The organism is Rhodococcus marinonascens NBRC 14363, assembly GCF_001894885.1.
Classification (GTDB): domain Bacteria; phylum Actinomycetota; class Actinomycetes; order Mycobacteriales; family Mycobacteriaceae; genus Rhodococcus_F; species Rhodococcus_F marinonascens.
In genome coordinates this window covers 56,978-114,648 of sequence record NZ_BCXB01000014.1, presented here as the reverse complement: position 1 = coordinate 114,648, position 57,671 = coordinate 56,978, and the positions used below count along the sequence as shown (strand labels likewise).

Sequence of the window (57,671 nt, the reverse complement as noted above, 5' to 3'; positions counted from 1 at the left end):
CCACCCAGTCCCAGAATCCGAACATGTTGACCGTGTCGATGCCGAACTCTGCCACCCTGTGTGCATCTGTGGAGACGGCGACGAAATGCTTTGCAACGGCTTCGCTTCCGAGGCCGAGTCCTTCGAGGAGCCACCGGCGTGCGGCGGTCGCGTTGGTGAGCGTCTCGAGGGTCGAGAACGTCTTGGACGCTACGATGAACAGCGTGGTGGCCGGGTCGAGGCCGTGCAGGCTGCACACCAGGTCGGAGGGGTCGATGTTGGAGATGAACCGGACACTGATGCCGGCGTCGGCGTAGTGACGCAGAGCTCGATAGACCATTGCCGGGCCCAGGTCGGAGCCGCCGATGCCGATGTTGACGACGGTCGTGATCTTTTCTCCTGTGGAACCGCGCCATTCCCCGGACCGCAAGCGGTCAGTGAAGTCGCCCATGCGATTGAGCACGTCGTGGACGTCGGCCACAACGTCCTGCCCGTCGACGGTGAGAGTCGCGTCAGCAGGCAGCCTCAACGCAGTGTGCAGGACCGCACGGTTCTCCGAAGTGTTGATGTGTCCGCCTGAGAACATCGCGTCACGTCGCTCCTCCACCCCGGCGGTGCGAGCGAGTTCGAGGAGTAGCCCGAGAGTCTCGCGGTCGACACGGTGCTTGCTGTAGTCGATATACAGGTCGCCGATGGAGACGTTGAGTTCGTTACCGCGCGCCGGGTCCCTGGCGAAAAGCTCTCGAAGATGAACGGACTGGATTCGAGCGTGGTGATCACGCAATTCCTGCCAGGCAGCGGTTTCGGTGATGTCTGGGCTCACAAGAGTTGAGCTTAGTGCCAGCGCGTCGAAACTTCCGTGCTCTCTTCAATGCGGCGCATTATGGAAACTATGGATGTTGCCGAACTCTTGCGAACCGTGCCCACGACACTCTTCCTAGGCGGCGAGCGATGCGACGCCGAGAGTGGCGCCACCTTCACCGTATTCGATCCGTCGACGGGTGACGCCCTGGCCGAGGTGGCGGATGCCAGTCCCGGCGACGCGATGAAAGCACTCGACGCCGCGGTCGCGGTGCAGCGGGAGTGGGCGGCGACACCGGCGCGCGAGCGCGGGGAACTGTTGCGAGCGGTGTTCGAGAAGATCACCGAGCGTGCCGACGACTTCGCGCTGCTGATGACCCTGGAGATGGGCAAGGCCCTGCAGGAGAGCAGGGCAGAGGTGAAGTACGGGGCAGAGTTCTTTCGTTGGTTCAGCGAGGAGGCGGTCCGTATCGCGGGCCGCTACACCCCGGCACCCGCAGGCAACGGACGCATCTTGGTGAGCAAGCAGCCTGTCGGGCCGTGTTTGGCGATCACTCCGTGGAACTTTCCCCTCGCGATGGGCACCCGCAAGATTGGACCGGCGCTGGCGGCCGGATGCACGATGATCGTGAAACCCGCCTCCGAGACACCGTTGACCATGCTGCTGCTCGCCGACGTGATGGCCGCCGCGGGATTGCCCAAGGGTGTCCTGTCCGTGTTGCCGACCTCGAAATCCGGCGAGGTCACGAGCCCGCTGCTCGAGGACCCGCGGTTGAGGAAGCTCAGTTTCACCGGTTCGACCGGCGTGGGACGGATGCTGGTCGAGAAGTCGGCGAAGGGTCTGCTCCGTACGTCAATGGAACTGGGCGGCAACGCACCCTTCGTCGTCTTCGACGACGCAGACGTCGACAAGGCGGTCGCGGGCGCGGTAATGGCCAAGATGCGCAACGGCGGCGAGGCCTGCACCGCGGCCAACCGTTTCCACGTAGCGAACGGAGTGCGCGAGGAGTTCACCGCGAAGTTGGTGGACAAGCTTTCGTCGTACACGCTCGGGGCAGGTAAGGAGGCCGACACGACGCTTGGTCCGCTGATCAATGCGAATCAACTCGAGACGGTCGGCGAACTCGTGCAGGACGCAGTCGGGGCGGGCGCCAGGGTGCGTCTGGGAGGCGTCGCACCGGAGGGCAGCGGCTATTTCTACCCTGCGACCGTGCTGGACGAGGTGCCCGCGAAGGCGCGGATTCTGAAGGAGGAGGTTTTCGGTCCGGTGGCCGCGATCACGGGATTCGACACCGAGGAAGAGGGGATCGCTGCGGCCAACGACACGGAGTTCGGACTGGCCGCTTACATCTTCACCCGAGACCTCGACCGCGCACTGCGCGTGGCTGACGCCATTGAATCGGGCATGGTGGGCGTTAACCGCGGAGTCATCTCGGACACGGCAGCGCCCTTCGGCGGCGTGAAAGCGTCCGGCTTTGGGCGCGAAGGAGGCAGTGAAGGTATCGAGGAGTACTTGGCAACCAAGTATGTGGCACTGGAGATGTAGCGGCTGCAGGTGGGACGAGCGCCGACCGTCTTTCGGGATTCAGAGCTACCCGAACTCAGTGACCGAGACGACCTCGCCCGAGGCGCAGCAACAACATGGCAAGCGTGTGGCCTTCCTGGCCGAGTTCGTTGAACCGCTCGAGCACCTTCATCTCACGGCTGTGAACGAGGCGAGGACCGCCGGACGCCATCCGGGTGCGACCGATAAGCTGCGAGACCTCGGCGCGGCGCTTGATCGCGGCGAGTATTTCGGCGTCGAGCTTGTCGATCTCTTCGCGAAGAACCTCGATTTCCGCTTCGTTGATGGGAACAGTGGGTTCGTTGTCGGCTGATGTCACGGTCTGAGTGCTCATTGGTTCGTCTCCTCTTGTCAAAACTTGGATCGGTGGTTCGGGTCGAGTCGTTACCGATCCAGGCGCACTTTGACGAAAAAGCCCCGGATCCGGTACGGAGTTCGGGGCCCCTGAGCTGTTCAGTTGTCAAGCACCGGAAGCCGGTGCCTGACAAAAAATCGCCACAGCGGGCGCGACGACGGACTGAACATATGTACCAGTTTGACATGACGATACCGCGCGCGCCAAGCGGCTGTGGCCCTGTCGGTACACGCCGGTAGGTTGGACAGACGATGAACACTATCTCCGGCACTGCTTCTTCCACGAGCGCGGCATCGGCCCCGCGTGGCGCTTCACCTCGACGCGGGGGATCGGACGCGCTACTTCAGGGCCTCAATCCACCGCAGCGGGAAGCGGTCGTGCATGCAGGATCGCCACTGTTGATCGTCGCGGGTGCAGGCTCGGGCAAGACGGCTGTGCTCACCCGGCGCATCGCATATTTGCTGGCAGAGAGGGGCGTGATGCCCGGTCAGATCCTGGCCATCACCTTCACCAACAAGGCGGCCGCGGAGATGCGGGAGCGCGTCGCCCACCTCGTCGGCCCCCGGGGCAACAGCATGTGGGTGTCCACCTTCCATTCAAGCTGCGTGCGCATCCTGCGGGCGCAGGCGACACTGGTGCCCGGCCTCAATTCGAATTTCTCGATCTACGACGCGGATGATTCGCGACGGCTGCTGACGATGATCGCCAAGGATCTGAACATCGATACCAAGCGGTATTCGGCGCGGCTACTCGCAACCCACATCTCGAATCTCAAGAATGAACTCGTCGCACCCGAGCAAGCGGCGGCCGACGCGGACAAGGATCCGGCGGAGCTGCCGCGGCTGATCGCCAAGGTGTACGGCCACTATCAGCAGCGGTTGCGTTCGGCGAACGCGCTTGACTTCGACGACCTGATCGGCGAGACGGTCGCGATGCTGCATGCATTCCCGCAGGTGGCCGAATACTACCGACGCCGGTTCCGCCACGTACTGGTCGATGAGTACCAGGACACGAACCACGCCCAATACATGCTCGTGCGCGAACTGGTCGGCGGGAGCGGGGGCGGCGAAGACGCAGAACACGGGGTTGCGCCCGCTGAATTATGTGTGGTGGGTGACGCGGACCAGTCGATCTACGCGTTCCGCGGCGCCACGATCCGCAACATCGAGGAGTTCGAGCGCGACTACCCGGATGCGCGCACCATTCTGCTGGAGCAGAACTACCGCTCGAGTCAGAACATCCTGTCGGCGGCAAACTCCGTGATCTCGAAGAACGCCGGCCGCCGAGAGAAGCGGCTGTGGACCGATTCGGGCGAGGGTGAGCTCATCACGGGCTACGTGGCCGACAACGAGCACGACGAGGCGTCGTTCGTGGCCTCGGAGATCGACAAGTTGGTCGATTCGGGTGCCGCCAAGTTCGGCGACGTCGCAGTGTTCTACCGCACCAACAACTCCTCCCGCGCCCTGGAGGAGATCTTCATCCGGCTTGGCGTTCCGTACAAGGTCGTCGGCGGGGTGCGTTTCTACGAGCGCAAAGAGGTGCGTGACATAGTCGCGTATCTCCGCGTCCTCGCGAACGAGGACGATACGGTCAGTCTGCGCCGCATCCTGAACACGCCGCGTCGCGGCATCGGCGATCGCGCCGAGGCCTGTGTAGCCGTCCACGCCGAGCAACGGGGCATCAGCTTCGCCGAGGCATTGCGGGACGGTGGGGAAGGTCGGGTGTCGTTGCTGAATTCGCGTTCTCAGAAGGCCGTCGCGTCCTTCCTCGAACTCATGGACGGACTGCGGATTCTTCTCCCACCAGAGACCGCCGCAGACCACATTGTTCCCGATCAACTTGGCGATATCGGTGACGTTGTCGAGGCTGTCCTCGAACGGACGGGCTACCATGCCGAACTCGCGGCGAGTAGCGATCCCCAGGACGGGGCCCGGCTAGACAACCTCAACGAACTCGCCAGTGTGGCCCGCGAGTTCAGCTCCGACGCCAGGAATGCGCTCGGACTCGTCGAACCGCCGGAGGACGGCGACGTCGAAGCGCGGGACGGCGAACCCGACCCGGGTTCACTCGCCGCCTTCCTGGAAAGGGTCTCACTGGTCGCGGATTCCGATCAGCTACCGGACAGCGACGAAGGTGTCGTCACGCTGATGACGCTGCACACCGCGAAGGGCCTCGAGTTCCCGGTCGTCTTCGTCACCGGATGGGAGGACGGTCAGTTCCCGCACATGCGGGCACTCGGCGACCCCACTGAGTTGTCCGAGGAGCGCAGGCTCGCGTACGTGGGCATCACTCGTGCCCGACACCGGTTGTACCTGACCCGGGCCGTCATGCGCTCGGCGTGGGGTCAGCCCATCCAGAACCCCGAGTCGCGGTTTCTGCAGGAGATCCCCTCGGACCTGGTGCACTGGCGCCGTGAGGACCCGGGCACCGGCATCGGTTCGGGTGGCGCGATCGGCGGTGGCCGCGCGCGCGGATCGGGTTACGGCGGTCAGGGCTTGGGTGGCGGTTCGGCCTCGAGTCCGAGTTTTGGTGCCGCCCGGTCCCGCAACAACACCCTGATACTCGCGGTCGGCGACCGCGTCAGTCACGACAAGTACGGTCTGGGTACAGTTCTCGAGACCAAAGGCGCCGGGCCGACTGCAACAGTCACCGTCGATTTCGGCAGCGCGGGTAAGGTGCGGTTGATGCTGATCGGCGGCGTGCCGATGATAAAGCTGTAGGTAGACGAAAACGACGGCGCATGCAGGAAATGCATGCGCCGTCGTCGTCGTCGGTTCGGGGTGCGCCTGGGCGCGGTCAGTCCCTCTCGAAGCCGAGGCTGATGCCACGGGTGGCCAACCAGGGCTGAGGATCGATTTTGTTGTCACCCGGGAGGTGAACCTCGAAGTGCAGGTGGGGGCCGGTGGAGAAGCCGCGGTTCCCCATGGTGGCGATCTGGTCGCCTGCCATAACCGTCTGGCCGACCGAGACGGTCGCGGTGTTGATGTGTCCGTACACGGTGACGGTTCCGTCTGCGTGCAACAGTCGGACCCACATGCCGAAACCTGAAGCTGGACCCGCGTCGATGACCTCACCGTCGGCAACCGCCAGGATGGGTGTGCCGATCGCGTTCGCGATGTCGATGCCTGCGTGCATGTCACCCCAGCGGCCGCCGAAGTGGGAGGTATACGTTCCCGCGGCGGGGAGGACAAAGAGTGGCCGGCGCGCGGCAGCTTCGCGTGCTGCTCGCTGTTCGCTGAAGCGCTGCCCCTTGGCGAGGAGGTTGCTGAACTGCGACAGGTCGGTGGCGTTCGCGACGTTGAGGACCTGCGGCGCGTTCGATGTAGACGTGGCGATGCCGGTATCTGTGGAGAACTGAGCTGCCTGCGGTTCGGCCGTCGCCCCGATGGCGCTCGACTGGTCACTGGCGAGGGCAACCTCGGAGTAATCGGAGGAGCTGGATGGTGCACTGCTGACTGCCGCCTGGCCCCCGGCGACTACGGCGCCCGCAGCGACAGCAAGCACGGCAGCTCGGCCCTTGAGGGCTGAGGGGGGAGCTGGGACTCGGTGTGCGCCGCGACGGAAGTGGGAGGGTGCGCCCTCGACCGAGTGGGCGGACACGGATTCGGAATCGTTGCGGGGAGTAAACCCGGGGATATCGAACTCGTTGTAACGCTCGACCGAACTCGGGAGATACTCGATCGAATCGGAAAAATGCTCGATCGAATCGGAAAGAAACGGGGGAGTGGCGTCGTCCTTGTGATCCAGCAATTCGTCATCGTGGTTACTCGCGAAACGGCTGGCCGTGAACTGACTGCGGTGGTGCATAGTGCCGTCCGTCCTCCTGATCGTGACCTGCCTGTGACTTATTCCCGGGGCGACGGTAACGAAACGGTTGCGATGCGCGCAACCTATAGCCCATGGAGAGGGCTACATGTGACACGCATCACAGGCTGAACTGGGAAAACTGTCGGCTCCGCATGTGATCGATTGAATCTCGTACCCGGACGCGCGCGTCGTAATCCTGGGCGGGCCGTATGGAAGCGATAACGTCGGAAATGTGTCGTCATCAACTCGATCTCGAGGTGGGCGCAGGGCCGTACCCGAACGTGTTGGTTCGTCCGGCGGTGCCGGTCAGACGGGCGTCGAGGAGCCTGATCCCGTCCGTGCCCGCATGGGGTGTGCGGTCGCAGTCGTCCTGGGACTTGTCGGCGGTCTGGGAGTGGCGTCGGCGCCATTCCTCCATGCCGTTCGATCGGCAGGTGGGGTCGAGTCGCTGTCCGGTGTCGGTTCGGCCGTAGCGTGGGCCGCCGTGTCCGCAGTCGCGGCGCCGGTACTGGCCGTACTGGCCGTGCTGGCCCGCCGCACCGCCGTGGCAGGGGCAGTATTGGTAGGTGCCGGCGCGGTGTCCGTCGGTGCGGTCGTGTTGGACACGCAATTATGGACCGACGCGATCGACGCCAACCGCTTCGAACTCTTCAGACCCGAGACCGCAGCCGAACTCGCTGCCGGAACCGGCGCGTATGCGGTTCTCGTCGGCCATGCGCTGATCGCCATCGCCGGAGTGTTCGGCATGGTCGCGATTCACCAGGCGTCACTCGCAGACGGTTACGGCGGCGCCCGCAGTGCCGAGCAGGTCGGGCGTGCCACGGGTGCGCGTGTGGGCTTTCTGCCGTCTGCGGTGGCGGTGGTGGCCGCCGTTCTACTCATGGGAGCCCTGTTCGCTCCGTCGTTCGTCTCCCAGGATCCTGTGATCCTCGTGCCGCCCGTAGTTGAGTCATACCTCGCCTCGTCTGCCGGTGCAGGCCTCGTAGCGGTAGCCGTCCTGATCGTGGTGGCCTCGGCGTTGGCGTCCCTCTCGCCGACCGTCGCGTCCGGTGCGCTCGTCGGAGCAGGCCTGGCCGCACTGGGAGTGGTCGGGACGCGTCTGGTGGCCGGACTCACCGCAGGCGACCGTATCGCCCCCGGCCCGGGGGCGGTATGGGGAACCGTCGGTGCGGGCCTCCTTGTGCTCGTCGGAATCTGCCTCCCGATGATCGATCGCAAGCGCGACGAAAGGATCGCGAGAACCCTCGAGGCTCCGACCCAGGTCTCTTCCCGAAAGCAGGGTGCCGTGATGCCGTCTGCGAAGGGCGTCGCCAAGGCGGCACTGCGGGCTGAGGCCACTGCGGCGCGTGCTCGCATAGCGCGGTGGCACATCGCCGCGGGCATTGCCGGAATCTCCACCGCGGTGCTTGCTGGTGTCGGTGCTCTGCTCCCGGTTCTCGAGTTCCCTGCAGGCACTGTCCGCCCGGACTTCTTAGCGACCCGAGTGGTACTCGTCGCCTCGGTCGTCCTCGCTGTCGGATGCGTCTGGCTGCTGCTGTCGGAATTTGCGTCCGCGGTCCGGCCCGCTGTCGGGGTGCTGTGGGTGACGATCCCGTTCTCGGTGACCGGCGTATCGCAGTCTGTAGTCCTCGCCACCGACGTGCCGGGAGTGGGGGCGGGCATCGGCGCGGTCCTGCTTTGGTGCGCCGCCCTTATGGCTAGCGTAACGGGCGCGCTGACATGGTCCGCCGGTTCCGCGGAACGCGATGAAATCGACATGTCCGAGGACCCGTCCACCGCCGTTTCGGTGCTGGTGGTCGGCGGTCTCGGTGCGGTGGCCGCGCTCGTCGGCCTGGGGTTGCCTCTGTTCCATGGGACCGACGCACGTGGCGACGAATACGCCGCCACGTCGTTCGCGGAAGTTCCGTGGGGTCTCGACGTCTGGGGGCGCGTTCTGCTCGGTGCCGCGGTCGTAGTGGCAGTCGTCGTCGCTTCACGCGCCCGGTCCCCCCGGGCGGTTGCACTCCTCCTCGGCTCGGCCGTTGCGATGGGGATATACCTCTTGTCGTGGCCGCTTACACAGGCGCGGGTGGACGACCCCGAAATGGGGGTCGGTGTCATCCCCACAACGGTGGGCATAGTGTTGATCGCGGCTGCCGCGGTCCTCCCGAATCACAACCGAAGTCGGTGAGGCTCGCCTCCGTGATCCCAGCGAGGCTCGCCTCGGTGATCCCAGCGAGGCTCGCCTCGGTACGCCCCAGCGAGGCTCGCCTCGGTACCCGGCATCGGGTGATGTGGCCCACATGGCATACCTGTGGGCGCGGATGGGGCCCGGCAACTGGTTAAAGTCCAAAACAGACCCGCTCCTACCCCTCGAGCGGGTGTCAACGCAGACGAGACGGTGAGCAGATGGATCTCTTCGAATATCAGGCGAAGGAACTCTTCGCCAAGCATGAGGTGCCGACTTCGGCTGGACGTGTTACCGACACGGTTGCGGGCGCGCGCGAGATTGCCGAAGAAATTGGCAAGCCCGTGATGGTCAAGGCGCAGGTCAAGGTCGGCGGCCGGGGTAAGGCGGGTGGCGTCAAGTACTCCACCGACGTCGATGCCGCGCAGGCAAACGCCGAGGCGATCCTGGGTCTCGACATCAAGGGGCATGTCGTCAAGAAGTTGCTGGTAGCAGAGGCGAGCGACATTGCCGAGGAGTACTACATCTCCTTCCTGCTCGACCGGACCAACCGCACCTACCTGGCCATGTGCTCGGTGGAGGGTGGCGTCGAGATCGAGGTCACCGCAGAGGAGAACCCCGACGCTCTCGCCAAGATCCCCGTCGACGCCGTCAAGGGTGTCGACCTCGCGTTCGCGCGCAGCATCGCCGAAGCAGGAAAGCTGCCCGCCGAGGTGCTAGACGCCGCGGCCGTGACCATTCAGAAACTGTGGGAGGTCTTCATCAACGAAGACGCTCTCCTCGTCGAAGTCAACCCCCTCGTCCGCACCCCGGACGATCGGATCCTCGCTCTCGACGGCAAGGTCACGCTGGACGAGAACGCTGCCTTCCGTCAGCCTGGACACGAGGCGTTCGAGGACAAGGACGCCACGGACCCGCTCGAATTGAAGGCCAAGGAGAACGACCTCAACTACGTCAAGCTGGACGGCCAAGTCGGCATCATCGGCAACGGCGCCGGACTGGTCATGTCAACACTGGACGTCGTCGCCTACGCAGGTGAAAAGCACGGCGGAGTGAAGCCCGCCAACTTCCTCGACATCGGAGGCGGTGCTTCCGCAGAGGTCATGGCCAACGGCCTCGACGTCATTCTGAACGACGTTCAGGTCAAGAGTGTGTTCGTGAACGTTTTCGGCGGCATCACCGCGTGCGACGCTGTCGCCAACGGCATCGTCGGCGCCTTGAAGACGCTCGGCGACGAAGCCAACAAGCCGCTGGTCGTCCGCTTGGACGGCAACAATGTCGAAGAGGGTCGTCGCATCCTCGCCGAGGCCGCCCACCCGCTGGTCACCGTCGTCGGAACCATGGACGAGGCTGCCGACAAGGCTGCCGAGTTGGCCTTCGCCGCAAAGTAAAGGGACTTCAATAACATGGCTATCTTCCTGACCAAGGACTCCAAGGTCATCGTCCAAGGCATCACCGGCGGCGAGGGCACCAAGCACACCGCACTGATGCTCAAGGCCGGCACCCAGGTCGTCGGGGGTGTCAACGCCCGCAAGGCCGGCACCACCGTCACCCACGACGGCGGCGTCGAACTGCCGGTCTTCGGCACCGTCGTCGAGGCCATCGAGAAGACCGGCGCGGACGTCTCTATAGCGTTCGTTCCCCCGGCCTTCGCCAAAGACGCCATCGTCGAGGCCATCGACGCGGAGATTCCGCTGCTCGTGGTCATCACCGAGGGCATTCCCGTGCAGGACTCCGCGTACGCCTGGGCGTACAACGTGTCGAAGGGCAACAAGACGCGCATCATCGGACCCAACTGTCCCGGCATCATCACGCCCGGCGAGTCGCTGGTCGGTATCACCCCGGCCAACATCGCCGGCACCGGCCCGATCGGCCTGGTCTCCAAGTCGGGCACGCTCACCTACCAGATGATGTTCGAATTGCGTGAATTCGGCTTCTCGACCGCCATCGGCATCGGCGGTGACCCGGTGATCGGAACCACCCACATCGACGCCATCGAGGCGTTCGAGAAGGATCCCGAGACCAAGGTCATCGTGATGATCGGTGAAATTGGTGGCGACGCCGAGGAGCGCGCCGCCGACTACATCAGGGAAAACGTGACCAAGCCGGTCGTCGGCTACGTCGCGGGGTTCACTGCTCCCGAGGGCAAGACTATGGGCCACGCAGGCGCCATCGTCTCCGGTTCTTCGGGAACCGCACAGGCCAAGAAGGACGCTCTCGAGGCGGCCGGCGTCAGGGTTGGCAAGACGCCGTCCGAGACTGCCGAGCTCGCTCGCGAGATTCTGAAGAACCTCTGATCGAAGTCAAATCACTCGAACGGCGCTCGTAGCCAGGGTGTCTCGCCCGGATTTGGGCGTCGCTCGCGAGATTCTGAAAAGCGTCTGATCGAAGTCAGATCACTCGAACGGCGCTCGTAGCCAGGGTGTTTCGCCCGATTTCGGGCGCCGTTTCGTATATGCTGACCGAGGCGCCGACCGCGCTCGCGGCGGTGCCGGGAACGAACCCCGGGAAGTCGTCGCGAATTCATCTGGAAGAGAGACGGGCACGATGACCAACACGACCGAACCGGGGAGCTACGGTGTGTCGCAGCAGTTCCCGGCGCAATCGACTCAGCCCCACCCGCAACAGAGTTCGCAGGGGTTGTGGCAGCAGGGTTTTCCGCAGCCCACGTACGCCGCACGGATTGCTGGAGTCGGTGGCGGACTTCCCTTTTTCCTTGCCCTCTGCGTGGCGGGTCTGGGTGTCGTCAACTTCTTGCTCGGCTTCGCTCCGTTCGCGAAGGCGGACTTGGATGCCGCCACCGATGGCATCTTCGGTGGCGACAGTATGGCGTTCTTCGATAATGCGGCGCTCGGTGCGGGCATCGCGGGCATCGCATTCCTTCTCCTGGCCGGGATGATCACCGCCGTCGGTCTGCTCCCGCGCCAGAGAAGCAATGCAGGTTTGGCCGCGGCCACCGCGGTCACCGGATTCGTAACCGTGCTGTTCACGCTGATCGGGCTCACGCCGGGACTTGAAGCCGGAGTCGGGCTGATCCTGGTTCTCGTCTTCGGATTCCTCCAGGCGGCGGCTGCAGTGGCGGTCGTCCTGCTCGGTACGGCGGACTTCACGCAGTCGGCGCTGGCCGGCGTGTATCCCGTGCCGGGGCATGCCCCGGGCCAGTCGGCTGCTCCCGGCATGTCGGCGCAATCGCAAGTGTCTGCTACCACTCCGCAGCCCGGGGAGCGCCACGACGAGAACCCAGGTCACGTTCCCACTCACTGAATGCCAGCCGACGCGAGTTCGCTGGTACCGGTGATGCTTTCGGCTATGAGGGCGACTAGGTGCCAGGGATCTCGTGTCGGGAGGGGGCGCCACAGCGTCGTACGCGGCGTTGTGGTCGGTGACTTCCCGGCCGCGGAGGTCGGCCTCTACCCGGTCCGGGGTGTCACATTCGGCTTCGGGGCAGTTCAAGTGTTCTCGACTCAGCGACTTCGGCACCTCGGCGCTGACCCAATGGGTCTCCATAGCACCCAGCATCGGTACACCGGCGGTGTCGCCTGGTTCGCCGTCGTCATTTGCCCGCTCGACCCGGTCGCTGGGCCCGTCGATGATGTGTGCGGAACAAGATGCGATGCATCTGAATAGGCGCGTCGCTGTTCTTGTACGAACGACTGTGCCGACTCGGCGTCCTGTACGCGCCGTACGCCCGCGATGAAGCCCGAATGTTTCACCTCGGTCTTGACGGAGAGAGTTGTGGCGCGGGGGGCGAGGGTGTACGGCACGGGGCCATTATCTCCTGCGCTGTTCCCTCAACCGAGGCCGATGACCGACGGGCTATCCGTAGGCTAACGTCGGAAGAGCGCACGCAGACGACCGCCTGTCGACTAGGAGAAGCCATGACGTTTACGCCCGGAGGAACGAGTTACGGTCCGCCCGCGAAACCGGCATCAGGGGACGAATCGAAAGGTCTGAGCTTCTTCCTTCTGGTCGGTGTCGCGGGTCTCGGCGTTCTGAACTTGCTACTCGGATTCGCGCCCTACGCCACGTTCAGTGACACGCTCGGGGGCGGGTCCGTGAACTCGTTCGACACCATCAGCACGACCGGAGTCGGACTCCTGTTTCTCGGCGGACTGCTCGCGGCGACCTCCCTCCTCCCGAAGCAGTCGTATGTCGGCGCGGCAGCCGCGGCGTCGATAGCGGGTTGGGTTCTCGCGTTGTTGATTTTCCTCTTCGTGGACGCCAATGCGGGTTGGGGTGCGATCCTGATCCTCGTCGTCGGATTCGTCCAGTCCGCCGTAGCCGTCGCGGCGGTGCTGTTCGAGATGGGGATCCTCGAGCAGTCCGCACCCCCGGCTTCTCCCGCGGCCTTGAGTCAGCCAGGTCAGCTCGGCCAGGCGTCGAAGGTTCACGGCCAGGCGCCTCAGCAGTCGTACGGTCAGCAACCGCAGGGCTACGGCCAGGCACCTCAGCAGTCGTACGGTCAGCAACCGCAGGGCTACGGCCAGGCACCTCAGCAGTCGTACGGTCAGCAACCGCAGGGCTACGGCCAGGCACCTCAGCAGCCGTACGGTCAGCAACCGCAGGGTTACGGCGCCCCGCAGGGCTACGGCGCCCCGCAGGGCTACGGCGCCCCGCAGGGCTACGGTCAACAGAATCAGCCCGGTTACGGCCAATCGGGTTATGAACAGTCAGCCTACGGACATTCGGGTTACAGCCAGTCTGGTTACGACCCGCAGGGTCAGCCATCGCAGAAACAGACCGGCGGATACGGCCAAAACTATGGGCAACCGTCGCAATCGCAACAGGGTTACGGACCCGGTGCCGGGGGGCCGGCACCCACGTCGTACGACCCCCCGACGGCCGCGTACCAGCAACCGCAGTACCCAGGCACCGCCGAGTCCTCGGGTCCGTCGCAGCCCCACGGAACTTCCGGCTCGCCATACCCGACCGAACCGGCCGGTTACGGTTCGGCTCAGCAAGAGCCGACGGCGGACGGCTCGGAGACCGAGTTCTCCCCGGTGGAGCGCACATTGGAATACGGCGAGCAGTCGGCGACCGAGCCCCAACAGCCGGAATCGGAGGAGAAGCCCGAACCGGAGGGTGGCGCGCCGACCCAGGCGTTCGACTCTGGTGCCGACAGGGACGACAGGGACGACAGGGACGACAAGTAGGATCCTGCCTGGCAAGTGGCCTCCGACCGAGTGTGGTCGGGGGCCACTTCCGTCGGCGCGCCTGACTGCCACCGTATCGTCGGAGTGCCACTCTCGAGGGGATGAGTTCTTTGATTGATCGTGCGCAGCGCACCGCTCGAGGTGCCGGACGGCGAAAAGTCGGTGAGGCCGAGAGACGAGGCCGGCGGCAGCGTCCGGTTCCAGACTCCGATGCCGACGAGACGGGGATGCTGCTGACTATTGCGTTCCGGCCGGCGGGCGTCACCGTCGTACTGCTGTCGACATTGATCGTGGTGACGTTGGTGGTGGCGAACAGCGATCTGACGGGGACGTTCGGTGCCATCGCTGCGGCGTGGCTGGCGATCCATCAGGTGCCGTTGACGATCGACGACACCACGCTTGGTGTTCTCCCGATCTTGCCGACAGTGGGCATTGTGTGGGCCGTCGCCCGGGGTTGCGCGGCGGTGACGGCTCCCGCATCCTCACCGAGGCAGGCATTCCGGGTGATCGGCGCGGCCGTCGCCGGACCGCTTGTCGTGACGGCCATCGGGCTCGCGGTGATCGCGGACGCGTCCGCCGTGATTCCGCTGTCCTCGCCGAATGCGCTCTTCGCGTTCGGATGGGTGTTCTTCGTGCATCTGCTCGCGGCGTCGACAGGAGTTGCTGCCGCGACATGGCCGACGCTCGGTGCCCACGTCCCGTCGTGGGTCCGGGATGCGGTGCGACCGGGACTGTGCGCGATGATGGCGATTCTCGGTGCCGGTGCGGTCATGGTCACGATTTCGTTGCTGATGGAGTGGTCTACGGTCGGCTCACTCCTCGAACGCGGCGACGGAGTTGGCGGGATGCTCGGGCTGACGATCCTGTCGGTGCTCTACCTGCCGAACGTCATGGTCGGTGCCGCCGCTGCTCTCACCGGTGGGGTTGCGCAGATCGGCGATGTCTCGGTCAGCGTTTTCGGGAACGTCGGCGGTTCGCTTCCCCCATTGCCGCTGCTCGGCACCGTTCCCGACGGAGTCGCCGGTGGTGCCTGGCCGACCCTGCTGATAATTCCCTTGCTGATCGGAGTCATGCTCGGACGGGACTGCGGGCGCCGAGTCGCCGGGCAGGACGCCCTGTTCACCGTGCTGACTGCTTCCGCCGGCGTGGGCATCGCCATGTCCGTGCTGGGACTTCTGTCGGGTGGCAGGCTCGGGGCGCTCGGGACGGTCCAGTTCAGTTGGTGGGTCTTCGGGTTGCTGACGTTCGCGTGGCTCGGATTGGCGGGGGCAGTGACCGCGGTGATCGTGGCGTGGCACCGCAGTCGTGGTGCCACGGAGGAAGTCGAGACCGGAGTAGACGCGGAGGACGAGGAGTCGAACCTACCTGGCGCGCAAGAGGTGCTTGCTATCGCCGCTCCTGTCGGGGAAGAGACGCCGATCCCCCCGGGTGCCGCGCCCGCCGGTGCCATAGAAGCCGAACTGGTCGACGAGACCGACGCGCCCACCGCTCCCGAATCGCAGACCGAGGTCGGGGGCGAGGTCTTGGATGCGGAGATCGAGGTAGACGACGCGGAGATCGAGGTAGGCGAGGTGACGAAGCCGGAAGTGGACCTGCCACGAGAGTCCGCATCCCCCAGCGACTAGGCTCTTGGGCGGTCGACGTTTCGACCGCCATCTCGTCACTCGTCCTTCCATTCACCCGGCATTTCGATTGTTCAGGAGTAGAGCGCTGACTTCCTCGTGTGACCACCCGAGGCCTACGGCGGAGGCTTCGAACTCGTCGGTGGCGCTGACGCCGGTGCGGGTCGTTGTACTTGCATCCGGTGCAGGAACCCTGTTGAGGTCGCTGATCGAGGTATCCCGGGCCGACGGGTACCCGGCGGAGATCGTCGCCGTCGGCGTCGACCGCGACTGCGACGCCATCCGACACGCCGGGGCCGCGGCGATCGAGCACTTCCGGGTCAGTCTCCGCGAGTATGCCGATCGCGATGCCTGGGACGTCGCACTTACCGAGGCCGCCGCGGCGCACCAGCCTTCGCTGGTCGTGTCGGCTGGATTCATGAAGATCCTCGGTCCCGTCTTCTTGGCCCGTTTCGGCGGACGAATCATCAATACGCATCCCGCGTTGCTGCCCGCATTCCCTGGCGCGCACGCGGTTCGTGATGCGCTGGCGTACGGAGTCAAGGTGTCGGGATCGACCGTTCACTTAGTGGATGCGGGCGTGGACACGGGCCCGATCCTGGCACAGGAAGCTGTGCTGGTGCTTGATGGCGACGACGAATCGACGCTGCACGAGCGAATCAAGACTGTGGAGCGACGGATGCTGGCGGACGTCATCGCCGCTGTCGCGACCCGTGGAGTTGTATCCGATGGACGAAAGGCCGTGATCCCCAGTGAGTGAACGCAAGGCGGTACGCCGAGCGCTGGTCAGCGTTTACGACAAGACCGGTCTGGTCGAACTGGCCACGGGCCTGCACAAGGCAGGAATCGAACTGGTTTCGACGGGGTCGACTGCAGCAAAGATCGCCGACGCCGGCATCCCCGTCACCCCCGTGGAGTCGCTGACTGGGTTCCCCGAGTGCCTCGAGGGCAGGGTCAAGACCCTGCATCCTCGGGTCCACGCCGGCGTCCTCGCCGACACCCGTAAACCCGATCATCTCGCGCAACTCGAGGAACTCGGCATCGAGGCGTTCCAACTGGTGGTCGTGAACCTTTACCCGTTCACGCAGACGGTCGCGTCGGGTGCGACACCCGACGAGTGCGTCGAGCAGATCGATATCGGCGGTCCGTCCATGGTCCGCGCTGCCGCGAAGAACCACCCGTCGGTGGCAGTCGTGGTCGATCCCGATCGATACGAGGACGCGCTCACTGCTGTCGCAAATGGCGGCTTCACCCTGGCTGAGCGCACCGCCCTCGCCGCTCAGGCGTTTCAGCACACCGCGTCCTACGATGTCGCGGTCGCGAGTTGGATGACGTCCAAGTTGGGCGGGGCGAGCGAAGCGACGGGGGATTTGGGCGGGGCGAGCGAAGCGACGTTCCCCGTGTGGGCCGGCGCCACCTGGGATCGTTCGGCGGTGCTGCGCTACGGCGAGAATCCGCACCAGGCTGCCGCTCTGTATGTTGACCCGGCGGCCCCGGCAGGCCTCGCGCAGGCGAAGCAGTTACACGGCAAGGAAATGTCGTACAACAACTACACAGATGGTGACGCGGCCTGGCGTGCGGCGTTCGACTTCAGTGAACCGGCCGTGGCGATCATCAAACACGCCAACCCGTGTGGTATCGCGCTCGCCGCCGATATCGCCGAAGCGCATCGCAAAGCGCACGCGTGCGACCCGGTCAGTGCATACGGCGGAGTGATTGCCGCGAACCGCGAGGTTACCGTCGAGATGGCGGAGCAGGTCGCCGATGTCTTCACCGAGGTGATCATCGCGCCGTCCTATGCGGACGGCGCCCTCGGTGTGCTGCAGCGCAAGAAGAGCATCCGCGTACTCCTCGCTGAGGCACCCACGCGGTCGGGAATCGAACTACGTCCTGTGTCCGGTGGGGTGCTGCTCCAAGAGCGCGACGTCCTCGACGCCGACGGCGACGACCCGGCCAACTGGACCCTGGCCGTCGGTGACATCGCCGACGAGCAGACTCTGAAGGATCTCGAGTTCGCGTGGCGAGCGTGCCGCGCAGTGAAGTCCAACGCGATCCTTCTCGCGAACGGTGGCGCCTCGGTGGGCATCGGAATGGGTCAGGTCAACCGAGTCGACTCCGCTCACCTCGCGGTGCAACGTGCGGGCGACCGAGTGGTCGGGTCGGTGGGCGCTTCGGACGCGTTCTTCCCGTTCCCCGACGGACTGCAGGTACTCGCGAACGCGGGTGTCAGGGCCGTCGTGCAACCGGGCGGTTCCGTTCGTGACAACGAGGTGATCCATGCAGCCAAGGAAGCCGGGATCACCATGTACCTGACGGGCGCGCGACACTTCGCCCACTAGAAAGGCCAGCTGGAAAGTTTGGCGCGGCGAACGGTCCCGGCAACTTCCGGGGCTCGTTCTGCGCCGTCAGGCTGCCGCTGCCCTGCGCCCCGACCGGCCCTCTGGCTCGCGCGGCGAGTCGGCAATCACGATCCGGGCGGCACCGCGACCGCGTATCTCGTTGATCAGTTCGCCGAGCGCAGCCTTGTGGTCGTCGTCGCAGTGCGAGAGGTCGAGTGTCACGGCGTGACCGGTGAGATCGTTGGGCAAGTCGATATACGGGGGTGCGGTGGATAGCTGGTTGATTCGAAGTTTCATGTGGTGCTCCTGAAGTGGACTAGGTAAAAGAAAGGCACCCGAGGGGTTTGCCCTGGGTGCCCGAGAACGATTTGGTAGAAGTCTCAACATTCTCGGGGTGCGCCAGGCTCGGTGATGTGCGTGTCAGCGGAGCAGCGACGCCATGCGGGTACGAACCGGAAGCGCGCGTGAAGCTGCGTCATGGCCGTACCTTTCGGGTGTCGTTGCTGGTTTGGTAGATGACCGTACCCCACCGGTTGAAGGTTCGCATCCCTATTGTCCTCCGAATGCGCAGAAATGCAGGATTATGCTCGGCATTTGTGTGCAGATGTGCGCAGTCGTGATGCTGTGGACGACGGGTCGGACTATCCACAGGCCCCGAATTCTTGGTTGCGGTCTGGCTCCTGACTGTCAGGGTTCGAGGATGGGGAATTCGAACAGCCCTTCGGTGGATCGGAAGCGCTGCGAGACGGGCGGCTCACGCGTCACGGGCTGAGTACTTTCCGGCGCCTGCGTCGAGACGTATACGTGCATCGGAGCCTCGAGGTCACAGCGCTCTCGCGCGCACGCGCCACGTGGTCGTAGGCGGGTGGTGGTGCTGTGCTTGCGGGGTACTCGGCGGCCGCCGTGCACGGAACCCGCTGGATCGGCAGGGGAGAGGGGGCCACGCTGATCCGAAAAGGTAGTAGGCGATCCGTCGACGGCATCGTGGTGCGCGCGGACACACTGTTGCCGGAGGAGGTGTGCCGGGTGGACGGGATGCTCGTCACGACTCCGGCCCGTACCGGGTTCGACCTCGGCCGATGGCTGGCCGGCGACCGCGCCGTCGAGGTGCTCGACGCTCTCTGTCACGACGGCGGACCGAGTCCTGCAGATATATCGGCGGTGGCCGGCCGGAACGCGGGCGAACGCGGACTCGTTCGAGTACGCAAGGTCACCGGCCTCGTCGATCCAGGCTCCGAGTCGCCTCCCGAGACGCGGACTCGGCTCCTGTTGATCCGCGCAGGTCTACCGACACCGACCACCCAGAACCCGATTGCCGACGGGTCGGGCCGGGTCTTCGCCCGCGCGCGGACATGGGTTGGGAGAGGTGGAAGGTGCTCGTCGAATACGACGGTCGACAGCACTGGTCGGACGAACGTCAGCGCACCTGGGATATCGAGCGACTGGAACGGCTCGCCGACCTCGGATGGGTGGTGGTGCGGGTCAATGCGGAGCAGTTGCGCATGAGGCCTCACATCGTCGTCGCGCGAGCTCGCGAGCGGCTACGGCAGGCCGGAGCGCCCGTCTGAATCCGCAGAAGTGCGGATGTCCACTCGACGTTTGGCTGCAGAACTGCGCACTCGTTCCGTCTCTCTACCGGCGGAGCAGGCCGCGTTGACCGCTACAGCGCGGCGATCCACCTGCTGAACGGCTCGGTGAACTCTGCCGAATAGGGTAGGGGTTCAACGTAGTCCGGTCCTGTGGACAGCCGGTCTCCCACGTCCTTGAGGACGTGATTGGCGTTCGTCATCAGTACGGGTGTCAATGCGGTGTGCGTGAGCGCGTCGTTCAGGCGGGCGACATCCGCGAGTTGCACCTGGATGTCCTTGGCGGAGCAACTCGTGAGGACGGGGAAGCCCGCCGGAAGCCGATCGGCCAGAGCGCGCGGATCGAGCGCGTCCTCCTCAGCGAGGGCCTTCGCGTTCGCGTGGACCAGGCCGGCGTTCTGCAGGGGTTCCGGCAAGTCGTCCGGAATTGTCCCGGACGTGCGGAGCGATTCGACTGTGTCCGCGAGTGCGAGTCGGAGTTCGTCGGCCAATTCCACCGGCAACTGCCCCGTGCCGACGACGGTGTCGAGTTGGCCGTGGATCTGGGTAGTGAGCAGGTCGAGAAGTCGGACGCTCAGTGGTTCGAGGAGTCCCACGGCATGCACGCGTGACGACTGGTCGGCGGTGGCAAGGGCGAGCGCGACGAGGGCGCCGTCGCTGTGACCGATCACGACGAGTTTGGACGGGTCGACGCCGGGTTGGGCGGCCAGGAAGTCCAAGCCCGCGGATGCGGCGTCCACGAACGTGGTGAAGCCGAGGCCGCCGACCTCCTCGACCTCGTACGGGCCCAGGGCGGTCTCGCCGCTGCCGATCTTGTCGTAGCGCAGGCTCGGGATGCCGTGCTGTTCGAGCACGTCGGCGAGGAACCGGAGGGTTCCGATGTCACCGGGGAGCAGCGCGCTGTCGCCGTTGCGATCGGTGGGTCCGCTGCCTGCAAGCAGCAGTGCTGCGGGGGCCGATGTGTTGGCGTGATCGGGTGTGCGCAGGCTGCCGTAGTAGGTGACGGCGCCGCTGTCGAAGGTGATCTCGATATCGGGCATGGGGCCTGTCTACCAGTTCACGAAATCCATTGAGAATGGGATCTCAGAGAAGCATCACAGAACTCACAAATCCGGAGATTAGCGTCTACATCATCGGTTGTCCCAACTGATTACATCCAGGACGAGCCTCGACTCCAGGAAGGTGCCGCACCATGAACGTCATACAACTGACCTTCGGTGACTTCGCCGCCGCCATGTTCTCCCCCGACTTCATCGACGGCGGATGTGAGCGCGAAGCCGTCGAGCGGATTCATCGCGGAGCGCACGACGAGTGGGTGACAGTACTTTCCGGTTCGGGAATGCTGTCCAACCGCGTGGTTGCGGACATGGTGTGCTCATGGCGGGCGAATCCGCGACTGCTGCTGGATTCCCTTCTGGTGGAGTCTGATCAGGCTACGCGGCAGTATTGCGACGCCGTGTGGTGCGAGTTGGATGGATCATCGTCGCAAGATGTGTCCGCCGCCTGAGCGACCGTATGGTCCGTGAACTATTCCCTCTCCGCCGTGAGGACCGACTCGGGCGGTCGACACTGAACAGCTGCGCTCCTTTCGCTCGCACCCCCGGTAGCTTGGTGTGGTGACGTCATCGGAATCCAGGCCCTCCACTATCGGTGAACTCCGCGAGTCTGGCCACGTTCAACGCACAGTCAAGGAAGAGATCTGTGCGAACCTGCTCGCGGCCCTGCGTGACGGCCGTGATCCGTGGCCCGGCATCGTCGGTTTCGAAGAGACAGTGTCGCCACAGCTGGAGCGGGCTCTCATCGCCGGTCATGACGTGGTACTTCTCGGTGAACGGGGTCAGGGCAAGACCCGACTTCTCCGCACTCTCACTCAGCTCCTCGACGAGTGGACCCCGGTGATCGCCGGTTCCGAACTCGGGGAGCATCCCTATGAGCCGATCACCCCGGCCTCGATCCGCCGGGCGCAGGAACTGGGCGCCGACCTGCCCGTCGCGTGGCGGCACCGCAGTGAACGGTACTCGGAGAAACTCGCCACACCCGATACATCGGTAGCGGACCTCGTCGGTGACGTCGATCCGGTGAAGGTCGCGGAGGGTCGGAGCCTTGGCGATCCCGAGACCATCCACTTCGGTCTCGTTCCCCGCGCCCACCGGGGAATCGTCGCAATCAACGAACTGCCCGACCTCGCCGAACGCATCCAGGTGTCGCTGCTCAACGTGATGGAGGAACGCGACATCCAGGTGCGCGGGTACAGCCTCCGGCTCCCGCTGGACGTATTGATGGTGGCCAGTGCGAACCCCGAGGACTACACGAACCGTGGTCGCATCATCACTCCGCTCAAAGACCGTTTCGGTGCCGAGATCCGCACCCACTACCCGACTCGCCTCGAGGACGAGGTCGCGGTGATAATCCAGGAAGCGCACCTCACCGCCGAGGTGCCCGAGTACCTCCTTGAGATCCTGGCCCGGTTCACCCGACTGCTCCGTGAGTCGACGTCGGTCGATCAGCGGTCGGGGGTGTCCGCCCGATTCGCGGTGGCCGGCGCCGAAACCGTCAGTGCCGCGGCAGTGCACCGGGGCGCGGTGCTCGGTGAGGTCGATCCGGTGGCACGTCCGGTGGATCTCGAGACCATTGTCGACGTGTTGCGGGGCAAGGTCGAGTTCGAGTCGGGCGAGGAGGGGCGCGAGATCGAGGTTCTCGAGCATCTGCTGCGCCGGGCCACCGCCGACACCGTTCGGACCCGACTCGGCGGCATCGATTTGGCCGAGCTCGTGGCCGCCGTCGAACAGGGTGACCCCGTGGTGACCGGTGAGCGGATCACGGCGAAGGCCCTGTTGAACGAACTTCCCGAACTCGACGTCCTCGACGAACTGGCCGAGCGGTTGGGTGCCGAATCCGATGGGGAGAAGGCTGCGGCCGCGGAATTCGCGCTCGAGGGTCTGTACCTGGCGCGGCGGATCTCGAAGAATCCGGACAATAACGGGCAGACGGTCTATTCGTAATGCCCCACAACACGCAGTACGGACCGTACGAGGGCGGTGACCCGCTGGCGCCGCCGGTGGATCTGCGTGAAGCACTGGCCGCGATCGGCGACGACGTGTTGGCGGGCAGTTCACCACAGCGAGCGCTGCGGGAGATGCTCCGGCGCGGCAACCGGGAGCTACGGGGACTGGACGAACTTGCGGCCGAGGCCAATCGGCGTCGACGCCAACTACTCAAGCGTAACAACCTGAACGGTACGTTCGAAGAGGTCCGCGAACTGCTCGATCGCGCAGTCCTCGAAGAACGCAAGACGTTGGCCCGCGCGCTCGACGACGATGCCCGCTTCTCGGAGATGCGCCTCGAGGAACTATCGCCGTCCACCGCGCAGGCCGTGCAGGAACTCGCGGACTACGACTGGCGCAGTTCCGATGCCCGCGAAGACTACGAGAAGATCCGGGACCTGCTGGGGCGGGAACTACTGGATCAGCGGTTCGCCGGCATGAAACAGGCGCTCGAGGGCGCGACCGAGGAAGACCGCGAGAAAATCCGCGAGATGCTCGCTGACCTCAACGACCTGCTGGACAAGCATTCTCGGGGCGAGGACACGCAGGAACAATTCGACGAGTTCATGAACAAGCACGGGGAGTACTTCCCCGAGAATCCACGCAGCGTCGAGGAGTTGCTCGATTCGCTGGCCCAGCGGGCGGCGGCGGCTCAGCGCCTGCGGAACTCGCTTTCGCCGGAGCAACGCGACGAACTGGACGCGCTGGCGCAGCAGGCCTTCGGTGATCCTTCGCTCATCGGTCAGTTGGACCGTCTCGACCAGCATCTGCAGGCGGCCAGGCCCGGCGAGGACTGGCAGGGGTCGAAACGATTCCGGGGCGAGCGCGGAATGGGCCTGGGAGAGGGTGTCGGGGCGTTGCAGGAAATCGCGGAACTCGAGTCACTCGCTCACCAGTTGTCGCAGCAGTACGCCGGTGCCCAACTCGACGACATCGACGCGGAGGCGCTGGCGAGGCAGTTGGGCGACGAGGCAGCGGCGGATGCGCGAACGCTCGCCGACCTCGAGAGGGCGTTGCGAGATCAGGGGTTCTTCGACCGCGGAGCGGACGGCCAGTGGAGGCTCTCGCCCAAGGCGATGCGCCAACTCGGCCAGACGGCGCTGCGCGACGTGGCCAATCAGTTGTCTTCGCGTGGTGGGCAACGCGAGACGCGCCGGGCCGGGTCGATGGGAGAGCCGACGGGTGCGTCCCGCGAATGGGCTTTCGGTGACACAGAACCCTGGGACGTCACGCGCACGATCACCAACGCCGTGCTGCGTGCGGCGTCCGGTACGAGCGGACGAGGAACCGTTCCGGTCAGGTTGTCCGTCTCGGACGTGGAGGTGATGGAGACCGAGCAGCGGTCGCAGGCCGTGGTCGCGCTGCTCGTCGACACCTCGTTTTCAATGGTGATGGAGGGCCGGTGGGTGCCGATGAAGCGCACCGCCCTGGCGCTGAACCATCTGGTGAGCACCCGTTTTCGCAGCGACGAACTGCAACTCATCTCGTTCGGCCGGCACGCGCAGGTACTGAACCCGTCGGAACTGGCCGGATTGGACCACGGCCGGGAGCAGGGCACCAACCTGCACCACGCGTTGTTACTGGCGGCTAGGCACCTGCGCCGTCACCCCAACGCGCAGCCCGTCGTCCTGATCGTCACGGATGGTGAGCCGACAGCACACCTGGAGTCGGACGGGTTCGCCTACTTCGACTACCCGCCGAGCGCGCGGACACTCGCGTTGACGGTTCGTGGGCTCGACACGCTCTCACGACTCGGCGCCCACGTCACGTTCTTTCGGCTCGGTGACGACCCCGGCCTCGCGCGGGTAATGGACCGGATGGCCGAGCGAGTGGCCGGCCGCGTGGTGGCGCCGGAACTGGGCGGTCTCGGCGCCGCCGTCGTCAGCGACTACATGCGCCGTCGTCGATGACGGCGGTCGATCCGTCTCGGGTCGAAATTATGCGAGGTCGGAATTACTCGAAGGCGACGTACTTGGTCTCAAGGTATTCCTCGATCCCTTCGCTGCCGCCCTCACTGCCGAGTCCGGACTGCTTGACTCCTCCGAACGGCGCAGCGACATCGGAGACCACACCGCGGTTGACTCCTACCATGCCGCTTTCGAGTTTGTCGGCGACGCGAAATGCGCGATCGATGTTCTGCGTGTAGATGTACGCGGCGAGACCATATTCGGTGTCGTTTGCGGCGGCAATGCCCTCCGCCTCGGTGTCGAACCCGGTGATCGCGGCGACGGGTCCGAAGATCTCCTCGCGGACTATCCGCGAACTCACAGGTACCTCGTCGAGGACGGTGGGCTCGAAGAAGTAGCCGGGACCGTCGACGGACTTGCCGCCGGTGCGGACCCGCGCACCCGCGGAGACAGCGTCGTCGACGAGTGCGGCGACGTTGCGGCGTTGCTTCTCGTTCACGAGGGGACCGACGTCGGTGCCGTCCTCGGAACCCGGTCCGACGGTGAGCGCGGCGATCCGGTCCGTGAGTTTGACGGTGAACTCCGCGCGCACCGAGTTGGCGACGATGATTCGGTTGGCAGCGGTGCAGGCCTCGCCACCGTTGCGCATCTTGGCGGCCATCGCACCCTCGATCGCGGCGTCGATGTCGGCGTCGTCGAAGACCACGAACGGGGCGTTGCCGCCGAGTTCCATCGACGTGCGCAGAACTTGCTGCGCGGATTGTTCGATAAGGATCTTGCCGACCCGCGTCGACCCGGTGAACGTCACTTTTCGCAGTCGGGGGTCCGCGAGGAGGGGTTCGGTGACGGCGGGTGCGTTCGATGCGGGCAGCACCGACAGCACACCGGCGGGCAGGCCGGCCTCGGCGAAGATCTCGGCGAGCAGCAGCATGGTGAGCGGGGTGTCTTCGGCGGGCTTGACGATGATCGTGCACCCGGCAGCAAGGGCGGGACCGATCTTGCGGGTGCCCATTGCGAGGGGAAAGTTCCAGGGGGTGACGGCCAGGACGGGTCCGACGGGCACCTTGGTGACCAGGATTCGTCCACTACCCGACGGGGACGTGGTGTAGCGGCCCTGAATTCGGACAGCTTCCTCGCTGAACCAGCGGAGAAACTCGGCTCCATAGTTCACTTCGCCCCTACTCTCGCGCTGGGCCTTTCCCATTTCCATCGTCATCAGCAGTGCGAGGTCCTCAGTGCGCTCGACGACCTTCTCCCACGCGGAGCGCAGAATGATCGAGCGCTGCCGCGGCGCGGTCGCCGCCCACTCCTCCCCGGCCGCGGCGGCCGAGTCCAGTGCGCGAATTGCGTCCTTGCCGCCGGCGTCGGCGACGTCAGCGATGAGTGTTCCAGTCGCCGGGTCGTGGACGGCGAAAGTGCCGCCGTCGATCGGGTCGGTCTGGGCGCCGTCGATCCACAGACCGGTGGGCAGGGTTTCACGGAGTCGTTCGAAATCAGTCATGGGAGTCCTTGTCGGGAGACTGGTGGTCAGGCGAGAGAGCGGACGATCTTCTCGATGACGGTCAGCGCGTCATTGAGCAGGTCGTCGCCGATCACCAACGGAGGAAGTAGCCGGATTACATTGCCGTAGGTTCCGCAGGTCAGTAGGACGACACCTTGTTCGAGGGCGCGTGCGGCGATGGTCTTCGTCAGTTCCGCATCCGGTTCGTCCGTGCCGGGTTTGACGAACTCCATTGCGAGCATCGCACCGCGACCGCGGACGTCGCCGATAATTCCGACGTCGGCGGCCAGGGCATCGAGACGGGGCAGAGCGATCTCGCCGATGTGCCTTGCACGTCCGGGGAGATCGAAGGTGCGCATGCTGTCGATCGCGGCGAGAGCGGCGGCGCAGGCAACGGGGTTGCCGCCGTAGGTGCCACCGAGTCCACCGGGGTGCACCTTATCGAGAAGTTCGGCGCGGCCGGTGATCGCGGAGAGTGGCATGCCGCCGGCCATACCCTTGGCCATGGTGATGATGTCCGGGACGACGCCCTCGTGTTCACAGGCGAACCAGGCGCCGGTGCGGGAGAAGCCCGTCTGCACTTCGTCTGCGATGAATACGACACCGTTGGCGCGAGCCCAGGCCACCAACGTGGGGAGGAACCCCTCGGCGGGGACGATGAATCCGCCCTCGCCTTGGATCGGCTCGATGATGATCGCCGCGAGGGAATCCGCCCCGATCTGCTTCTCCATCTGGTTGACGGCGCGCTCGGCGGCCTGCACTCCGGTCAGTCCGTCCTGGTCGCGGTACGGGTACGACATCGGGAGCCGGTAGACCTCGGGCGCGAACGGTCCGAAGTGAGCCTTGTAGGGCATCGACTTGGCCGTCAGGGCCATCGTCAGGCTGGTGCGACCGTGGTAAGCGTGGTCGAACGCGACGACGGCCTCCCTGCCGGTGGCGAGGCGGGCAACCTTGATCGCGTTCTCGACCGCCTCCGCGCCCGAGTTGAACAGGACGGTGCGCTTCTCGTGGTCGCCCGGAGTGAGGGCGGCGAGTTCCTCGGCGACCCGAACGTAGCTCTCGTAGGGGGTGACCATGAAACAGGTGTGGGTGAAGTGCCCGACCTGCTCCCGAACGGCCTCGGCGACAGCCGGATCGGAGGCGCCGACGCTGGTGACCGCGATCCCCGAGCCGAGGTCGATCAGGGAGTTGCCGTCGACGTCGACGACCACCCCGCCGTCGGCATCCGCCGCGTACACGGGGACGACGGAGCCGACGCCCGCGGCCACGGTCGCCTTCCGGCGAGCGGTCAGCGCCACCGACTTCGGTCCGGGGAGGTTGGTGAGCAGGGCGCGCTTCTGTGGCAACCGGTAGTGGATGGCGTTCATCGTGGTGCGGTCCTCCGGGTCGTGGCGGGGTGAGATCGGGTGGGACGACGTCGGTCGTCAGCGCCGATGACGTGCGTGATGCCGATGAGTGTGCGCTGCTTCCGGAGGCGGGGATAGCTGCCAAAATGGCCAAAAACTTCCGCATTGCCACACCGAATTGTCCAGCCTGATCGTGGAAAGTGCCCCTCAACGTACGTGTCGATAGCTGTTGACGGCTCACCTGCCAGTGGCGGCAAGGGCTTACGCGGGCCGGGTCATGCGGGCCGCAAAAGTGTGCGACGGTGGCGTTGCCAGTATGGAAGTCCTGAGCGGCTTCGTGGTCGTAGTATTCGGTATTCGGTATTCGCAGGCCGCAGCCTGGGAGTCGGATCGGTGGATGGCGGTTTCGCGATGGCATCTTCGATAGCCGAAGCGGCTTCGGCGATCCGGGGGTCGGATCTGAAGTCGTCCAACGCGTTTCGAGTGCTGGAGAGAGCTTGCTCTCGGCTGGCGCGGATCAGTCCGTTGAGGGCCGCTGCCAGTTCCCGATCGTGGCCGGAGGCGAGTTGGTCGTCGATGTGCGCGATCTCGATGGTCCCATTTCCGCTGGTCTCGACGACGAGGCTGCCGGTCGCACTTTCTGCGCTGCCGCGTGCGGTCGTGAGCACCTGATTGAGCCGATCCAGTGCGCCGGTCAACGGATCGATACCCGATGGTGCGGGCGGCGATGGATGCGACACTCGTTCCCCTTGCTGTAGACGTACGGACATCGGTAAGTGGACGGACGGCAATGTAGGTTCGTCTTGGTAGGGTACCGGCGGAAACGGACGGTTCGCCGGTGGAGGGGTTGTGAAGGTGTTTGGGCTCGAGGGGGGCGGCGAGTTGTATGTGGAGCCGGGTCGCGGCGGGGGGTGACGCGTTGTCCGAAGTCGAGTGCGGTGACGCTGTCGAGGGTGTGACGACGGGGTTGACCGGTTCCTAGTTCGCTGCAGCCTGCGGCGACGGCGCGCGTGCTGCTACGGCGGCAACGCGGGCGGTGGCAGAAAGCTGCGGCAGGTGTCCGAGTCCGCTGTAGCGAACGCCGCAGAATACGAGCTTTCCGATCAGGGCACGGCGGATGGCTTGTCGAGAGTTGGGGAGCGGTTCTGATGGCGTCGGCGACCAAGACGCAGGCGCGGCGGTGGAGCCCGGAGCCACTGCGCGTGCAGGCCGCCGAGTGGGAGACGGCGGGCGTCGGCATCGACGAGCAGATGGGTGCGGTGGACCACCGAGCCTGCGGCGGACGGATCCACACCGGAGTCCCCGCGGTGGTTGTTCGTCTCGAGCCGGCCCAGTCCGGCGATCACCGAGGAGAAGCGCGCCGACGCCGAGGCGGTGTGCGGTCCGTTCACGCCGGATCCGTTCATCCAGCAGATGCCGGATCCGATCCCTTCGGGGCGTCGGTGAGGGGCCTGCCCTTTTCGAGGTGGTGCGAGGCTGAAACCTGACCAGCGCCATCTATTCGGGAGTGACGTCTGACATGATGGAGTAGTCGTCGGGGTCCAGCTAGACAACTTGTCCTGCGTTGTCCCTACCGCGACCGATCCCCGTGAAACGACTTCCGACGGTAGCTGCGCAGGAGTCGATCGCGCAGGAGCTGACATGACCGTTCCCGTTCGCTGGATTCTGGCGCAGCAGGACTTGGCTCTCGAGTTGAAGGGTGGCGCTGCGGGTCTCGGCAACGAGATCACATTCGCCCACACCACCGAACTGGTCGACCCCGCCCGGTGGCTTTCGGGTGGGGAGCTGCTGCTCACGACCGGAATCCGGCTTCCGTCGACGGCCGCCGACCGCGCGCACTATATGCGAGGGCTGAGTGAGGCCGGCGTGGCTGCCCTGGGGTTTGGCACCGGTCTCTCGCACCCTGAGCTTCCTGACGACCTTGTGGTCGTCGCCGACGAGATCGGGTTGCCCCTGCTCGAAGTGCCACTGCCGACACCGTTCGCGGCCGTGGTGAAACGGGTGATGAACCGACTCGCGGAACAAGAGTACGAGTCGGTCCTGCGGGCGTCGCGGGCGCAACCGCGGATGACGCGCGCCGTCATCCAGGGCGGGACCGCAGCCACGGTGCGCGAGCTGGCTCTCGCGACGTCGGCAACCGTGCTGCTCCTCGACCTCTCCGGCCAGGTACTCGAGTCTCACCCGACGCAACTGGAAGACGACGTGCTCGGAGAGCTGAAGAAGGTGATGAGGGGCGGCACTGGCGGGGCGTCGAGCCGGGTCGCGCTGGCACGCTCGGGGGCTTCCATCACGGTTCAGCAGATCGGCGTCGGGGCAACACCCCGCGGCTACCTAGCCGTAATCGGCCAAGGGGCGCTCAGTCACGTCGACCAGATCTTGCTCGGCCACGCGAGTTCGTTGCTCGCGTTGGATTTCGAGAAACCGGAGCGGCTCAGGACGGCACAGAATCGGCTCAACTCGCACGCGCTCGGGCTGCTGCTCACCGAGGACCGCGACCTCGCGCCGGCATGGGCGCAGATTCGGCACGCGGCTGATGCTGACGGGATGGTACGTGGTCTCACGGTAGTCGCCGAGACCGCGGCGCTCGCGGAGCGGGTGGAGTCGGCCGTCTCAGCCTCGATGAACACGGCTGGGCGGCAACTCTTCTCGTGCAGGCAGGGCATCCGGCTCACCATTGTGCTGCGGGGGACCGATGACATCAATTTTGCGCGGGAGATGCTGCGCACGTTGCTGAGGCCCGAACGGAAGGCGGTTCGCGTCGGATTGAGCGGAAGGCGCGAGGTGGCCGGTCTAGTGGCCGCCATCGAACAGTCGCGACTCGCGGCGTCGGCCACCGAGTTGGGGGTGGAACCGTTGGAGTTCTCGGCACTCACAGGCAGTGCACTGCTGGCGTTCAGTGCCACTCGAGAGGTTCTGGATTCTTTGGCGGACACGATGATTGCGCCGATCGCTGATTACGACCGCGTCAACGGAACCGAATTGCTGCGGTCGCTGCGGGCGTTTCTCGAGGCCAACGGGCACTGGGAGTCGGCGGCGGCGGCGATGAGTGTGCACCGGCACACACTGCGTAGTCGGATGGCGAGGATCGAATCGTTGATCGACTGCAGGCTCGAGGTGGCGCGGGTGCGGGCGGAGTTGCTGCTCGCGATCATCGCTTGGCAATCATGACGATGTCCAGTCATCCGTCGATCACCTGCCGATTGCCGAGGGGTGTCTGCAACTCGATTTCCATGGTGGCGAAGACCGCGACGAGGATGCACATCTTGTCGGCCGACTCCGGGAGAGCGCCAGTGCGCAGTGAGATTGTGACGCTGGTGTCGGTCTCGGTTGCGGTCGCATAGGCGCCGTAGCACTCCGGGGTTCCGGTAACGAAGTGGATCGCAATGTTATCGCTGTCCGTGCGTGACCACGACTCGAACGGTGTCGGATTCGCTCGCACGATGTCGGGACGCGGCGCAAACACGGTGCCGAACTCCTGGCCCGGCACCTCTGAGGGGCGGGGCATCCTCGATCGCGGAATGCTCTCGCTCGGATCGACGGCGGACGTGACCTCCGGGGGCGTCGTCGGTTCGTCAGTGTTCGAACCGGACCCGCACCCGGCGATGGCGAGGCAGGCCAGCACCACCAGGACAATTGCGCGCATAAGCCACGGTAGCGCCGTCCTGTGATGAAGTTTGGGGACACGCGCAATTCTCGGACACGACGGATCGGCACGACAAAGGCCGCGTGATCCGAGGATTACGCGGCCTTTTCGGTGCCTACGGGAGTTACCGGCTCGTGAAAGGCAGCAGAGCCATCTCCCGAGCGTTCTTGACCGCGACTGCGACCTGACGCTGCTGCTGCGGGGTCAGACCCGTCACGCGGCGGCTGCGGATCTTGCCGCGATCCGAGATGAACGTGCGGAGGAGGTTGATGTCCTTGTAATCGACGTGCTCGATCTTGGCCGCGAACAACGGGTTCTTCTTAGGCTTGCGGCCTTCTACAGGACGCGGCTTCTTCGACGGTGCTCTCTTGACTGCCATCTTCTTCCTTTACAAGCTCGACTTGTGGACGCCTGGCAGCTCCCCGTGGTGCGCAATCTCGCGAACACACACGCAAGAGAGCCCGAAGTTCCTCCGGTGGCCACGCGGACGTCCATCCGCAGCGTCTTGATTGCGCAATCGTACCGGACTCGAGTGGCGGGGCAGACGCTGCGGGGCAGCCCGCGGGCCGACCCCCTCGCCGCGCCAGAATCCACCCTTCTTAGACATATCTCAGTCGATCAGGCCAAACTATCGAGTATGCGCATACTGGTGGTCGACGACGATCGCGCTGTGAGGGAGTCTTTGCGGCGGTCACTCAGCTTCAACGGATACTCCGTGGAGTTGGCCGTCGACGGCATCGATGCTCTGGAGAAATTGGCCGCCACGCGTCCCGACGCGCTGGTGCTCGACGTGATGATGCCGCGACTGGACGGTCTCGAGGTCTGCCGGCGTCTGCGGAGCATCGGCGACGATCTGCCGATTCTCGTCCTCACGGCACGCGACTCCGTGTCGGAGCGGGTGTCGGGCCTGGACGCCGGAGCCGACGACTATCTTCCGAAGCCGTTCGCCCTGGAGGAGTTGCTCGCCCGACTTCGCGCATTGTTGCGTCGAGCCATACCCGAGCCGGGTATCGGCACGGAGAAGATGACGTTCGAGGACCTCGCCCTCGATCCGGTCACTCGCGAGGTGACGCGCGGTGACCGGTCGATCAGTCTCACCCGCACCGAGTTCTCGCTACTCGAGATGCTGATGGCTAACCCGCGCCGGGTGCTTACCCGCGGCCGCATCCTCGAAGAGGTGTGGGGTTACGACTTCCCGACGTCCGGCAACGCGCTGGAGGTCTACATCGGATACCTCCGTCGCAAGACTGAGGCAGATGGCGAGTTACGCCTGTTGCACACCGTTCGAGGAGTGGGCTATGTGCTGCGGGAGACTCCTCCGTGATGGAGGTTCCATTCCATCGGACCGTCGACAAGTCGAGGTCGGAGAAGCCCGACTCGCATCAACCGTCCCGCCACGCCACGGGGCCGATTCCACTGACACCGGAGACGCGACCGCCGATGCCGCTGACGCGGTCGGTGTCGTTGCGGTGGCGGGTCACGCTTCTCGCCGCGTCCGTGGTGGCTATCGCGGTGGCCGTGATGGCGATTGCCGCGTACGCCATGGTCTCGCGGGCGTTGTACGCCGATGTCGACAACCAACTCCGTACCCGCGCGGCGGCGCTGATCGACAGCAACCTCGTGACATTCGATCCCCGCTACATTGCCGGCGCGACGCTCTACACGACCGACATCAGTGTGGCGCTGATCTTCCCGGACCTCGACACATACACTCCGCCGGGGACCAGTGTCCCGATCGGCGAAGCCGAACTGACGGTGGCTCGCGGCGAGCAGCATATGTCGATGCGGACGGTCAAAAAGCAACGAGTACTGGCCGAGCGCACCCTGGACGGCAGCACCCTTGTCATTGCGCAGCGATTGGCACCCACAGATGCTGTGCTCGAGCAGTTGGCCTGGGTGCTGTTGGTCGTCGGCGGGTGCGGCGTCGTCCTTGCGGCTGTCGCTGGAACGACCGTGGGCCGCACCGGCCTGCGTCCGGTCGGCTGGCTCACAGCCGCCACGGAACGAGTGGCCCGAACCGACGACCTGACACCTATACCGGTGACGGGCAACGACGAACTCGCGCGGCTCACCGAGAGTTTCAACACCATGCTGCGAGCGTTGGCGGAATCGCGGGAACGGCAGAGCAGGCTGGTCGCCGACGCGGGTCATGAACTGCGGACACCGCTCACGTCGCTGCGTACCAACATGGAGTTGCTGATTGCGTCGAGTCGTCCTGGGGCGCGCCATATTCCAGACGAAGACATGGCGGAACTGCATACTGACGTGATAGCCCAGATCGAGGAACTCTCCCAGTTGGTAGGCAACCTTGTGGATCTTGCTCGAGACGAAGCACCGGAAACGGTGTTCGAGAGAGTCGATCTCAGCGAGGTCGTGGACCGGTGCCTCGAGCGGGCGCGCCGCCGGCGCAACGAGATCGACTTCACCGCCGTCACCGTTCCCTGGTTCGTCTATGGCGACCATGCAGGGTTGTCGCGAGCGGTGCTCAACGTGTTCGACAACGCAGCGAAATGGAGCCCCGCCGGTTCGGAGGTGTGGGTGACGATGAAACCGGTAGGCGAAGGACTTCTGGCGTTGACGGTCGACGACGCTGGTCCGGGCATTCCAGAGGAGGACCGGGAGTTGATTTTCGACCGCTTCTACCGTTCCACCGCTTCGCGCTCGATGCCCGGTTCGGGTCTGGGACTGGCGATCGTCCGGCAGGTCGTGATCAAGCACGGCGGCACGATCACCGTGGACGTCTCCGAGCGGGGTGGTGCTCTGATCAGTATCGTACTTCCGGGTGAATGCGATGTGGAATAGCCTGAGTAAGAAGCTCGGAACAGGGGACAGGGGTTCTAGAGCCTCTGATTTCGGGGTCTGGGCAAACGAATAGGCCCGTCTCAGGTGGCTCTCAGTCCCATCGTGCATCCTCATATGCAGAGACGGTGCGACTGCCCCCGGGGGGCCAGTCGCAAGCAAATGGAGGTGAATGCGATGACCGACGATCGGCACAGTCACGACAGTGGCAATCAGAACCACGACAGTGGCAATCAGAACAGTGGCAGTCACAACAGCACCGGTGGCGGGCATGACGCACGCTCTGGCCAACCGGTCCACCCTCAGCACGTTCCGGGTCACCAGCCGACCGAACAGTTCCCGGCCGCTCCGCACAACCCGACGGGCCTCCCGACCGGTCAGCCGGTCCACGGATCTCCCGGTTACCTTCAGGGCAACCCGTACGGCGGGCCGCAACAGCCCACAGAGCAGTTCGCAAACGCCCAGCCCGGCAGTCCGCAGGACTTCCGGCCTCAGCATGCGCAGCCACGGCAGGAGGCTATTCAGGGCCCGTACGCCGGCTACCCCGGCTATCAGGAATCTGGCTATCAGGAACCTGGGCAACCTGCTGTTGGATCGACCGCGACCAAGCGGCCCGTCCGCATCGCCATCATGTTGGGCGCTCTGGCGCTCGCTCTGGTGGGCGGCGGCGTCGGCGGCGTCGTGGGCTCCATCGCCACCGACAGGGCAGGCAACGGTGCCTCGGTGATCAACTCTCTCGACGCCCCCAGGGACAACAGTGCGACTCCCGCCGCGAACGCTCCGGCAGGCTCGGTGCAGGCAGTGGCGAACAAAGTGGTTCCGAGTGTCGTCCAGATCGAGGTGGCGACAGCAGGCGGATCCGGTGGTGAAGGTTCCGGCATCGTGCTGTCCTCGGATGGCCTCATCCTCACCAACAACCACGTCGCGGGTGCAGCAACTCAGGGCGGCGACCTGACGGTCGCGTTCCCGGACGGCAGCACCTCCGGCGCCAAACTGGTCGGCGCCGACCCGGTCTCAGATCTCGCGGTCATCAAGGTCGACGGGAAGACCGATCTCACTCCGATCGAGTTGGGAACGTCCGCAAACATCCAGGTGGGGCAGCAGGTCGTCGCCGTCGGTTCCCCCCTCGGCCTGGCGGGAACCGTCACGCAGGGCATCATCTCGGCAATCGACCGCCCGGTGTCCACCAACGGTGAGTCCGGAAACCAGAACACCGTGATCGATGCCGTTCAGACGGATGCCGCGATCAACCCCGGCAACTCCGGCGGCCCCCTCGTCAATATGGACGGTCAACTGATCGGCGTCAACACGGCCATCGCAACCATCGGTGGTGCCGTTGATGAGCAGAGCGGGTCCATCGGACTCGGGTTCGCCATCCCTGTCGATCAGGCGCGGCGCATCGCGGACGAGCTGGTCAAGACCGGCACGGCAACCCAGGCTGTCATAGGGATTCAGGTCCCGTCGCGGGACGCCGCCAACGGCGCCACCGTCGTCGATGTCACGTCGGGCGGTCCGGCGGAGGGAGCGGGAATCCCGGTGGGCTCGATCATTACCAAGGTCGACGACCGAATCATCAACAGTGGTGACGCCCTCATCGCGGCCATTCGTTCACATTCACCGGGAGACAACGTGTCCATCACCTACACCGACGGGGACGGATCCAACTCTCAAACCGTTGACGTCACACTTGGTACCGCCGAGCAGGGAGGAAACTGATGAACGCCGGGATTCTCGGGCAGGTCGAATTGGTTCTGGGTGGGGCTACTACGGTAGGCACCATGGACATCGAAGCCTCGCTGGCCGGCCACGCGCTGGTCGTAATCGTCGACGACCGCACCGCTCACGGTGACGGTAAGGACTCCATCGGTCCGCTGGTCACAGAGTTGCTGGGCGTAGCAGGGTTCATCGTCGATGCCATCGTCGCGGTGGCCGCCGACGAGGTGGAGATCCGCAATGCGCTCAACACTGCGGTCATCGGCGGTGTCGACCTCGTCGTGTCAGTGGGCGGGACCGGCGTGTCGCCGCGTGACGTCACCCCCGATGTCACCGCAGAGGTTCTCGATCGCGAGATTCCGGGCATCTCGGAGTCGCTTCGGACCTCCGGTCTCGCCGCCGGTTCGCTGGACGCGGGACTCTCGAGGGGTCTGGCCGGCGTATCGGGCAGCACACTGGTGGTCAACCTGGCATCTTCCCGCTCAGCGGTGCGGGATGGCATGGCCACTCTGACTCCGTTCGCGTCACATGTGATTTCCGAATTGTCCGGTATGGAAGGCTGAGACGATTACTCGGTCCGACGAGGCGGAACCGCACGACGAGCCGAACAAGCAAGAAGCACCGAGCCGGGCCCCGATCGACAGGGCCCGGCTCGAGCGCATCTTCGGGGAAGTCTTTCCTGATACCACCGCGGATGAACGCGAACCCGGGGAAGGGTCGAACACCGACGAGGAGTGGCTGCGCCGTCAGCGCCCCCCACATCACGGATAGTTACCGTCGCGGACTCGACCTTCAGTGAATCGTGATCTTTCATTCGGCCTCTGCGTCAGAGTGACGTCGTGTGTCGGAGATCACGCAAGGGTGCTCGTCGCTGCGCTGCCGACTTCACGAACGCCTAGGGCGTCAGGGTCGGAAGGAACGGGGAGGTTTCGTGAAATCAGGAAAGTTTCGAGCCGGTGAACCGCATGTAACGGTTACTGGACATAACGTGAACACCGCGCAAACCCACTGCTCAGTGGTATGGGGACCGGTCCAAATCTTCGAAAAACCACCACAAGTCGAACCTGATCGTAGGTGTGTCGTACATCACTATTGCATTTCCGGCGGAATTAATTGCCTAGGCAACCATCGGCCGGTTACTGTCCTCGGCGAGTCAGTACTACGGATGGAGGGCGGGGACGATATGCCGTTGCCCAGTCGGATCCCCGAAAATTCATCGGTGATTCCGTCTTCAGTTCGGTAATCAAGTTGTTATGATACGGAGATCATTTCGTGATCGTAGGGACTCCGGATATCGCGCTGGCCCGACACGGACCACTCCTCAGTCTCGAAGGCCGTGACTGGGAACCAGCAAGAATTTTGTGAGGGGAACGAATGAGCCAGAACCGAAAGACCGGACCGCGTCGCGCGGCCCGCATTGCCGGCCTGGGTGCCGCCGCAGCCGTTGCACTGGGTCTGATGTCCACCGGAGCTGCGAATGCCGACACTTTCGTCCCGCTTTCCGGTGGTGAGAAGGTTGTCGACGCCGGAGGCGTCAATGTGAAGATTGCCCGCAACGCCGAGAGCGCGCTGCTGTCTCCCTCGCTGGCCGCCAACGGTGCCAGCCGCGTTGCCTGGCTGTCCGGCGATGTGTTCGCCGATCTCGGTGGCAATGTGCCGGCGGAAGGCGCAGAGTTGATCACCGGCTACCTCGTGGGCTGCCAGATCGACATCACCGGTCTGTCGGCGGGAATCGCCGGAGGCGTCTCGCTGACCGGTCCGAGTTTGGGCGCTGCAATGACGTTGCCGATCGCTCCCGGTGAGGTCAAGTTCGTGGAACTGGGTTCGAAGTCGGATCTGAAGCCGGGTGTGTCGGCGGTTCAGTACCGCGACCAGCAGCTCGAAGTTCAGGGTTGCGGCGGTCACGCGGAGGCTCGTGCGGTTTCGACCGTCACGGTGCCGGGCAACCACTTCGTCAAGAGCACCCTCTACGGGCAGCCGTTCAGCCTGGGCTGATTGCTCGTCAGCAGATCCAGCGTCACTTCTTTTCGCGCCAAGCTACATTCACCCTAGAGGGGAACAATGAACAGCAAAACCCTGCGCCACGGCGCAAAGGCTGCCAGCGTGGTCGCGGCGGCCACCATTGCGATCGGCCTCTTCTCCAACGGTGCGGCCAATGCCGACACCTTCATCCCGCTGCAGGACGGCGAGATCACCCAGACACTGATCGACGGCACGGTGGTGACCGTGCGTCAGACCGGCAACAGCGCAACCATCAGCCCGTCGATGGGTGCGACTATGCTGCACCGCAACGTATGGGCGTCGGGCACCGTCGACGTGTCACTCGAGGGTGACAACGCCCAGGGCGGCTCCATCGACACCGGCTACGTCGTGGGCTGCCAGATCAACTTCGGTGGCAACGCCGGCGGTGGCGCCAACGCTGGCGCTACCTGGGATGACATGGGTGACGGCGGCGGGATCGCCCCCCCGTTAGATGGGGGCACCGACGTGTTTGGTGGCGGAATGTCCATCGCTCCCGGCCAGGCCACCAAGGTGTCGATTCTCGACATCGAGTACGCGAACAGCTACGACGAGGAGACGCACAAGAGCGACTTCGACTTCGAAGGTAACAGCGGCGGCTTCACCTACTCTGATGAGACCTTCGGTGTTTCCGGGTGTGCCGGAATGGCGCAGGCTCGTTCCTACACCACCGTCGAGGTCTCGACCGATCGGGTCGACAGCACCGTGACGCTCTGGGGACAGCCGTTCAGCATGGGCTGATATTCCCTTCCAGATTTGACTCCGGGTCCGCACACGTAGTTGGTGTGCGGACCCGGAGTCGTCGGTGGCCGTGTGTGTCCGTTCGAGGTCGGCCGTCTCGTCTGTGACAGCGCGTTCGGGGTCACCGTTCGACGCAAGCGTTCGGCGTCAATGAAAGGTCACGGTGATCGCGTTGGTTAGGGAGGCCGCGGCGACAATGGTGGCCTCGGGTGCGGGCAGAGCCAACATCACGACGCGTTCTCGCTGGTCACGTCCGTTCTCCGATGGCGTCACGAGCACGACGACGGCGCGCGAGGCCAACACGGTGGCGTCGGGCTGACGATCCGGATTCGCCGGTGTGTGCGGATCGACGGTGAGTACATCGACGCGGTCGCCCTCACGGAGGAGTTCGGTGACAGCGGGATCAGCCAACCGGAGCGGCACGATGCGGGCATCCTCGATCCCTGCGGCAACGGCGGCCAGGCGCGGTCCCAGCACTCGCACGTCGGTGAGCGCCTCTCCGGCGCGGGCCGGCCCGGCAAGCGTGCGACCAGCGACATCCGCGACGGCGGTAACGGCGCCATCGGGCAGGCTGCCCGCTTCCCACTCCGCCAACTCGACGTCCGCGTCTGTGAGGGCGCGTCCGGGTTCGAGGTTGCGTGCGGCCACCACGACTGAGGATCGGTCGGAGTCCGGATTTCCTCGCACGAGCAGCGCGATAGCAAGGCACACCAGTGTTCCGGCCAGCACCCGTCTGGCGACCACAGTGCGGGCCCAGCCGGGATGAGTGAACTCCGACAGGCGGTCGGCCCAGGACGGGCTCAGGCTTCTGTGCGTGAAATTAGGCCTGCGGGGCCCTGGAGGGGTGGGCTCGTACGTCATGCCCCGACGCTAGAAGACTACGAGGCCCTCGAGGACGCTCGACGACGCCGCGTGTGGACGGACAAGAGGTTGTGGATAGCCGTGCGATGAGCGAGAACTAGCTGGCAGCGGCCTTGGCTGGAGCGGCCGCCGAAGTGCCCGACGAACTGGACGAGGCTGTCGACGAGCCTTCTGCCTTCGCAGCGGGGGCGGACTCGCCCTTGGACGACTCGCCCTTGGACGACTCGCCCTTGGACGACTCGGCCTTGGCAGGCTCGCTCGCGGCACCCGAGGAGTTCCGACTGTCGGTGCGGTAGAAGCCGCTGCCCTTGAACACGATGCCGACCGAGTTGAACAGCTTACGGAGCTTGCCCGAGCACGCGGGGCAGACGGTCAGGGAATCATCACTGAACGACTGAGCGATGTCGAAACGGTTCTCGCATTCCGAACACGCATACGAGTAAGTGGGCACCGGGGTTCCTCCGCACTGTGTAGTCAAACCTCAGGTTTTTAGCACTCTACAGTCGACAGTGCCAACATTGCTAATTAAAGTTCTATTCCGGGTCTCGTTTCGGCCCGCGCGCATCCTCGATCGGCGGAACAATACCCAGTCGGACCAGTCCGGAACCCGGGGTGAGCGCCCATCCCATCCGGACGTCATGAGGGTCCTCGGGCAGTTCGGAAACCAGTTCTTCGTCGCGGACCACGGCGATCAGGCGGGCGTCCGGGTCGGCGAGGCCGAGGGTTCGGTCGTAGAAGCCGGCTCCGCGACCGAGTCGGACACCCCTCCGGTCGACTGCCAGGGCGGGAACGAAAACTGTCCGGGCCTCCCGGATCTCTTCGGGTTCGAACACCGGCCCTGTCGGCTCGCGCAGGCCGAAGTTGGCGTCCGCAAGGCGGTCGGCCCCTCGGTACTCGGACCAGTAGAGGGGGCCGGGGTCGCGGGTGACGGGGACGAGCACTCGCCCAGCGACGCGGCGAAGGGCGTCGACCAAGTCGAGGCTGCCCGGTTCGAGTGCGGTGGGTATGTAGGTGCAGACCGTTGATCCGGGAGTGAGGCCGATTGTGGCAAGTTCGACAATCGACCGATTCTCGGATGAGCGGAACTCGCGGGACAGTGCGCGTCTGCTTGAAAGCACCAGTTGTCGCCACTCGGTCTTGGTCCGTGCTCGCATGTCGCAACCCTAGAGTCGGTCGGAGTGCGTTCGCCGAAAGGTTCCCGAAAGTAGTTGAAAGGATCTTGGTGACTGACGAGTAGATTCCACGGTTATTGTGTGGGCATGACAGACGCCTCCCCGCACACCGCTGGCACCTTTCGCACGGCTGTGGTGCCGGCAGCGGGAATGGGTACGCGATTCCTCCCCGCGACCAAGACCGTGCCGAAAGAGTTGCTCCCGGTTGTGGATACCCCGGGCATCGAGCTTGTTGCCGGAGAGGCCGCGGATTCGGGAGCCAACCGGCTCATCATCGTGACGTCACCAGGTAAGGACGGGGTGGTCGCCCACTTCGTCGAGGATCTCGTTCTAGAGAGCAAGCTCGAGGCGAGCGGCAAGCATCACCTGCTCGAGAAGGTGCGCAAGGCGCCTGGACTGCTCGAGGTGGAGTCTGTGGTGCAGGACCAGCCGCTCGGGCTGGGACACGCCGTCGGTTGTGTCGAGTCGGCCCTCGACGACGATGAGGACGTAATCGCGGTGCTGCTTCCGGATGATCTGGTGTTGCCGCGCGGAGTCCTCGAGACGATGTCCCGGGTCCGGGCCAAGCGTGGCGGCACTGTGCTGTGTGCCATCGACGTTCCCAAGGACCAGGTGAGCGCCTACGGCGTCTTCGAGGTCGAGACGGTGCCCGACGCAGTCAACCCAGACGTTCTCAAGGTCACCGGCATGGTCGAGAAGCCTGCAATCGAGGACGCTCCGTCGACCTTCGCGGCCGCCGGGCGCTACCTCCTCGACCGCGCGATTTTCGATGCGCTGCGACGGATCGAACCCGGCGCCGGCGGCGAACTCCAACTCACCGACGCCATCGCCCTCCTTATCAAGGAAGGCCATCCTGTTCACGTCGTCGTGCACCGCGGCACGAGACACGATCTCGGAAATCCCGGCGGCTACCTCCGTGCTGCGGTTGACTTTGCCTTGGACAGCGACGAGTTCGGCCCGTCGTTGCGTGAATGGCTGGCCGACCGATTGAAGCGGACGGATTCCTAGAGGTTCGGGAGGCAAGAATTTGCGGTCGGTCGAGGAGCAACAGACGATTGTGACCGCCGCGGCGGTGGCACCGCGGCCGGTCCGGGTGGCGATCTCCGAGGCCCAGGGGCTGCTTTGCGCCGAGGAGGTGGTTACCGAACGGCCGCTTCCCGGCTTCGATCAAGCCGCTATCGACGGATACGCTGTTCGCAGCGTCGACGTCCAGTCCGCAGGTTCCGACTTCCGTGACGAGGACGGCGCGCCCACGGAGTTGTCACTTCCAGTGGTAGGCGAGGTTACGGCCGGCTCGCGACAGCCGATCCGACTCCAACCCCGTCAGGCCGTCAAGGTCGACACGGGCGCTCCACTGCCGACTCTTGCCGACGCCGTGCTTCCGCTCGAAAGTACGGACGGCGGACGGGCTCGGGTCGAGATCTACAAACTCGTTCGCTCAGGCGACTACGTGCGCCGGGTCGGCGACGACGTGCAACCGGGAGATGTCGCGGTCAGGGCCGGCACGATCATCGGTGCCGCGCAGGTCGGATTGCTAGCGGCCGTCGGTCGCGACAAGGTACTCGTGCACCCCCGACCACGCCTGTCCGTCATCTCGGTCGGCGGTGAACTCGTTGACGTCGACCGGAGTCCCGGACCCGGTCAGGTGTACGACGTCAATTCCTATGCGCTCGCCGCCGCGGCGCGAGACGCAGGCGCCGACGTCAACCGCGTCGGCATGGCCAATACCGATGCCGGCCGTCTGCGCGACGTCGTGGAGGGGCAATTGATCCGCTCCGAGATCGTCGTGATCGCCGGTGCGGTCGGCGGCGGAGCCTCCGAGGACGTCCACGACGCACTCGCGGATCTCGGCAACCTCGAGATCGACCGGGTCGCCATGCACCCCGGATCGGTGCAGGGGTTCGGGCAACTTGGACGGGACGAGGTCCCGACGTTCCTGCTTCCGTCGAATCCGGTGAGTGCCCTGGTGGTGTTCGAAGTGATGGTGCGCCCGCTGATCCGCATCGCGCTGGGGCGACGTCAGCCGATGCGGCGCATCGTTTCGGCACGCACCGTCTCACCCATCACGTCCATCGAGGACCGCAAGGGATTCCTCCGCGGTCAATTAATGCGCGACGAGGCCACGGGGGAGTACCTGGTTCAGGCCCTCGGTGGGGCGCCGGGCGCTTCCTCGCACCTACTTGCGACCCTCGCCGAAGCCAACTGCCTGGTGTTGATCGATCCTGAGGTCACCGAGGTCCGCACGGGTGACCAGGTGGATGTGGCCTTCCTGGCGCAGCGGAGCTGATGGCGCGGCGGAGCTGATGCCCCGGTGCGAGACAGGATGACCATGCGACAGTGTGAGGCGACGACGACGTGACGACGCATCCGGGTTGGCCGCCGCACCTCGGGCCCCTGCGGGTGAAGGGCGGCGTCGTCACTGTGCGTGCCATCAGGTTGCGGGACGCCGCGGCCTGGAGTCGCCTGCGCACTCGCGACCAGGCGCACCTCGAGCCCTGGGAACCGACCGGGGAGGCGCCCTGGGAAGCGCGACACCATATCACCGGCTGGCCGGGGCTGTGTAGCAGTCTGCGCTCGGAGGCCCGGAAGGGGCGCATGTTGCCGATGGCTATCGAACTCGACGGCAACTACTGCGGTCAGATCACGATCGGCAACGTGGTGCGTGGTGCGCTGAGGTCCGCCTGGATCGGCTACTGGGTGTCCAGCGAGGTCAACGGGTTGGGGGTGGCCACGGGCGCCCTCGCGCTGGGATTGGATCACGCTTTCGGCCCTGTGGGATTGCACCGCGTCGAGGCCACCGTCCGTCCGGAGAACCGGGCGAGCCGTGCGGTCCTGCACAAAGTCGGCTTTCGCGAGGAGGGCTTGCTCGCGCGCTACCTCGACGTCGACGGTGGGTGGCGCGATCACGTCCTGGTCGCAATGACAATCGAGGACGTACCTGGTTCGGTTTCCGATTCATTGGTGCGAAACGGCAAGGCTCAGTGGGGGTGACCGACCCGAACAAGCATGGACGATCGTCCAGCTAGTGGCACTCGTCTGGCATTATTCAAGATCCCCGGCTGGGGGACTCTACTTTCGGCGTCCTGTTTGCCGAATCGTCTCCTCCGACTCTCGGCGTAGTTGAGCGCGACGGTTTTGTGTTACGCATGTGACATATGGGTATGGTGAGATCGGCGAGTCTGCGAAGATGTGTGGGTTCACGCGGTTAGCCTGAGTGGGTCAACAGCGGTATCCATGCTGGTAGGCGAATGGGAGGAGGTGGCCGTATGCCGAACTCGTTTCTCTGGATCGGGCTCGTCGTCGTATGGCTCTTCGTTCTGGTCCCTATGCTGGTGAACAATCGCCCGCGAATTTGGCAAACGAGCGATGCGGCACTTGCCACCCGCGTGCTGTACCGCGGTGATCAGCGCCCCGTGCGGCGCGGGCCCGCGGCAGGCCACCGCAGCGATCCGTACTGGCAAGAAGAACCGGACCACTTCGGCTACGACGCGGAGGACCTTGTGGACACTCACGCAGAGGAAGACGATTTTGACGGTGAGCAGGACCCGGTCGACGAGTACGTGCCGGCGCGCCGGGGTCGGGGCGGGTTCGATCCAGAGGCCGACGCGATCGCGCGTGAGGCCAAGTACGCGTTCCGTCAGCGATTGGTTCTCGGCTTGGTGCTCGCGACGATCGCGACCGCGGCACTCGGCCTGATCATCTCCCCCTTGATGTGGTGGGCTTTCGTCGCTTGCCTGGTCGGGCTAGTGGGATACATGGCCTATCTCCGTCAGCAGGTGCAGATCGAGCGGGAGGTCCGGCGTCGCAGGACAGCGCGTCTAGGCCGTTCGCGTTTGGGGGTCGAGTCCCGCAGCGACGAGGAACTACGCATGATCCCCGCCCGATTGCGTCGACCGGGGGTCGTGGTCCTCGAGGTGGACGACGGGGATCCGGAATTTGATCACCTCGAGCACTTCGATGAAGAGCCGATGTATCAGACCACGTTGCGCCGCGCTGCCGGCGAGTAGTCGGCTTTCGCGTTCGAAAGCCTCTTCGGTGCAGGTGATTAGGCCCGTCTGCGGATGGCCTGCTAGAGTTTGCCGAGCGGATCGCAGGATTCGCTCGAGGGGCTGTGGCGCAGTTGGTAGCGCGCTTCGTTCGCATCGAAGAGGTCAGGGGTTCGATTCCCCTCAGCTCCACCAGACGCTCGGCGGAGGCTCCCTCTTCATCTGGAGAGGGAGCCTCCGCCGCGTTTCCGAGACACCGCGTTTCCGAGACACCGGCGGGCGTGTTGCGGGGGTCCGCATCTGGCCGCGCGCAGGCGAACCTGCCGAGGGATGCGGCCACGGCCCGCCCGACCGAGTTGGAACGTGACGAGCCGGTGTCTTGATCGGCCTCATTTCACCGGTTCCGGCTGGGGCTCGATGTTCTGGTTCACGTGGAAGAGATTGTCGGGATCGTAGCGACGTTTCACCTGTGCGAGGCGGTCATAGTTGCCGAGATAGGACGACCGAACCCGATCCTGTCCCTCCGACATCAGGAAGTTGATGTACGCACCACCCTCGGTGGTGGAATGCAGTGCCTCCCAGTATCGCTTGGCCCAGTTCGTGATCAGATCGGCGTTTTGCGGGATCCGGGTCGACGCCCACGATGACTCCGGCCCAGCCGCCCTCACGGTAGGCGAAGGCAGTGTCGTCCTCGCTCGCGCGCGCAGCTGCGCCGTCGATTGGGTACATGTGCATCGTCGAGTGGCCAGTCGGCAGTTGCCGGCCGAATTCCAGGTGGACGTCGATCGCCGCGTCGGAGATGTCCCGCATGAAGTCGGCGCGCCAGTACCACTGCAGCCCCGCAGGATAGAGGCCATCGAAGGCTGCCTGCAGGTCGGTGAATGGCATCGCGCGCAGTCCGTCGAGCAGTGGTGTTCCGAATTCGCGGACCGGGGCCAGGACCGCATCGGCCTTGTTGTGCGCGCCGATATAGCACCAGACGATGCCGCAGGCCTTGCGTCCCCATAGCGACTGCGGGAACGGCGGGGCCGGGGGAATGGTCAGCAAGCTGATCCAGCCGTTGAGTTCTTCCGGAAGAGTGGGTAGGAGTTCGCGATACCACCGCATCACTTCGGCGAGGTCGTAGAGAATAGGGCCGCCGACGATGGAGCCGTGCTCGCCGATGTCGTGGCACGCGAAGGTGAAGGACGTGACCACCCCGAAGTTTCCGCCTCCGCCGCGTAGTGCCCAGAAGAGGTCCTCGTGGGACCGTGCGTCCGCGGTCACCAGGGTGCCGTCGGCCCGGACAGTCTTGGTCGATGGCGACACCGTCGTGCTCCGCATTCCGGAGAGGTCGATCACCAGTGCGTCGTCCCACACACCCAGTCCGCCGGCGTTGTGGCCGCCTCCGCGCACGGCCAGTTCGACACCGCGATCGCGGGCGAATCGCACACAACTGACGATGTCGGCCGCGTTCGCGCACCGCGCGATCGCGGCGGGATGTCGGTCGATCATGGCGTTGTACACGGCTCGGGCCCCGTCGTAGTCGGGGTCGGACGGCTCGATCAGCGCTCCCCGCAGTACCCCGGCGAGATCGCCGAAGGGCGGCCGGGTGCCGGTCACAGTGCTCGTGGTGCTCATCGTGTGTTCCTCCAATCTGTTCGGCTGTGTCACGAAGGCCGAAGGCCGATCGGTTCGGCTGTGTCACGAAGGCCGAAGGCCGATCGGTTCGGCTGTGTCACGAAGGCCGAAGGCCGATCGGTTCGGCTGTGTCACGAAGGCTAGGACTCTGGCGTTCGCGAACCGTTCGCGTTGTCGCCTGCCCGGCCAACGCCGTGGTCGAGGGTTGTCCGCAGCGCGACCACCTGCGGTAGCCACCACCGGTCATCGTGCTGTTCGGCGGTGATCAGGGCTGAGTCGAGAGCGGCGCACGCAGGTTCGACCTGCCCGGTGTCCCGGAGGACGTCCGCGAGCAGGTACAGCCAGTACGGCATGCGGGCGAGGGCCTGCTGCGCGCGCAGCGTCGCCAGCGCCGACCGGATCTGGGCGATCCCCGTCTCGCCGCCAGTGAGCCACCCGCCGAGAATCGCCGACCACTCGGCGTAGTACGCGAAGCGATACTGGTCGCAAAGGTCACGTAGTTCGCCGACCGCCGCCGCGACGGCGCCTCGGTCGCCGCGGAACTGATGGAGCATGGCCGCGTATCCGAGCGCTACCGCGAGACTGTACGGATGCCCGTTCGCACGCCCCAGGCCGAGGGCGTCCGCGCAAGAGGTGAGGGCGCGGTCTTCGTCCCCGATCAGCCAGTGTGCGTGGGATGCCCACGCACCGGAGTGCACTTCGAGTCGGGTGCCGAGGATGAAGGAGAACTCGTCCTTGAACAGGCCGCCGGCCAGATCGAAGTGCTTGATCGCGGCCTGTGGCTGCCCGAGACTGAGCGCCGATCCGGCGACGGCGAAATGCGCCTGCCCCGCGAACTCGTCGTGGACCGCGGCCAACGCGAGGGCTTGGTGGCCTATGCGGTACGCCTGGGCGGTGTGCCCTTGGACGAAGTGCGCCGCAAAGAGCCCGATGAGACTCGCGACGAGTGCTTTCGGTCGATGCAGGCGTTGGGCGAGTTCCGTCGTCCGGTCCAGTGTCGTCTGCAATTCCGGCGCCGAGTAGCCGTAGCGTGCGGTGAGCGGAGCCGACATCGCCTGCCGAACCGCGATTTCCCGCCCGTCGCGGTTGGTCCCGCCGGGGAGGTTGTAGATGAGATCCAGGCAGGTCCGGTAGTGCCGCAGTGCATCGGTGTGCGCGAAGACGCTCGCCGCGGTCGCGGCGGCCCGCTCGAAGTAGTCGAGGGCGCGGTCGGGGTGGCCGCCGCGGAGGTACTGCTCGGCGAGTTGCGTCGCGACGTCGTCGGTGTGGCCGGCATGGAGCAGTTCGAGGCCCTGGGCAAGCCTGCGGTGGAGTAACCATCGACGGGCGGGTCCGACGGAGCCGTAGGCGGCCTCACGCAGGGCATCGTGCACGAAGTCGTAACGCCTGCCGTGGGGCTGCACGATCCGCCGGCGCCACAGTTCGTCGACCGCGCGCACCAGGCGGTCGACTTCCAGATCGCTCGCCTCGCAGAGCAGGTCGAGGTCGAAATCCCGGCCCAGGGCCGCGGCCAGGCCCGACACCTCACGGGCCGCGTCCGAGCATTGCCCGATCCGGCGCTGCAGTACCTCGGTCAGATCGTCCGCGCGCAGGCACCCGCTAGCCTCCGGATCGGGCAGGATCCGTGCCGCCTCGACGACGTAGATCGGGTACCCGCCGGTTGCCGCGTACAGGACGGCCTGCTCGGGGCGGGCGAGAACCCGGCCGCCGAGGGACTGCGCAAGCATTGCGGTGCCGCGCACGCTCAACGGGTGCAACGGAATTTCGGTCAGCAGCGCCGCTGCCCGCAGGCCCCCCAGCGACTCACGGAGTTCTGGGCGCAACTCCACCTCCTCCGTGCGGGCAGTCGCAGCGACGAGTACGCGCGCACGGGGTTCGAGCGTGAGTAGAAACGCCACCCCCTCGAAGAAGCGATGACGCTGCCAGACATCCACCATCGCCCGGGAGACGTCGGCGAGCGGCGGACCCGGTGCGTCCGAAGGCCGGCCCGCCGGCGTGCCGAGTCGGGGGACCAGTCGCGTGATCTCGCGGTGCCAGAGGGGATCGAGCGAACCGAAGGTGACCTGGAGGCTCGGACTGCGCAACCACTCCGCTACGGGTGCCAGCGCGACGCGCCCCGGAAGTCCGAAACATCGCGTCGTCGCGACCACCGCGCCTTCCCGGCGCGCAGTCTCTGCGAGTTCCTCGAGAAGTCGGGTCTTGCCCACCCCGCGCTCCCCGGACACCACGAGCATGCCTGGCCGTCCCTCAGCGGTGTCCCGCCACCTTCTCTGCAAAGCTTCGATTTCGGATTCGCGGCCGACGAGTGCGGCTGCTTCGGTGCGAACCGTTGCCCCACACGCGGGCACGAACCCGACATCCCGCGTTGTCGGCCGCTTGCCGAGCAGGTCCTCGAACATCCGATTCGTCGTGGCGTCGGGCGGGACACCTAGTTCATGCTCGAGGGCTGCCTCGCACCGGTGGTAGGCGGTCATCGCTGCGGCGCGGTCGCCGGTCTCGGCCTCCATCCGCATGAGGGCTCGGTACCCGGATTCTTCTAGTGGTTCGAGTTCGATCCGTTTGCGGGCGTAGTAGATTGCGCGCTCGGCGTCGTCAGCATCCCACCAGCCTCGGGCGGCGGCATCGCACAACCGGACGCAGTCCCGCCGTAGGAATTCGCGGGATTCGAGTATCCAGTCGTCGTAGCTGCCGGGAATGAGGTCGCCGCCGTAGGCCGTGATCGCTGATTCCGCGTGTCGGAGGAACGCGGTGGTATCCGGGTCGGTCTTCGCGGCGAGCGCGGCGTCCCGTTCGAGCTGGAAGATGCGGATGTCTACCCGACAGGCCGGTGAGTCGATCCAGGTGAGCGATCCGCCTTGTACCGCCACCGTGCTCGCAAAACCAGGGAGGGCGCGCAGGTTGTGTAGTTCCCGGCGGAGATTGGTCCGCGCCTGCTGCTCGGACGAATCCGGCCAGAAGAGCGCGGCGAGGTGGGTGCGCGGCTGAGGGGATCCGGCGCGCAGAGCAAGATAGGCCAGCAGCGCGATCGCTCGTGACGAAATCGAGACCGATCGGGTGTCCGCACCGGATACACGCGCCTCACCGAGCACCGAGCACCGAGACCATCGACGTCACGGACCTGCTCCGAGTTCGCGCGTCGCACACGCCCCCACGTACTCATCATTGCACGATGCCGACCGGGACTTCGACCACCGGTCTTCAGGACGATGCGGAGCCCCTGATGCCAGGTCAGCGGGAGTCGGGCGGAACTTCCGGTAGGCCCTCGCTGGCGCGGAGTTTCTCAGCCATCCTGGTGAGGAGACCCTGAGACTCTTCGGACAGATCGAACGCGCGACTCGAGAGCTTACGTAGTTCGTATCCTTGGAGTCGGGAGAGAAGGTCGAGATCGTGGTCGATCTTCGCCGCGTAGATGTCGTTGAAGAAGTAGTCGGGCTTCACTTTGAAGAAGCGGGCGAAGGCCGCGACCGTGTCGTCCGACGGGTTGGTGCGCTGACCAGAACGAAGCTGGGAAATGTAAGGCTTCGAGATCTGGTGCCCGTCTGCGATCAGTGCCGCCGCGACCTCGGCGTTTGTATGCGGTTTGCGTCCGGGAGGATGGACCGTCTCGAAGAGTCTATTCAACCGCGCAGCAAAATCGGCCATTGTGAGTCGCTGGGTCCTCTCTCGTGGTCGACCGTTCCGTGACCGACACCATACCACGTTGATAACTAATTGATAACTTGTGAACAGATGGTGGAAAGTCGTCAGGTTTGAGCAATTTGCATGTTCGTATGCCTGGAACGACGATCGCCGATCCCTCGAAGTATCGGCGGTGTCGTTGACGAACCTTGCGCCAGTGTCACACTGTGCTCCGCTGGAGGCTCGCAAGACGAACGCGATCGACGAACGCGATCGACGCGTTTCATTGGCGACCTGAGTGGTTCGACGTGGCCTCACAATAGATTGCTGAAAGTTAGCCATCCGCGTAATCAGGGCATGTGAAGCCCAGCGAGCGACCTTGTGGTGCAGTCCAACAGTGTGCGTCGCATTGTGCATCGCAACTGGCGTGGTCGCTCGCTACTCGTGGGGCTTCGTGAACAGTACTGCGAAGCAGGGTGATCCGCACTGGGTGGATCAGGTGCCGCCGTCGTCCTCGGATCTGGATAAATCCGGCGCAGTCGGGGATGATTGGGAGGTGATACACCGAATGAGTGACGCCGAGCTTCGGAAGGCGATTCGAGTTCTGCACGAGCGGGCCGACGATGCCCGAAATCGCGGCCAGGACAGCGATGCCAACGAAATCGAGAGGACGATTCGTACCTATCAGGAAGAAATGACCCAGCGGTTGTGAACCGTGGTGGTGGGTGCTGTTTCTTGTTCTGCCGGACACGAATATTCCTCTACTGCCCGTGCGCGCAATCGTCTCGCGTGCGTAGACTTCCAGCCGACATGAATCGGTGACGACGGGGGCTCGTACGGCAATGGCTATCAAGACGCTGGACGGCACAAAGTGCCTGATCACTGGTGCCGCTAGTGGCATAGGGCATGCGACGGCTCTGGCGGCGGCGGAGGAGGGTGCCGAACTCTTTCTCACCGATATAAACGAGGTCGGGCTGGCGCTGACAGTAGAAGAGGTGGGCAGGCGCGGCGGCATTGTAAGCTTCTCTCGCGCGCTCGACGTGTCCGACTACGACGCGGTGACCGTATTCGCAGCAGACATCCACGAACAGCTCGGCAGTATCGACGTCGTGATGAATGTCGCCGGCATCTCCGCGTGGGGTACGGTCGAGAACCTCGAACACCGCCACTGGAAGTCGATGGTGGACGTCAACCTGATGGGCCCGATCCACGTCATCGAGAACTTCGTGCCTCCGATGGTGCGGGCGGGGCGCGGAGGCCACCTGGTCAATGTGTCCTCGGCGGCGGGCCTACTGGCACTTCCGTGGCACGCGGCATACAGCGCGAGCAAATTCGGGCTTCGCGGGGTGTCCGAGGTACTACGGTTCGATCTCAAACGGCACGGCATCGGCGTGAGTCTCGTAGTTCCCGGCGCGGTGAAGACTCCGCTGGTGGGAACTATCGAGATCGCCGGGGTCGACCGAGAAGACCCGCGCATCCAGAAGGCGATCCACCACTTCGAGAAGCGGGCGGTCACGCCGGAGAAGGTCGCGTCCTGCATCGTCGCCGGTATCAAGAAGGACCGGTACATGGTCTACACGTCGCCGGACATCCGATTCGGCTACTGGTGGGCCCGCAAGTTCGCACCCCCGTACGACTTCGTGATGCAGAAGGCCAACGACCAGTTCAGTAAGTTCCTGTAGGCCTCAGAACCCCCGCCGGCCGGAGGGGGAGGTCTGGGTCAGTACCGTACCGTCGGTGAATCGGACGCCGTCGGTGCAGCGGCATTCCACCTGCCCACCACCGAATTGCTCGGCATGGAGTCGTGCGTACAGTCCCCGGTGTGCAAGGAGTTCGGCGTGGGTGCCGCTCTCGATCAGTGTGCCATCGTCGATCACGAAGATTACATCGGCGTGCTGGATGGTGGAGAGTCGGTGTGCGATGGCCAGCGTGGTGCGCCCACGCATGACCTCGGCGAGCGCCCTCTGGACGAGACGCTCGGAGACGGTGTCGAGGGCTGACGTGGCCTCGTCGAGGATCAGCACCCGAGGGTTCTTCAGCAGCACCCGGGCGATGGCCAATCGTTGCTTCTCACCCCCGGACAACCGGAATCCGCGCTCGCCGACCAGCGTGTCGTAGCCGTCTTCGAATCCGAGGACTCGGTCGTGAATGTTGGCGGCCGAGGCTGCGTCGTGCAGTTCGGCATCCGTCGCATCCGGCTTGGCGTAGCGCAGGTTGTCCGCGACCGAAGCGTGGAGCAGGTAAGGGTCCTGGGTCACCATCCCGACCGCTTCGGCGAGTGAGCTCATGGTCAGGTCGCGCACGTCGTGGCCGTCGACTCGGACCGCGCCGCTGTCCACCTCGTACAGGCGGGGCACCAAATAGCACAGTGAGGTCTTGCCGGCACCGGATGGTCCGACGAAGGCCGCGAGCTGACCGGGCTCGATCATCAGAGATGTGCCCGCTACAGCCCATCGACGGCCGCGACGTTCGCCAGGTTCGACGGCGGAATCTACGGGGGTCGGGAGGCCCGAGACCGCTGTGGTCGCCGCGCCGCGCATTCCGCCACCGCTGCGCAGTCCTCCACCGCCGCGTCCGAGACTTTGCAGTACCACCGGGTCGGGATCGGCTGTGGTCAGTCGTACCGGCGGCGGGTACGCAAAGTGCACGTCGTCCAACTCGACCCGTCCGGGTGAGTCTGCCGGTAGGTCTACGGCGCCCTGGCTGTCCACGATCGCCGGTTGCAGGTCGAGATACTCGAAGATGCGGCGGAACAACGCCATCGACGTCTGGACGTCGAGGGTGACCCGCATCAGCGAGACCAGCGGCTGCAGCAACCTGGCCTGCAGGGTCGAGAATGCAACGAGGGTGCCTGCCGAGATCACGGGGCCGGAACCATCGCTGATGAGGTAACCCGCCAGCAGATAGACGAGCGCGGGGGTGATTGCCATAAAGGCGCCGACGACAGCGAAGAAACCCTGTCCGGTCATGGCCTGTCGCACCTGTAGTTCGGTCTGCCTCGCGTTTTCGGCCCGGTAGCGGTCGAGTTCAGTATCTGCCTGATTGAATACCTTCGTGAGCAGCACCCCCGAGACGCTGAGGGCTTCCTCGGTGATCGCGGTCATTTCCGACAACGACTCCTGCGTCTTGCGTGCCAGTACCCGGCGCCGGGCGCCGACCCGCCGCTGCAAATACACGAAGCCTGGAAGTAGTGCGACTGCGAGAAGTGTCAACTGCCACGACAGCAGCAGCATAGCGATGAGCGACGCGGCGACCGTCACGACATTCGACAGGATGCTCGACGCGGTGGTCGTCAGGACCGACCGCACCCCGCCCACATCGTTGGACAAACGGGACTGGATCGAGCCCGTCTTGGTGGAAGTGAAGAAGGCCAATTCCATCTTCTCCAGATGGGCGAACAGACGTTCCCGCAAATCCGCCATCGACAGGTTCCCGACCTTGGTTGTGAGGTAGCTCTGTCCCACGCCGATCACCGCGCCGGCCAGAGTCACCGCGATCATGGCCACCACCAACCACAGGAGCAACGTGAGATGGACGCCGCTCCCGTCGGTGGGAAACAGTGCGCGGTCGAACACCGCCCGTGTCAGGAATGGATTGACGACGCCGAGGAGCGAGGACACCACGATCGCGACCCCGACGAGCACCAGCCATCCACGATAGGGGTGCAGGAGCAGCCAGATGCGGCGCAGCAGGGAAGACTCGGCGGCCGATGCTTCCGGTGTGGACGTGGGACTGGTCTCGGGCATCCCTCATTGTCACCTGACAGGGCACTCACGGAAGATCGACCTTGTTCGGTACGGGTCTTTTTAGCGGTGGCCGGCGTGGAGGCAGTTGTCGAACAGCGAACGGACTTTCTCGACGTGACTGTCGAGATCCGCGACGTTCCACCCCTCGGTGGGCACCGGTTCGAGCACGTCGACGTCGACTGTGCCGGGATGCGCCACGAGCGAGTTGCGCCACATTCGCTCGCCCGCGTTGTGGATGACGATCGGGACGATCGGCACCCCGGCCTGCATCGCGAGGTGGAACCCGCCCTTCTTGAACTTGCCCAAGCGGGGAGTCGGTGAGCGGGTGCCCTCTGGGGCGATGGCTATCGAGATGCCGGAGTGGAGTTTCTCCACCGCGGGCTGCAGTGCAGTCCGCGCTTGCGTGCTGTTCGCCCTGTCCACGTATGCCACGTCCAGGAGTGCGCCGACGGGGATGAACCGTGGGTCGCGCGCGGCCTCCTTCTTCGCGACACCGGTGACGTCGCGTCGGATGACACTCCCGATGATCAGCATGTCTAGCGAACTCTGATGATTGAACATGAAGACAGCGGGCCGGGCCGACCATGCGTTCTCTTTGCCTTTCATGCGCAGGTTGATCCCGCAGATGGCGAGAGCGAGATCCGGCCCGAAGCTGCCGACCAGGTTGGCGGCTGTTTGGCGGTTCTGGGTCAGGACGCCGGCGGAGGCGCCGAATGCGGCCGCACCCATCAGTGCGCCGATTGCCGTCGTGGTGCGCGCGATGGACAGTGGGTCGGCGCCGCCCTCCGGCGACCGTAGATTGACCGCCGGCCACCTGTTCTCCTGTGCGGTGGCCGCCAGTTTACGGTCGGGATTGAGAGCGACTGGATGTCCCACCGACGTCAGCATCGGAACATCCTCGGCGCCATTGGAGTACGCGAAGCTCTCGTCCAGGTTCGCCCCGTGCTCGGCGGCGTAATCGCGCAGTGCTTCCGCCTTGGCAGGCCCCCACAAGGGTGGGGAGGCAAGCTGACCGGTGAGCATGCCGTCGACTACCTCCGGACGGGTGCAGAGCACGTCGTCGGCGTCGATGTCGAGATCCGCGGCCACCGACATTGCCTGATACGGGGTGGCGGACGTCGCCATCACCACCCGGTGCCCGGCGTGCCGGTGTGCCGCGAGAAGACCGCGAACATCCGAGAAGATCATCCGTGCGATCTCCTGCCGGAAAAGCCGCTGCCCCCACTCCTGCATCTCGTCTTCCATGCGCCCGGCCAGGCTCCCAACCCCGATGCGCATCAAGTTGCCGACGTCCGCGCCGCGAAATCGGGTCTCCATCGCCGCGCCCGTGGTGCGCAGAAGTTCGGCAACGCTGATATCGAAGCGTCGCAAACGGTCCCGGTAGATGACGCTGGCGGAGTACCCACTGATCAGGGTGCCGTCCAGATCGAACGCGGCGAGGGTGGTCGGGCCGGGAGTGGCGTCCCCGATGTCGTCGTGGAGACTGTTGAGGTCGCTCATTTACTCACCTAACCCGATCTGGTCGAGGTGTGTGTGCGCGATGGCCCGGATACGGAGAACTTGGTCGACCAGGGTCTGGATCTCTTCCGCGAACTTGGCCCGCCCGGCCACGAGGTTCCCGACATTCGGTTCGACCAAGCCGCGGTTCCGCGCCAATTTCAGTGCGGTCGCGAAGAGTTCGGCCGAGATCGACTCACTGCTCCCGATTTGCTGCCGTAGCCGCCGCTGCTCGGCCAGGGCGAGGCACGAGGTCATGAATGCCTTCTCGTCGAATTTCTGCTCGACCGGAGTGCGCAACAGTTGACTCGCGACCACCGCGTACGCCTCGAGGAACGGTTGCAGCACCCGGTGAGCCAGGTGGATGCGCATCCCGGACAACAGGTTTGTGGCATGTTCGCGGTCGCCAAGGTTCGACTCCCACTCCGGGTCGATGAGATCCAGCTCGGTCCGCAACTCGTCCCGGAAGCTGTCTTTCTCGCTGAAGAAGAACTCGAACTTGAGGAGGTCGCGAAGCCGCAGTGCCACATCCAATCCATCGGGGAGCGGATCGGTGAAGCTCTGGTCGCCGGCCGCAAGCAGCACCATCTCCGCGATCGCCCGCATCACTAGGAAATGAATCGTAGTGTTGCGATAGAACGCTGCGACGAGATGTTGATCCCGACCGAGGTAGAACACCCGCTCGCTGCCCCGGTCGAAACTGCGCAGCACCCCGGAATCGAGATGGGTGCGCACCGCCTTACGGATCACCTGCGGATCGGTCAGGTCGACGTCACCGGCAGAGGGCAACGACCGCGCCTTGATGTAGTCGACAAGCGGACCGAGAATGCCGCTTATCTCGAGGACGGTGAGTGCCCGATCCTCGATCCCGAGGAAGGCAAGCATGACGAGCGAGGAGGCGGTAACCGGGGTGACTTCGTTGATACGGTGGCACACCTCGAATGCCGTCTTCTGCACGGCCAGTCGCGGGTCGTCCTCCTGCCCGAGATAGTCGGCCAGTGACAACGGCCTGCCGATATTCACGTGCGCGACACCGTGCCATCGGCCCTGCGCCCGAACGTATCCGAAGAGCCAGCGCAGACTTTCCTTGCTCTTCGCCTCGCCGTGCGCCTCCGCTGCCATCGCACCGACCTCGTAGAGTTGGTCGTACGTCAACGACACCGGCACGAGATAGACGTCGGACATTTCGCTGGTTCGGAAGGCCTGGGCGAGGTAGTTGAGCAGACCGAACCGTGGCGGCCGGAGTTTCCCTGTGCGACTGCGTCCGCCCTCGATATACCATTCCAGGTTGAACCGCTTCGTCAGCAGATACCGCATGTATTCGCGGAGCGTCCACTTATAAACCTCGTCGTCGCCGAACTTTCGTCTGATGAAGACGGTGCCGCTACGTTTGCCGATCGAGCCGATCGGCCAGATGTTGACGTTCAGACCACCCATCACGTGATTCAGCGGGAGATTATTGGCCAACAGTGCGGGCCGCAACACCAACGGGTCGAGGTACGAGCGATGGCTGGGCAGGAACACGAGGGAATGCGCTTTGTTCAGTTCCCGCAATTCGTCGAGTCGGGTGGTGTCGACGTCGAGGCGGTAGGCGCGGGAGAAGTAGCGGCCCAACTGGTCCCACAGTGCGATCGCCCGCCGACTCTGGGCCGCGACCATCTCTTCCAGCGCGCCGCGTGCCCGGCGGTCCACTTCCGCGACCGGGAGAACCAATTGCGCAGACAACTCATGGGTTCCGGATTGGTATCGACTGGAGTCGGTGATCTCGTCGACGACGAATTTCGAGACCTTGTATTGAGTGCCCAGAAGGGTGCGTTCGGCACGCTCGAGCGTCAGCGCCGCCTGCCGACGTATGAAATCAGGAAGTGAGCCGCCGCCAGTCTCTGCGAGTCGGCGTTCGAGGTCGCTCAGCGGGGCGGGGTCGCCCTCGAGCACCTGGCACCGTGACGGGTCGTCGCGCATGACCCTGCGCTGGGTGGTCTGGCTCGGGTGCAGCGGATCTCGCAGCGACAGTGTTTCCCGAAATTGTTGCACTCCGTCGGGATGGGTTTCCCGAGGCAACCAGACCACGCGGACCGGGGTCAGCAGCGGATCATCCTTCCTCGATGCTAGATCGGCGAGTGCCTCGTCAGTGACCTCGACGGTCGGAGGTGGCTGCCCGGTGTCGTTCGCCTGCCGTTCCAGCCAGGTGCGGAGGACGTCGTCCTCCAGGTCGGTCATGGTCTCGATGAGATAGACCCGTGGCCGTGTCTTCTGTTCTTCCATCGTGTCCGCTTTCCTTTCACCCACGGCCTAGTTCGACGATCTCGTCGAGACTCTCCTGCAGGCACAACATGAACCGTGCCGGTTCAGTGACGGCGGCGGTGTCGAGATTGACACCGATACAACAGGTGCCGACGTGGGAGACCAGGGTGGCCATGACCGCGCATCCGGGCGCCGGGCCGAACGGAAACATGCGTTCGATTCGGGCGCCGGCCAGATACACGGGCACCGGCATCCCGGCGACGTTGCTCGCCTGTAGATCGATGGCGGTCGACTGCGAGAGATACCAGTTCGCCAGCACGACCGTGGGTAGTCGCACCAGGATGGGTGCGGCGGTATCGAGGAGTCCGAGCGCCGGTTCCTGGCGAAGCCCGAGGATGATTGCGCGTACCTGTTTGATCCGTGCGATCGGGTCGCGCTCACCGGCCGGACCTGCGAACCGCGCCGCAGCGAATCGGTTGCCTCCGGTCTGATCCGATGCCGACCGCAGACTCACCGGCATTCCGACCGGGATCGTGTCGAGTTGGTGGCCGAACGACTCGTGGTAGCGGCGGAAACCGCCGAGCAGGACGGCGACGTACGCATCGTTCAGCGATCCGCCCGCGCTGTGGGCGGCGCCGCGCAGTTCGTCGACTCCTACCTCGAGCACGCCGAACCAGCGGCCCAGTCCGCGGTCACGCAGCAACGCCGAACCTGTGGTCGGGGGAGGTGTGATCACCCGGCGGATCGAATTCGCGTAGCCGACCACTTCCGAGACGGTTCCCACCGGATCGGTCGCCACCGTCATCGCCGACCGCGCCGCGCCGCGGATCAGATCCCCGAG

Annotated in this window: 48 protein-coding genes, 1 tRNA gene and 2 pseudogenes (2 of these 51 running past the window's edge); 28 read left to right on the top strand and 23 right to left on the bottom strand. The window is 65.0% G+C overall.

What is annotated here, in order from left to right; genetic code table 11:
* Positions 1 to 802, bottom strand: the beginning of a protein-coding gene (gene pgi / locus RM2_RS12545) for a glucose-6-phosphate isomerase (RefSeq protein ID WP_072689694.1). The gene continues 851 nt to the left of window position 1, outside the view; the window shows 802 of its 1,653 coding nt (coding positions 1–802); the start codon lies at positions 800 to 802; its stop codon lies beyond the left edge, outside the window.
* A 69-nt stretch (positions 803 to 871) separates the two neighbouring features.
* On the opposite strand from pgi, the gene RM2_RS12540 reads away from it, so the two are divergent.
* Positions 872 to 2,326, top strand: a complete 1,455-nt coding sequence (locus tag RM2_RS12540) for an NAD-dependent succinate-semialdehyde dehydrogenase (RefSeq protein ID WP_072689691.1) — start codon at positions 872 to 874, stop codon at positions 2,324 to 2,326.
* A gap of 55 nt (positions 2,327 to 2,381) precedes the next feature.
* On the opposite strand, the gene RM2_RS12535 is transcribed toward RM2_RS12540, so the two are convergent.
* Entirely contained in the window at positions 2,382 to 2,678 is a 297-nt protein-coding gene (locus tag RM2_RS12535) for a chorismate mutase (protein ID WP_072689688.1), read from the bottom strand.
* A 272-nt stretch (positions 2,679 to 2,950) separates the two neighbouring features.
* Here RM2_RS12535 and pcrA point away from each other — a divergent pair, with 272 nt between their 5' ends.
* The gene (pcrA, locus tag RM2_RS12530; RefSeq protein ID WP_072689685.1) at positions 2,951 to 5,419 is read left to right on the top strand and encodes a DNA helicase PcrA; all 2,469 of its coding nucleotides are present in this window, start codon (positions 2,951 to 2,953) and stop codon (positions 5,417 to 5,419) included.
* Between the two features lie 76 nt (positions 5,420 to 5,495).
* On the opposite strand, the gene RM2_RS12525 is transcribed toward pcrA, so the two are convergent.
* Complete coding sequence (locus tag RM2_RS12525; protein WP_072689681.1) at positions 5,496 to 6,506, bottom strand: M23 family metallopeptidase; 1,011 nt, start codon at positions 6,504 to 6,506, stop codon at positions 5,496 to 5,498.
* 232 nt (positions 6,507 to 6,738) lie between these two features.
* Here RM2_RS12525 and RM2_RS12520 point away from each other — a divergent pair, with 232 nt between their 5' ends.
* From RM2_RS12520 to purH, 8 genes are all read left to right on the top strand, one after another.
* Positions 6,739 to 8,676, top strand: coding sequence for a hypothetical protein (locus RM2_RS12520; protein WP_084721766.1), 1,938 nt, complete (start codon positions 6,739 to 6,741; stop codon positions 8,674 to 8,676).
* Between the two features lie 218 nt (positions 8,677 to 8,894).
* The gene (gene sucC, locus RM2_RS12515; protein ID WP_072689675.1) at positions 8,895 to 10,064 is read left to right on the top strand and encodes an ADP-forming succinate--CoA ligase subunit beta; all 1,170 of its coding nucleotides are present in this window, start codon (positions 8,895 to 8,897) and stop codon (positions 10,062 to 10,064) included.
* Between the two features lie 15 nt (positions 10,065 to 10,079).
* The gene (gene sucD, locus RM2_RS12510) at positions 10,080 to 10,970 is read left to right on the top strand and encodes a succinate--CoA ligase subunit alpha (protein WP_072689672.1); all 891 of its coding nucleotides are present in this window, start codon (positions 10,080 to 10,082) and stop codon (positions 10,968 to 10,970) included.
* A gap of 250 nt (positions 10,971 to 11,220) precedes the next feature.
* Entirely contained in the window at positions 11,221 to 11,937 is a 717-nt protein-coding gene (locus RM2_RS24540; protein ID WP_072689669.1) for a DUF5336 domain-containing protein, read from the top strand.
* 614 nt (positions 11,938 to 12,551) lie between these two features.
* Complete coding sequence (locus RM2_RS12495) at positions 12,552 to 13,826, top strand: DUF5336 domain-containing protein (RefSeq protein ID WP_072689662.1); 1,275 nt, start codon at positions 12,552 to 12,554, stop codon at positions 13,824 to 13,826.
* Positions 13,827 to 13,936: 110 nt separating this feature from the next.
* Positions 13,937 to 15,451, top strand: a complete 1,515-nt coding sequence (locus tag RM2_RS12490; RefSeq protein ID WP_084721769.1) for a cell division protein PerM — start codon at positions 13,937 to 13,939, stop codon at positions 15,449 to 15,451.
* 67 nt (positions 15,452 to 15,518) lie between these two features.
* Entirely contained in the window at positions 15,519 to 16,208 is a 690-nt protein-coding gene (gene purN, locus RM2_RS12485) for a phosphoribosylglycinamide formyltransferase (RefSeq protein WP_072689784.1), read from the top strand.
* Positions 16,201 to 17,787, top strand: coding sequence for a bifunctional phosphoribosylaminoimidazolecarboxamide formyltransferase/IMP cyclohydrolase (gene purH, locus RM2_RS12480; RefSeq protein ID WP_072689659.1), 1,587 nt, complete (start codon positions 16,201 to 16,203; stop codon positions 17,785 to 17,787). The genes purN and purH overlap by 8 nt, the downstream gene beginning before the upstream one ends.
* Before the next feature lie 66 nt (positions 17,788 to 17,853).
* Here purH and RM2_RS12475 read toward each other — a convergent pair whose 3' ends face one another.
* Both RM2_RS12475 and RM2_RS25760 read right to left on the bottom strand, forming a co-directional pair.
* Entirely contained in the window at positions 17,854 to 18,084 is a 231-nt protein-coding gene (locus RM2_RS12475) for a hypothetical protein (RefSeq protein WP_072689656.1), read from the bottom strand.
* A gap of 390 nt (positions 18,085 to 18,474) precedes the next feature.
* Entirely contained in the window at positions 18,475 to 18,915 is a 441-nt protein-coding gene (locus tag RM2_RS25760; protein WP_307718089.1) for a hypothetical protein, read from the bottom strand.
* Between the two features lie 224 nt (positions 18,916 to 19,139).
* Between RM2_RS25760 and RM2_RS25755 the strand changes: the two genes are divergently transcribed.
* Positions 19,140 to 19,355, top strand: coding sequence for a DUF559 domain-containing protein (locus tag RM2_RS25755; protein ID WP_307718088.1), 216 nt, complete (start codon positions 19,140 to 19,142; stop codon positions 19,353 to 19,355).
* Between the two features lie 92 nt (positions 19,356 to 19,447).
* Here RM2_RS25755 and RM2_RS12465 read toward each other — a convergent pair whose 3' ends face one another.
* On the bottom strand, positions 19,448 to 20,413 hold the full coding sequence (locus tag RM2_RS12465; protein WP_072689653.1) for an alpha/beta hydrolase family protein: 966 nt from the start codon (positions 20,411 to 20,413) through the stop codon (positions 19,448 to 19,450).
* Positions 20,414 to 20,565: 152 nt separating this feature from the next.
* Between RM2_RS12465 and RM2_RS12460 the strand changes: the two genes are divergently transcribed.
* From RM2_RS12460 to RM2_RS12450, 3 genes are all read left to right on the top strand, one after another.
* Positions 20,566 to 20,880 carry a hypothetical protein gene (locus tag RM2_RS12460; protein WP_072689650.1) on the top strand — a complete coding sequence of 105 codons (315 nt, stop codon included), beginning with the start codon at positions 20,566 to 20,568 and terminating at the stop codon, positions 20,878 to 20,880.
* A gap of 109 nt (positions 20,881 to 20,989) precedes the next feature.
* On the top strand, positions 20,990 to 22,375 hold the full coding sequence (locus RM2_RS12455; RefSeq protein WP_072689783.1) for an ATP-binding protein: 1,386 nt from the start codon (positions 20,990 to 20,992) through the stop codon (positions 22,373 to 22,375).
* Positions 22,375 to 24,327, top strand: a complete 1,953-nt coding sequence (locus RM2_RS12450; RefSeq protein ID WP_072689646.1) for a vWA domain-containing protein — start codon at positions 22,375 to 22,377, stop codon at positions 24,325 to 24,327. Before RM2_RS12455 ends, RM2_RS12450 begins: the two co-directional genes overlap by 1 nt.
* A gap of 43 nt (positions 24,328 to 24,370) precedes the next feature.
* On the opposite strand, the gene RM2_RS12445 is transcribed toward RM2_RS12450, so the two are convergent.
* The 4 genes from RM2_RS12445 to RM2_RS12430 form a co-directional block, all read right to left on the bottom strand.
* The gene (locus RM2_RS12445) at positions 24,371 to 25,825 is read right to left on the bottom strand and encodes an NAD-dependent succinate-semialdehyde dehydrogenase (RefSeq protein ID WP_072689643.1); all 1,455 of its coding nucleotides are present in this window, start codon (positions 25,823 to 25,825) and stop codon (positions 24,371 to 24,373) included.
* A gap of 26 nt (positions 25,826 to 25,851) precedes the next feature.
* Entirely contained in the window at positions 25,852 to 27,192 is a 1,341-nt protein-coding gene (gene gabT, locus RM2_RS12440) for a 4-aminobutyrate--2-oxoglutarate transaminase (RefSeq protein WP_072689640.1), read from the bottom strand.
* 254 nt (positions 27,193 to 27,446) lie between these two features.
* Positions 27,447 to 27,911 (bottom strand): hypothetical protein, encoded by a 465-nt coding sequence (locus RM2_RS12435; protein ID WP_072689637.1) that lies wholly within the window; start codon positions 27,909 to 27,911, stop codon positions 27,447 to 27,449.
* Positions 27,912 to 28,274: 363 nt separating this feature from the next.
* Positions 28,275 to 28,562, bottom strand: coding sequence for a hypothetical protein (locus tag RM2_RS12430; protein WP_139277755.1), 288 nt, complete (start codon positions 28,560 to 28,562; stop codon positions 28,275 to 28,277).
* A 250-nt stretch (positions 28,563 to 28,812) separates the two neighbouring features.
* On the opposite strand from RM2_RS12430, the gene RM2_RS12425 reads away from it, so the two are divergent.
* Positions 28,813 to 30,339 (top strand): PucR family transcriptional regulator, encoded by a 1,527-nt coding sequence (locus RM2_RS12425; RefSeq protein WP_072689631.1) that lies wholly within the window; start codon positions 28,813 to 28,815, stop codon positions 30,337 to 30,339.
* A 10-nt stretch (positions 30,340 to 30,349) separates the two neighbouring features.
* On the opposite strand, the gene RM2_RS12420 is transcribed toward RM2_RS12425, so the two are convergent.
* The 3 genes and pseudogenes from RM2_RS12420 to RM2_RS12410 form a co-directional block, all read right to left on the bottom strand.
* Positions 30,350 to 30,814: a hypothetical protein gene (locus RM2_RS12420; RefSeq protein WP_072689628.1), complete on the bottom strand. Its 465-nt coding sequence runs from the start codon at positions 30,812 to 30,814 to the stop codon at positions 30,350 to 30,352.
* A 124-nt stretch (positions 30,815 to 30,938) separates the two neighbouring features.
* The gene (gene rpsR, locus RM2_RS12415; RefSeq protein WP_009478875.1) at positions 30,939 to 31,193 is read right to left on the bottom strand and encodes a 30S ribosomal protein S18; all 255 of its coding nucleotides are present in this window, start codon (positions 31,191 to 31,193) and stop codon (positions 30,939 to 30,941) included.
* A gap of 9 nt (positions 31,194 to 31,202) precedes the next feature.
* Positions 31,203 to 31,376, bottom strand: a pseudogene (locus RM2_RS12410) (uS14 family ribosomal protein); the annotation flags it as partial.
* Between the two features lie 75 nt (positions 31,377 to 31,451).
* Here RM2_RS12410 and RM2_RS12405 point away from each other — a divergent pair.
* From RM2_RS12405 to RM2_RS12375, 6 genes are all read left to right on the top strand, one after another.
* Entirely contained in the window at positions 31,452 to 32,138 is a 687-nt protein-coding gene (locus RM2_RS12405) for a response regulator transcription factor (RefSeq protein WP_072689625.1), read from the top strand.
* On the top strand, positions 32,138 to 33,616 hold the full coding sequence (locus RM2_RS12400; protein WP_072689622.1) for a HAMP domain-containing sensor histidine kinase: 1,479 nt from the start codon (positions 32,138 to 32,140) through the stop codon (positions 33,614 to 33,616). The genes RM2_RS12405 and RM2_RS12400 overlap by 1 nt, the downstream gene beginning before the upstream one ends.
* A gap of 174 nt (positions 33,617 to 33,790) precedes the next feature.
* Positions 33,791 to 35,329 (top strand): S1C family serine protease, encoded by a 1,539-nt coding sequence (locus RM2_RS12395; RefSeq protein ID WP_072689782.1) that lies wholly within the window; start codon positions 33,791 to 33,793, stop codon positions 35,327 to 35,329.
* Positions 35,329 to 35,889: a MogA/MoaB family molybdenum cofactor biosynthesis protein gene (locus tag RM2_RS12390; protein WP_072689619.1), complete on the top strand. Its 561-nt coding sequence runs from the start codon at positions 35,329 to 35,331 to the stop codon at positions 35,887 to 35,889. Before RM2_RS12395 ends, RM2_RS12390 begins: the two co-directional genes overlap by 1 nt.
* 811 nt (positions 35,890 to 36,700) lie before the next feature.
* Positions 36,701 to 37,321, top strand: a complete 621-nt coding sequence (locus tag RM2_RS12380; RefSeq protein ID WP_072689616.1) for an MspA family porin — start codon at positions 36,701 to 36,703, stop codon at positions 37,319 to 37,321.
* Between the two features lie 66 nt (positions 37,322 to 37,387).
* Positions 37,388 to 38,086: an MspA family porin gene (locus RM2_RS12375; RefSeq protein WP_072689613.1), complete on the top strand. Its 699-nt coding sequence runs from the start codon at positions 37,388 to 37,390 to the stop codon at positions 38,084 to 38,086.
* A 147-nt stretch (positions 38,087 to 38,233) separates the two neighbouring features.
* Here the strand turns inward: RM2_RS12375 and RM2_RS12370 are convergent, their stop codons facing one another.
* The 3 genes from RM2_RS12370 to RM2_RS12360 form a co-directional block, all read right to left on the bottom strand.
* Positions 38,234 to 38,947 carry an SAF domain-containing protein gene (locus tag RM2_RS12370; RefSeq protein ID WP_072689610.1) on the bottom strand — a complete coding sequence of 238 codons (714 nt, stop codon included), beginning with the start codon at positions 38,945 to 38,947 and terminating at the stop codon, positions 38,234 to 38,236.
* Between the two features lie 97 nt (positions 38,948 to 39,044).
* The gene (locus RM2_RS12365) at positions 39,045 to 39,398 is read right to left on the bottom strand and encodes an FmdB family zinc ribbon protein (RefSeq protein ID WP_072689608.1); all 354 of its coding nucleotides are present in this window, start codon (positions 39,396 to 39,398) and stop codon (positions 39,045 to 39,047) included.
* An 82-nt stretch (positions 39,399 to 39,480) separates the two neighbouring features.
* Positions 39,481 to 40,101 carry a 5-formyltetrahydrofolate cyclo-ligase gene (locus tag RM2_RS12360; RefSeq protein ID WP_072689606.1) on the bottom strand — a complete coding sequence of 207 codons (621 nt, stop codon included), beginning with the start codon at positions 40,099 to 40,101 and terminating at the stop codon, positions 39,481 to 39,483.
* Between the two features lie 105 nt (positions 40,102 to 40,206).
* Between RM2_RS12360 and RM2_RS12355 the strand changes: the two genes are divergently transcribed.
* The 5 genes from RM2_RS12355 (at position 40,207) to RM2_RS12335 (ending at position 44,300) form a co-directional block, all read left to right on the top strand.
* A complete protein-coding gene (locus RM2_RS12355) occupies positions 40,207 to 41,127 on the top strand; it encodes a UTP--glucose-1-phosphate uridylyltransferase (RefSeq protein WP_072689603.1) in 921 nt (306 codons plus the stop codon).
* Positions 41,128 to 41,146: 19 nt separating this feature from the next.
* Entirely contained in the window at positions 41,147 to 42,406 is a 1,260-nt protein-coding gene (gene glp / locus RM2_RS12350; protein ID WP_072689601.1) for a molybdotransferase-like divisome protein Glp, read from the top strand.
* A 68-nt stretch (positions 42,407 to 42,474) separates the two neighbouring features.
* Complete coding sequence (locus RM2_RS12345; protein ID WP_072689599.1) at positions 42,475 to 43,110, top strand: GNAT family N-acetyltransferase; 636 nt, start codon at positions 42,475 to 42,477, stop codon at positions 43,108 to 43,110.
* A gap of 275 nt (positions 43,111 to 43,385) precedes the next feature.
* The gene (sepX, locus tag RM2_RS12340) at positions 43,386 to 44,126 is read left to right on the top strand and encodes a divisome protein SepX/GlpR (RefSeq protein ID WP_072689597.1); all 741 of its coding nucleotides are present in this window, start codon (positions 43,386 to 43,388) and stop codon (positions 44,124 to 44,126) included.
* Positions 44,127 to 44,224: 98 nt separating this feature from the next.
* A tRNA-Ala gene (locus RM2_RS12335) sits at positions 44,225 to 44,300 on the top strand.
* Positions 44,301 to 44,494: 194 nt separating this feature from the next.
* On the opposite strand, the pseudogene RM2_RS12330 reads toward RM2_RS12335, so the two are convergent.
* From RM2_RS12330 to RM2_RS12320, 3 genes and pseudogenes are all read right to left on the bottom strand, one after another.
* Positions 44,495 to 45,725 (bottom strand): annotated as a pseudogene (locus tag RM2_RS12330) (FAD-binding oxidoreductase).
* Positions 45,726 to 45,865: 140 nt separating this feature from the next.
* The gene (locus RM2_RS12325) at positions 45,866 to 48,814 is read right to left on the bottom strand and encodes an ATP-binding protein (RefSeq protein WP_245813881.1); all 2,949 of its coding nucleotides are present in this window, start codon (positions 48,812 to 48,814) and stop codon (positions 45,866 to 45,868) included.
* Between the two features lie 139 nt (positions 48,815 to 48,953).
* A complete protein-coding gene (locus tag RM2_RS12320; RefSeq protein WP_072689595.1) occupies positions 48,954 to 49,367 on the bottom strand; it encodes a helix-turn-helix domain-containing protein in 414 nt (137 codons plus the stop codon).
* Positions 49,368 to 49,911: 544 nt separating this feature from the next.
* On the opposite strand from RM2_RS12320, the gene RM2_RS24530 reads away from it, so the two are divergent.
* Positions 49,912 to 50,055, top strand: coding sequence for a hypothetical protein (locus RM2_RS24530; RefSeq protein ID WP_169846726.1), 144 nt, complete (start codon positions 49,912 to 49,914; stop codon positions 50,053 to 50,055).
* A 130-nt stretch (positions 50,056 to 50,185) separates the two neighbouring features.
* Positions 50,186 to 51,025, top strand: coding sequence for an SDR family oxidoreductase (locus tag RM2_RS12310; protein ID WP_072689591.1), 840 nt, complete (start codon positions 50,186 to 50,188; stop codon positions 51,023 to 51,025).
* A gap of 3 nt (positions 51,026 to 51,028) precedes the next feature.
* Here the strand turns inward: RM2_RS12310 and RM2_RS12305 are convergent, their stop codons facing one another.
* The 4 genes in view from RM2_RS12305 to RM2_RS12290 are tightly spaced (at most 60 nt apart) and all read right to left on the bottom strand, a layout consistent with a single transcriptional unit that may run on beyond the window.
* A complete protein-coding gene (locus tag RM2_RS12305; RefSeq protein WP_072689588.1) occupies positions 51,029 to 53,089 on the bottom strand; it encodes an ABC transporter ATP-binding protein in 2,061 nt (686 codons plus the stop codon).
* Between the two features lie 60 nt (positions 53,090 to 53,149).
* The gene (locus RM2_RS12300) at positions 53,150 to 54,589 is read right to left on the bottom strand and encodes an HAD-IB family hydrolase (RefSeq protein ID WP_072689585.1); all 1,440 of its coding nucleotides are present in this window, start codon (positions 54,587 to 54,589) and stop codon (positions 53,150 to 53,152) included.
* On the bottom strand, positions 54,590 to 56,875 hold the full coding sequence (locus RM2_RS12295; protein WP_281250412.1) for a glycerol-3-phosphate 1-O-acyltransferase: 2,286 nt from the start codon (positions 56,873 to 56,875) through the stop codon (positions 54,590 to 54,592). It abuts the gene before it with no gap.
* A protein-coding gene (locus RM2_RS12290) for a wax ester/triacylglycerol synthase domain-containing protein (RefSeq protein WP_072689581.1) crosses the window boundary here: on the bottom strand, positions 56,868 to 57,671 show its 3' portion. 651 nt of this gene lie beyond the right edge of the window; 804 of the gene's 1,455 nt are visible here — the last part of the coding sequence; its start codon lies beyond the right edge, outside the window — the gene reads right to left on this strand; its stop codon occupies positions 56,868 to 56,870. The genes RM2_RS12295 and RM2_RS12290 overlap by 8 nt, the downstream gene beginning before the upstream one ends.

What these genes read in the sequence shown, in the direction of transcription:
- RM2_RS24540 (WP_072689669.1), top strand. Translation starts at nt 11,221, where the DNA reads ATGACCAACACGACCGAACCGGGGAGCTACGGTGTGTCGCAGCAGTTC.
- RM2_RS12475 (WP_072689656.1), bottom strand. Translation starts at nt 18,084, where the DNA reads ATGAAACTTCGAATCAACCAGCTATCCACCGCACCCCCGTATATCGAC.
- RM2_RS12405 (WP_072689625.1), top strand. Translation starts at nt 31,452, where the DNA reads ATGCGCATACTGGTGGTCGACGACGATCGCGCTGTGAGGGAGTCTTTG.
- RM2_RS12420 (WP_072689628.1), bottom strand. Translation starts at nt 30,814, where the DNA reads ATGCGCGCAATTGTCCTGGTGGTGCTGGCCTGCCTCGCCATCGCCGGG.
- RM2_RS12495 (WP_072689662.1), top strand. Translation starts at nt 12,552, where the DNA reads ATGACGTTTACGCCCGGAGGAACGAGTTACGGTCCGCCCGCGAAACCG.
- RM2_RS12450 (WP_072689646.1), top strand. Translation starts at nt 22,375, where the DNA reads ATGCCCCACAACACGCAGTACGGACCGTACGAGGGCGGTGACCCGCTG.
- RM2_RS12310 (WP_072689591.1), top strand. Translation starts at nt 50,186, where the DNA reads ATGGCTATCAAGACGCTGGACGGCACAAAGTGCCTGATCACTGGTGCC.
- RM2_RS12535 (WP_072689688.1), bottom strand. Translation starts at nt 2,678, where the DNA reads ATGAGCACTCAGACCGTGACATCAGCCGACAACGAACCCACTGTTCCC.
- RM2_RS12445 (WP_072689643.1), bottom strand. Translation starts at nt 25,825, where the DNA reads ATGACTGATTTCGAACGACTCCGTGAAACCCTGCCCACCGGTCTGTGG.
- RM2_RS12300 (WP_072689585.1), bottom strand. Translation starts at nt 54,589, where the DNA reads ATGAGCGACCTCAACAGTCTCCACGACGACATCGGGGACGCCACTCCC.
- sepX (WP_072689597.1), top strand. Translation starts at nt 43,386, where the DNA reads ATGCCGAACTCGTTTCTCTGGATCGGGCTCGTCGTCGTATGGCTCTTC.
- RM2_RS24530 (WP_169846726.1), top strand. Translation starts at nt 49,912, where the DNA reads ATGAGTGACGCCGAGCTTCGGAAGGCGATTCGAGTTCTGCACGAGCGG.
- gabT (WP_072689640.1), bottom strand. Translation starts at nt 27,192, where the DNA reads ATGAACGCCATCCACTACCGGTTGCCACAGAAGCGCGCCCTGCTCACC.
- RM2_RS12460 (WP_072689650.1), top strand. Translation starts at nt 20,566, where the DNA reads ATGAACGTCATACAACTGACCTTCGGTGACTTCGCCGCCGCCATGTTC.
- RM2_RS12355 (WP_072689603.1), top strand. Translation starts at nt 40,207, where the DNA reads ATGACAGACGCCTCCCCGCACACCGCTGGCACCTTTCGCACGGCTGTG.
- RM2_RS12540 (WP_072689691.1), top strand. Translation starts at nt 872, where the DNA reads ATGGATGTTGCCGAACTCTTGCGAACCGTGCCCACGACACTCTTCCTA.
- RM2_RS12390 (WP_072689619.1), top strand. Translation starts at nt 35,329, where the DNA reads ATGAACGCCGGGATTCTCGGGCAGGTCGAATTGGTTCTGGGTGGGGCT.
- RM2_RS12360 (WP_072689606.1), bottom strand. Translation starts at nt 40,101, where the DNA reads ATGCGAGCACGGACCAAGACCGAGTGGCGACAACTGGTGCTTTCAAGC.
- RM2_RS12525 (WP_072689681.1), bottom strand. Translation starts at nt 6,506, where the DNA reads ATGCACCACCGCAGTCAGTTCACGGCCAGCCGTTTCGCGAGTAACCAC.
- RM2_RS12375 (WP_072689613.1), top strand. Translation starts at nt 37,388, where the DNA reads ATGAACAGCAAAACCCTGCGCCACGGCGCAAAGGCTGCCAGCGTGGTC.
- RM2_RS12380 (WP_072689616.1), top strand. Translation starts at nt 36,701, where the DNA reads ATGAGCCAGAACCGAAAGACCGGACCGCGTCGCGCGGCCCGCATTGCC.
- sucC (WP_072689675.1), top strand. Translation starts at nt 8,895, where the DNA reads ATGGATCTCTTCGAATATCAGGCGAAGGAACTCTTCGCCAAGCATGAG.
- RM2_RS25755 (WP_307718088.1), top strand. Translation starts at nt 19,140, where the DNA reads ATGGGTTGGGAGAGGTGGAAGGTGCTCGTCGAATACGACGGTCGACAG.
- RM2_RS12320 (WP_072689595.1), bottom strand. Translation starts at nt 49,367, where the DNA reads ATGGCCGATTTTGCTGCGCGGTTGAATAGACTCTTCGAGACGGTCCAT.
- rpsR (WP_009478875.1), bottom strand. Translation starts at nt 31,193, where the DNA reads ATGGCAGTCAAGAGAGCACCGTCGAAGAAGCCGCGTCCTGTAGAAGGC.
- RM2_RS12305 (WP_072689588.1), bottom strand. Translation starts at nt 53,089, where the DNA reads ATGCCCGAGACCAGTCCCACGTCCACACCGGAAGCATCGGCCGCCGAG.
- RM2_RS12400 (WP_072689622.1), top strand. Translation starts at nt 32,138, where the DNA reads ATGGAGGTTCCATTCCATCGGACCGTCGACAAGTCGAGGTCGGAGAAG.
- RM2_RS12425 (WP_072689631.1), top strand. Translation starts at nt 28,813, where the DNA reads ATGACCGTTCCCGTTCGCTGGATTCTGGCGCAGCAGGACTTGGCTCTC.
- RM2_RS12370 (WP_072689610.1), bottom strand. Translation starts at nt 38,947, where the DNA reads ATGACGTACGAGCCCACCCCTCCAGGGCCCCGCAGGCCTAATTTCACG.
- pcrA (WP_072689685.1), top strand. Translation starts at nt 2,951, where the DNA reads ATGAACACTATCTCCGGCACTGCTTCTTCCACGAGCGCGGCATCGGCC.
- RM2_RS12395 (WP_072689782.1), top strand. Translation starts at nt 33,791, where the DNA reads ATGACCGACGATCGGCACAGTCACGACAGTGGCAATCAGAACCACGAC.
- RM2_RS12465 (WP_072689653.1), bottom strand. Translation starts at nt 20,413, where the DNA reads ATGCCCGATATCGAGATCACCTTCGACAGCGGCGCCGTCACCTACTAC.
- sucD (WP_072689672.1), top strand. Translation starts at nt 10,080, where the DNA reads ATGGCTATCTTCCTGACCAAGGACTCCAAGGTCATCGTCCAAGGCATC.